The sequence below is a fragment of the Prevotella sp. P4-98 genome (assembly GCF_002251405.1).
Taxonomy (GTDB): Bacteria; Bacteroidota; Bacteroidia; order Bacteroidales; family Bacteroidaceae; genus Prevotella.
On record NZ_NPJC01000032.1, the window covers coordinates 57,672 to 115,342 of the forward strand.

41 protein-coding genes and 2 pseudogenes (2 of these 43 cut by a window edge) are annotated in these 57,671 nt (G+C 45.4%); 20 read left to right on the forward strand and 23 right to left on the reverse strand.

What is annotated here, in order from left to right:
* The 3 genes in view from CIK96_RS05120 to CIK96_RS05130 are tightly spaced (at most 43 nt apart) and all read left to right on the forward strand, a layout consistent with a single transcriptional unit that may run on beyond the window.
* A protein-coding gene (locus CIK96_RS05120; protein ID WP_094439976.1) for a hypothetical protein crosses the window boundary here: on the forward strand, window positions 1-123 show its final stretch. Its footprint begins 1,827 nt before the window's first position; the window shows 123 of its 1,950 coding nt (coding positions 1,828-1,950); its start codon lies off the left edge, out of view; the stop codon is at window positions 121-123.
* 12 nt (window positions 124-135) lie between these two features.
* Complete coding sequence (locus CIK96_RS05125) at window positions 136-807, forward strand: hypothetical protein (RefSeq protein WP_094390106.1); 672 nt, start codon at window positions 136-138, stop codon at window positions 805-807.
* A gap of 43 nt (window positions 808-850) precedes the next feature.
* Complete coding sequence (locus tag CIK96_RS05130; protein ID WP_094439978.1) at window positions 851-2,812, forward strand: hypothetical protein; 1,962 nt, start codon at window positions 851-853, stop codon at window positions 2,810-2,812.
* A 98-nt stretch (window positions 2,813-2,910) separates the two neighbouring features.
* Here the strand turns inward: CIK96_RS05130 and rfbA are convergent, their stop codons facing one another.
* The 5 genes from rfbA to CIK96_RS05155 form a co-directional block, all read right to left on the reverse strand.
* On the reverse strand, window positions 2,911-3,786 hold the full coding sequence (gene rfbA / locus CIK96_RS05135) for a glucose-1-phosphate thymidylyltransferase RfbA (RefSeq protein ID WP_094439979.1): 876 nt from the start codon (window positions 3,784-3,786) through the stop codon (window positions 2,911-2,913).
* A 174-nt stretch (window positions 3,787-3,960) separates the two neighbouring features.
* Window positions 3,961-5,499 carry a ribonuclease Y gene (gene rny, locus CIK96_RS05140; protein ID WP_094390109.1) on the reverse strand — a complete coding sequence of 513 codons (1,539 nt, stop codon included), beginning with the start codon at window positions 5,497-5,499 and terminating at the stop codon, window positions 3,961-3,963.
* A gap of 44 nt (window positions 5,500-5,543) precedes the next feature.
* Window positions 5,544-5,849 (reverse strand): cell division protein ZapA, encoded by a 306-nt coding sequence (locus CIK96_RS05145; protein WP_094390110.1) that lies wholly within the window; start codon window positions 5,847-5,849, stop codon window positions 5,544-5,546.
* A 13-nt stretch (window positions 5,850-5,862) separates the two neighbouring features.
* Window positions 5,863-6,162 (reverse strand): hypothetical protein, encoded by a 300-nt coding sequence (locus CIK96_RS05150; protein WP_094439980.1) that lies wholly within the window; start codon window positions 6,160-6,162, stop codon window positions 5,863-5,865.
* Between the two features lie 151 nt (window positions 6,163-6,313).
* Entirely contained in the window at window positions 6,314-6,943 is a 630-nt protein-coding gene (locus CIK96_RS05155; RefSeq protein WP_094439981.1) for a hypothetical protein, read from the reverse strand.
* A gap of 402 nt (window positions 6,944-7,345) precedes the next feature.
* Between CIK96_RS05155 and CIK96_RS05160 the strand changes: the two genes are divergently transcribed.
* Entirely contained in the window at window positions 7,346-7,822 is a 477-nt protein-coding gene (locus tag CIK96_RS05160; protein WP_144007491.1) for a DUF6359 domain-containing protein, read from the forward strand.
* A gap of 14 nt (window positions 7,823-7,836) precedes the next feature.
* Here CIK96_RS05160 and CIK96_RS05165 read toward each other — a convergent pair whose 3' ends face one another.
* The gene (locus CIK96_RS05165; protein ID WP_094390114.1) at window positions 7,837-8,244 is read right to left on the reverse strand and encodes a PaaI family thioesterase; all 408 of its coding nucleotides are present in this window, start codon (window positions 8,242-8,244) and stop codon (window positions 7,837-7,839) included.
* A gap of 101 nt (window positions 8,245-8,345) precedes the next feature.
* Here CIK96_RS05165 and CIK96_RS13690 point away from each other — a divergent pair, with 101 nt between their 5' ends.
* Together CIK96_RS13690 and CIK96_RS05175 are read left to right on the forward strand one after the other, a co-directional pair.
* Window positions 8,346-13,019 (forward strand): glycoside hydrolase family 88 protein, encoded by a 4,674-nt coding sequence (locus tag CIK96_RS13690; protein WP_094439983.1) that lies wholly within the window; start codon window positions 8,346-8,348, stop codon window positions 13,017-13,019.
* Between the two features lie 1,070 nt (window positions 13,020-14,089).
* A complete protein-coding gene (locus CIK96_RS05175) occupies window positions 14,090-15,121 on the forward strand; it encodes a TerC/Alx family metal homeostasis membrane protein (RefSeq protein WP_094436473.1) in 1,032 nt (343 codons plus the stop codon).
* Between the two features lie 157 nt (window positions 15,122-15,278).
* Here the strand turns inward: CIK96_RS05175 and ettA are convergent, their stop codons facing one another.
* From ettA to CIK96_RS05195, 4 genes are all read right to left on the reverse strand, one after another.
* Window positions 15,279-16,976 carry an energy-dependent translational throttle protein EttA gene (ettA, locus tag CIK96_RS05180; RefSeq protein WP_094436475.1) on the reverse strand — a complete coding sequence of 566 codons (1,698 nt, stop codon included), beginning with the start codon at window positions 16,974-16,976 and terminating at the stop codon, window positions 15,279-15,281.
* Window positions 16,977-16,997: 21 nt separating this feature from the next.
* Entirely contained in the window at window positions 16,998-18,638 is a 1,641-nt protein-coding gene (gene guaA / locus CIK96_RS05185; RefSeq protein ID WP_094439984.1) for a glutamine-hydrolyzing GMP synthase, read from the reverse strand.
* A 6-nt stretch (window positions 18,639-18,644) separates the two neighbouring features.
* A complete protein-coding gene (locus CIK96_RS05190) occupies window positions 18,645-19,403 on the reverse strand; it encodes a nucleotidyltransferase family protein (RefSeq protein WP_094439985.1) in 759 nt (252 codons plus the stop codon).
* 94 nt (window positions 19,404-19,497) lie between these two features.
* Window positions 19,498-19,776 (reverse strand): hypothetical protein, encoded by a 279-nt coding sequence (locus CIK96_RS05195; protein WP_158214832.1) that lies wholly within the window; start codon window positions 19,774-19,776, stop codon window positions 19,498-19,500.
* 195 nt (window positions 19,777-19,971) lie between these two features.
* On the opposite strand from CIK96_RS05195, the gene CIK96_RS13600 reads away from it, so the two are divergent.
* On the forward strand, window positions 19,972-20,106 hold the full coding sequence (locus CIK96_RS13600) for a hypothetical protein (RefSeq protein WP_256387592.1): 135 nt from the start codon (window positions 19,972-19,974) through the stop codon (window positions 20,104-20,106).
* A 34-nt stretch (window positions 20,107-20,140) separates the two neighbouring features.
* Here CIK96_RS13600 and xyl3A read toward each other — a convergent pair whose 3' ends face one another.
* The 8 genes from xyl3A to mscL all read right to left on the reverse strand — a co-directional run bounded on the left by xyl3A (window position 20,141) and on the right by mscL (window position 36,446).
* Complete coding sequence (gene xyl3A, locus CIK96_RS05200; RefSeq protein ID WP_094390124.1) at window positions 20,141-22,723, reverse strand: xylan 1,4-beta-xylosidase; 2,583 nt, start codon at window positions 22,721-22,723, stop codon at window positions 20,141-20,143.
* A 222-nt stretch (window positions 22,724-22,945) separates the two neighbouring features.
* On the reverse strand, window positions 22,946-23,410 hold the full coding sequence (locus CIK96_RS05205) for a hypothetical protein (protein ID WP_144007300.1): 465 nt from the start codon (window positions 23,408-23,410) through the stop codon (window positions 22,946-22,948).
* Between the two features lie 26 nt (window positions 23,411-23,436).
* The gene (locus CIK96_RS05210; protein ID WP_094390126.1) at window positions 23,437-25,755 is read right to left on the reverse strand and encodes a hypothetical protein; all 2,319 of its coding nucleotides are present in this window, start codon (window positions 25,753-25,755) and stop codon (window positions 23,437-23,439) included.
* A gap of 39 nt (window positions 25,756-25,794) precedes the next feature.
* Window positions 25,795-27,927 (reverse strand): RagB/SusD family nutrient uptake outer membrane protein, encoded by a 2,133-nt coding sequence (locus tag CIK96_RS05215; protein ID WP_094439988.1) that lies wholly within the window; start codon window positions 27,925-27,927, stop codon window positions 25,795-25,797.
* A 29-nt stretch (window positions 27,928-27,956) separates the two neighbouring features.
* Window positions 27,957-31,301 carry a TonB-dependent receptor gene (locus CIK96_RS05220; protein ID WP_094436484.1) on the reverse strand — a complete coding sequence of 1,115 codons (3,345 nt, stop codon included), beginning with the start codon at window positions 31,299-31,301 and terminating at the stop codon, window positions 27,957-27,959.
* 1,561 nt (window positions 31,302-32,862) lie between these two features.
* A complete protein-coding gene (locus CIK96_RS05225; protein ID WP_094439989.1) occupies window positions 32,863-34,206 on the reverse strand; it encodes a D-alanyl-D-alanine carboxypeptidase in 1,344 nt (447 codons plus the stop codon).
* Between the two features lie 99 nt (window positions 34,207-34,305).
* On the reverse strand, window positions 34,306-35,982 hold the full coding sequence (locus CIK96_RS05230) for a SulP family inorganic anion transporter (RefSeq protein WP_094440012.1): 1,677 nt from the start codon (window positions 35,980-35,982) through the stop codon (window positions 34,306-34,308).
* 80 nt (window positions 35,983-36,062) lie between these two features.
* Window positions 36,063-36,446: a large-conductance mechanosensitive channel protein MscL gene (gene mscL / locus CIK96_RS05235; protein WP_094390130.1), complete on the reverse strand. Its 384-nt coding sequence runs from the start codon at window positions 36,444-36,446 to the stop codon at window positions 36,063-36,065.
* Window positions 36,447-36,717: 271 nt separating this feature from the next.
* Here mscL and gap point away from each other — a divergent pair, with 271 nt between their 5' ends.
* The 3 genes from gap to CIK96_RS05250 all read left to right on the forward strand — a co-directional run bounded on the left by gap (window position 36,718) and on the right by CIK96_RS05250 (window position 39,770).
* Window positions 36,718-37,746, forward strand: a complete 1,029-nt coding sequence (gap, locus tag CIK96_RS05240) for a type I glyceraldehyde-3-phosphate dehydrogenase (protein WP_094390131.1) — start codon at window positions 36,718-36,720, stop codon at window positions 37,744-37,746.
* Window positions 37,747-37,875: 129 nt separating this feature from the next.
* Window positions 37,876-38,799 carry a tRNA (adenosine(37)-N6)-dimethylallyltransferase MiaA gene (miaA, locus tag CIK96_RS05245; RefSeq protein WP_094440013.1) on the forward strand — a complete coding sequence of 308 codons (924 nt, stop codon included), beginning with the start codon at window positions 37,876-37,878 and terminating at the stop codon, window positions 38,797-38,799.
* A 44-nt stretch (window positions 38,800-38,843) separates the two neighbouring features.
* Entirely contained in the window at window positions 38,844-39,770 is a 927-nt protein-coding gene (locus CIK96_RS05250) for a diacylglycerol kinase family protein (RefSeq protein WP_094390132.1), read from the forward strand.
* Between the two features lie 37 nt (window positions 39,771-39,807).
* On the opposite strand, the gene CIK96_RS05255 is transcribed toward CIK96_RS05250, so the two are convergent.
* Window positions 39,808-40,515, reverse strand: a complete 708-nt coding sequence (locus CIK96_RS05255) for a Crp/Fnr family transcriptional regulator (RefSeq protein ID WP_371592443.1) — start codon at window positions 40,513-40,515, stop codon at window positions 39,808-39,810.
* 270 nt (window positions 40,516-40,785) lie between these two features.
* On the opposite strand from CIK96_RS05255, the gene CIK96_RS05260 reads away from it, so the two are divergent.
* From CIK96_RS05260 to CIK96_RS05270, 3 genes are read left to right on the forward strand one after another with little or no spacing between them, the layout of a single operon-like run.
* On the forward strand, window positions 40,786-42,735 hold the full coding sequence (locus tag CIK96_RS05260) for a glycogen debranching enzyme N-terminal domain-containing protein (RefSeq protein ID WP_094390133.1): 1,950 nt from the start codon (window positions 40,786-40,788) through the stop codon (window positions 42,733-42,735).
* A gap of 19 nt (window positions 42,736-42,754) precedes the next feature.
* Window positions 42,755-44,023, forward strand: coding sequence for a glycosyltransferase family 4 protein (locus CIK96_RS05265; RefSeq protein WP_094390134.1), 1,269 nt, complete (start codon window positions 42,755-42,757; stop codon window positions 44,021-44,023).
* Window positions 44,024-44,062: 39 nt separating this feature from the next.
* Window positions 44,063-45,505, forward strand: coding sequence for a glycoside hydrolase family 57 protein (locus CIK96_RS05270; RefSeq protein ID WP_094439990.1), 1,443 nt, complete (start codon window positions 44,063-44,065; stop codon window positions 45,503-45,505).
* 442 nt (window positions 45,506-45,947) lie between these two features.
* On the opposite strand, the gene CIK96_RS05280 is transcribed toward CIK96_RS05270, so the two are convergent.
* From CIK96_RS05280 to CIK96_RS05295, 4 genes are read right to left on the reverse strand one after another with little or no spacing between them, the layout of a single operon-like run.
* Window positions 45,948-46,415 carry an abortive infection system antitoxin AbiGi family protein gene (locus CIK96_RS05280; RefSeq protein ID WP_094439992.1) on the reverse strand — a complete coding sequence of 156 codons (468 nt, stop codon included), beginning with the start codon at window positions 46,413-46,415 and terminating at the stop codon, window positions 45,948-45,950.
* Window positions 46,416-46,436: 21 nt separating this feature from the next.
* Window positions 46,437-47,771, reverse strand: a complete 1,335-nt coding sequence (locus tag CIK96_RS05285; protein ID WP_094439993.1) for a hypothetical protein — start codon at window positions 47,769-47,771, stop codon at window positions 46,437-46,439.
* Window positions 47,771-49,609: an McrB family protein gene (locus CIK96_RS05290; RefSeq protein WP_254047081.1), complete on the reverse strand. Its 1,839-nt coding sequence runs from the start codon at window positions 49,607-49,609 to the stop codon at window positions 47,771-47,773. The genes CIK96_RS05285 and CIK96_RS05290 overlap by 1 nt, the downstream gene beginning before the upstream one ends.
* Window positions 49,610-49,636: 27 nt before the next feature.
* Entirely contained in the window at window positions 49,637-50,008 is a 372-nt protein-coding gene (locus CIK96_RS05295; RefSeq protein ID WP_094439994.1) for a helix-turn-helix transcriptional regulator, read from the reverse strand.
* A 2,029-nt stretch (window positions 50,009-52,037) separates the two neighbouring features.
* On the opposite strand from CIK96_RS05295, the pseudogene CIK96_RS05310 reads away from it, so the two are divergent.
* From CIK96_RS05310 to CIK96_RS05340, 7 genes and pseudogenes are all read left to right on the forward strand, one after another.
* Window positions 52,038-53,011: pseudogene (locus tag CIK96_RS05310) on the forward strand (helix-turn-helix transcriptional regulator).
* 149 nt (window positions 53,012-53,160) lie between these two features.
* A complete protein-coding gene (locus CIK96_RS05315; RefSeq protein WP_094440016.1) occupies window positions 53,161-54,324 on the forward strand; it encodes a site-specific integrase in 1,164 nt (387 codons plus the stop codon).
* Window positions 54,325-54,628: 304 nt separating this feature from the next.
* A complete protein-coding gene (locus CIK96_RS05320; RefSeq protein WP_144007257.1) occupies window positions 54,629-55,600 on the forward strand; it encodes a hypothetical protein in 972 nt (323 codons plus the stop codon).
* Window positions 55,601-55,940: 340 nt separating this feature from the next.
* On the forward strand, window positions 55,941-56,378 hold the full coding sequence (locus CIK96_RS05325; RefSeq protein ID WP_094439998.1) for a helix-turn-helix domain-containing protein: 438 nt from the start codon (window positions 55,941-55,943) through the stop codon (window positions 56,376-56,378).
* Between the two features lie 12 nt (window positions 56,379-56,390).
* A complete protein-coding gene (locus tag CIK96_RS05330) occupies window positions 56,391-56,651 on the forward strand; it encodes a hypothetical protein (protein ID WP_094389364.1) in 261 nt (86 codons plus the stop codon).
* A gap of 265 nt (window positions 56,652-56,916) precedes the next feature.
* Window positions 56,917-57,081, forward strand: a pseudogene (locus tag CIK96_RS13695) (hypothetical protein); the annotation flags it as partial.
* 6 nt (window positions 57,082-57,087) lie between these two features.
* Window positions 57,088-57,671 carry the 5' portion of a ParA family protein gene (locus CIK96_RS05340; protein WP_094389362.1) on the forward strand. Its footprint extends 79 nt past the window's final position, so the window shows 584 of its 663 coding nt (coding positions 1-584); the start codon lies at window positions 57,088-57,090; its stop codon lies off the right edge, out of view.

A 57,671-nucleotide genomic window follows, 5' to 3' on the forward strand; every position in this document is an offset into this window, starting at 1 on the left:
GATGCAGGGAAAGTAAGGGTGCAGTTCTACTCTTCTGATGTGTCGAAGCATTATCTTCTCACTATAGAGGGAGTGATGGCTAATGGACGACCTGTGAGTTGGCGAGGATTGATTAATATCTAATATAAGACAAATATGAAACAGTTTGTAATGATGATATTTGCATTCGCTACTTTTATGGCATGTGGCGATGATAATAATGGTACTACAGAGCGGATTCTGACGGATGCTGATATGTTTGTTGCCTCAGAGCAATTTCAGGAATATCAAGAAGTTGTTGGTAGAGATCGTTCTGAAATTCGAAGTATAGTAAATAGAATGTCTGCTAAAGAGAAAAAACGTTATATAATGCTTTTGGATTCTGCTGTACATACAGATTCGCATATGCGCCAAACAAATTTTGTTAGACAGTTGACGATGATGACAGGCATAAATTATTCTCATAGGGCATTAGTGCTATATAATGCAAAGAATAAGGCTTTTAAGAATATAAATATTTGCCGAACAGATTATTTGCGAGCTCTTCAACGGTACAATATTAGAATTGATTTGCAAACTAAAACGAGAAGTATAGACAACGAATCTCAATGTTTGGCTAATTGTATGACGTCATATCGAATTGCCACAAGTGCTTGTGAATATTGTGGTATTGGTAATTGGGATCTATCGGCTGTTAATCCCAATGATGACATAGATGAAATTATTCGAAAGAATTTGGATAGACTTGAATACGAACAATGGTGCGATTATAGAACCTGTATTTTAAATGCTGATTTGGAGTATGAACAATGTGAAGATAAATGTTAGTTTTTTAATTTTATGGATATGCCAATCTGTACAGGCAAGTGCGATGAATAATGACAGCATCTCTGTGATGTCTCATCTGCTTGACTATTACTCAAAGGTTCCTCAGGAGCGAATCTATCTGCACACAGACCGTCCTTATTATATGGTTGGCGACACGATATGGTTTCGTGCTCATCTGTTGGATGCCGCCACTCGCATCCCTGTGTCACGCTCGCGCTATGTCTATGTGGAACTCTATGAACAGAATGCCGACACGTTGGTCCAGCGCATGAAAGTGCGTTGTGACAGTAGTGGCGTGTTTGCCAATGCGATGTTTCTATCGAAGACGATGACGAGTGGTAGCTACACCATGGTGGCCTATACGCAGTGGATGCGCAATTTTGGTTCGGATTATTTCTGCTATAAGCCCATCTATGTGACTGCAAAGACGGGCGACGACCGCTATGTGTCGTGCGTGGAAGCACCTATTGCCCTGCAATCATCGCCCCTATTGGAAGTGAAGCAACGCAAGGGACAATTGCTGATCCGCATGTCGGATGCGAGCGAGTCTGACACGTTGACCTGTGTGATATATGGTGGCGGCAACTTGGTGGAAACACCCTATGTCGGTTCGCGTGTGTTGCGAATCGGTATGAGTCGTTTGCGTCCAGGCGTAGTGACGGTGGCCATGATCCGTCCTCAAGACAAATTGGTCTTGGCCTCTTGTGAGACGCAGATTGCCAGTCGCGACAGCATATGTGTGAGCATGAAAAGTCAGATGACAGAAGGCAAGAAGATGCCCATAGCGTCCACGCTGACCTTGACCGATCAGGAAGGCCGCCCCTTAAAAGGCACTTTTTCGGTTTCGGTGACCGACTATGACGTGGTGAAGCCCGACACGTTGCAGCCAACACTATCGCAATGGGCAGTGAGTCGCCGCGATGGCGTCTATCCCCTCGCCGATATGCTTCGTGGCCGCTATCCACAGATGACCTATCCGATAGAGACCGAACAACGTATCACGGGCAGAGTGAAAGGCACGTTGAAATCGAAATTAAAGAATCCTCATCTGCTATTGGTGAACCCCGCGGAGGGAGTGCGCCATGAGTTTGAGTTGGGCGACAGCAGTCGTTTCTCGCTGACGGTGGACAGTCCCGAAGGCACGACATGGCTATTGGAAGGCACAAAAAAAAGTGGTAGTACGGAGATGGTCGAACTACAAGTTGACAAACAAATACCCCCTACGGTGAGATTGCCTCACTATGCTTGTCAAACGGGCAATGATTTGTCCGTCTATGTCAAGCAGAGCAACCAACAGCAGATGTATGCTTGGAATGGCGTGGTAGAACTGCCCGAATTTGAGAAGAAAGGAAGTAAAAAGAAGCCCAAATCGATGAACTATGGCCAACTGGAAGCCCCTCGCAATCTTTATCCGAATGATCCTCGTATTGAGCATGCGGCATCCATGGAAACACTCCTCAGCCAGTTGGGCATCTATTGTTCTGTTGGTGAAGATGGCCACAAGAGAATCGGTGGTGTTGGACAGATTGTTGGGAAAAAATATGTGGACAATGTGGCAGAAACAGATGACGAAGAAATATTGGCTATCTTGCCGCAGAATGTGCGGAGTATAGAATATTTCTCGATGAACCATCCTCAGAATACGATGTATGGTGTGCGTGCCGACATAAGAGGCAGAATCCCTGGCGTGTTGTTCATCTTCCTTAAAGATGGTTCGGAGATAGAAAAGCGCAAACACCTGCTCTCCATGGCAAGGATATCCCCGTTGGGCTATCGCTACAATATGGAGTTCTATTCACCACAGTATCCCAAGACGGATAAGAGCGACTATACGCGCCCCGACTATCGCACGACGCTCTATTGGAATCCCTCGTTGCAAACCGACGATGCTGGTGAAGCCATTGTGCGTTTTTATTCTTCCGACTCATCGAAACGCTATCTTGTCACGATAGAAGGAGCAACGGAAGATGGTCGGCCCGTGAGTTGGCAAGGCTTGCTGCGATAAGAAGATACCGCCCGATGTGTAACGCATCGGGCGGTATCTTCTTATGTGGTCGCGCTTTCCGGGCGAAGAGTGATGCCTTCCAAAAAGACGGTGTCCTGTTATTTCTCTGCCAGTTGCAGGAGGTATTTGCCATATTCGTTTTTTGCCATTGGAGCAGCCACCTCACGAAGTTTCTCTTTCGTAATCCAACCATGCTTGTAGGCAATCTCTTCCAGACAGGCCACTTTCAGTCCTTGACGCTTTTCGATCACTTCGATAAAGGTAGAAGCCTCCGACAGTGAGTCGTGAGTGCCCGTGTCGAGCCATGCGAAACCACGCTGCAATGTCTGCACCTTCAGCGTCTTTTGTGACAGATATTGTTGATTGACTGTTGTTATTTCCAATTCGCCTCGTGCACTTGGCTTGATATTTTTGGCAATTTCCACCACGCTGTTTGGATAGAAATAGAGCCCCACCACGGCATAGTTGGATTTGGGTTTTGCGGGTTTCTCTTCGATGCTGAGGCAATTGCCGTCGGCATCAAATTCTGCCACGCCATAGCGCTCTGGGTCGTTGACATAGTAGCCAAACACCGTAGCGAGTCCTTTTTGTTCCGCATTTTTCACACTCTGATGGAGCAATCCCGTGAATCCACTACCATAGAAGATATTATCGCCCAAGACAAGACATACACTATCTTTGCCAATAAACTCTTCACCGATAATAAAGGCCTGTGCCAGTCCATCCGGCGATGGTTGTTCTGCATATTCGAAACGTACTCCGAGGTCTTCACCTGTTCCCAACAAGCGTTTAAAACCAGGAAGGTCATAAGGAGTAGAGATGATAAGAATCTCCCGTATGCCTGCCAGCATCAAAGCCGATATAGGATAGTAAATCATCGGTTTGTCGAAAATGGGAATCAGTTGCTTGGATATTCCCTTTGTGATAGGATAGAGACGTGTGCCACTACCTCCTGCCAATACGATACCTTTCATAGTTCTGTGTTTTAATCTTTCGGTGCGAAGTTACGAAATATTCTTTGTATGACAAAGAAAATGAATAAGAAAAAGCAAATAACCACCAAAGGTCCGCATGATATACAGCAAAGACTCCCTCTTTCCCTATTAGGCAAAGAAGGAGTCTTCGTTATTTGATACTATGAATTGCTTTTATTTGGCGTAAGCCACAGAACGAGTTTCACGGATGACAGTAATCTTCACCTGTCCGGGATAGGTCATCTCATTCTGAATCTTGGTAGCAATCTCACCACTGAGTGCCTCGGTCTCTGCGTCATCCATCTTATCTGCACCAACGATGACACGCAGCTCGCGACCAGCTTGAATAGCATAGGTCTTGGTAACACCGGGATAACTCATGGCAATAGCCTCAAGGTCGTTAAGACGCTTGATATATGCTTCTACGATTTCGCGTCGAGCGCCTGGACGTGCGCCACTGATAGCATCACAAATCTGTACGATAGGAGCCAACAAAGTCTGCATTTCCATCTCGTCGTGGTGAGCACCGATAGCATTGCAGATATCGGGTTTCTCTTTATATTTCTCAGCAATCTTTGCGCCATAGAGTGCATGTGGCAATTCACTCTCCTCATCGGGCACCTTACCAATATCATGGAGCAGACCGGCACGTTTAGCTTTCTTAGGATTCAATCCAAGTTCGGAAGCCATAACCGCACAGAGGTTGGCAGTTTCGCGTGCATGCTGCAATAGGTTTTGTCCGTATGATGAGCGATATTTCATCTTACCGATGATACGAATCAACTCTGGGTGTAATCCATGAATACCGAGGTCTATAGCCGTACGTTTACCTGTTTCGATGATTTCGTTCTCCAGTTGTTTTTTCACTTTGGTCACAACCTCTTCAATACGCGCAGGATGGATACGTCCATCGCTGACAAGTTGATGGAGAGCCAAACGGCAAGTTTCACGACGGATAGGATCAAACGCAGAAATAACGATAGCCTCAGGAGTATCATCTACAACGATTTCAACGCCACAGGCAGCTTCAAGTGCACGGATATTACGACCTTCACGTCCGATGATACGTCCTTTCACTTCGTCGTTATCGATATGGAATACAGAAACAGCATTCTCTACAGCAGTTTCTGTTGCCACTCGCTGAATGGTCTGTATCACAATTTTCTTAGCCTGAGCATTGGCATTCAGCTTAGCCTCATCCATAATTTCGTTGATATAGCTAGCAGCATCAGTCTTAGCTTCATCCTTCATGGCTTCAACCAATCGGGCCTTTGCTTCGTCTGCACTCAGTCCAGAGAGTTCTTCCAGCTTAGCACGCTCCTGCAATTGCATCTTCTCAAGTTCTTCGTTTTTCAGAACCAGCAACTTCTTTTCGTTGTCAATGCGCGTTTGCAGGTTGTCGAGTTCATTCTTTCTGCGACCCAGTTCCTCCTGACGTTGGTTGAGCGAGATCTCACGCTGTTTCAGTCTATTTTCGCTTTGCTGGATATGCTGGTTGCGCTGTTGCACTTCCTTTTCCAGTTCGCTTTTCTTATTGAGGAACTTCTCTTTGACCTCGAGCAGTTTCTTCTCTTTGATAACTTCGGCTTCCTTATTGGCAGCCTCTACCATTTCATTATATTTTCCTTTGATGACATGACGGAAAATCATAAAGCCACAGAGTCCGCCAATTAGAAGGGCGGCAATGATAGCAAGGATGACTAATATGTCCATAGATTAAATTTGATATATATTATTAATATTCTCGTTTCAGTATATTACTTTTCTTTCAGTGCATGTTCCACTTCGGCTGTCAACTTATCGAGAATATTCTTGAAAGGCTCTGCGTCATGGTTGGCGCGTTCCTTTTGATAGAGCAGTGCTATATCTATAAGTGTCATCAAAGATATTATGTGTTCGCTTTTACGGGTTTTGTATGCCGCAGCGTATGCATTATATCTTTCAGTGATGAGCTTTGCTGCCGAGCGATAGAACTCCTCATCGTCGCGGTTGATTACCACTTCGATTTCCTCGTCATAGACGTGCAGCTTGATATGTAACTTGTCTCGGTTTGTTTCTGCCATGGTTCGGTCTCCTCTATTCGTTTTCATCGCTAAGGATTCCAATACACTTATTCACTTCTCTGATGAGCTTCGCCAGTCTGTCTTTAGCGCTTTGCAAGTCGCCATCGGTAATACTGATCATGCGTGCCATCTTAAGGGTCTCGTAGTCTTTCTGCTTTTGATCCAACTGTTGTCGCAGCGTTTCCATTTGCTTTTCGTCCTCTTCGATTTGGGCGTATAGGTCATTGTTCTCCTTTTTCAGTTCTTGAAATCGGAGAATCATCTGCCTCATGCGGGTTTCAAACGTTGCTATAGTTTTCTCGTTAGGCGTCATTGATACTTATTTTTGTCTTCTTTGCCTTGAGCTTTTTGGTTATGCCAATCATGACCTTGGCTGCAAAACATTAAAGACACACCCTTAATCTCTACAAAGGTAACATTTTTTATACAAAGTGCAACCTTTTCTGTAATATATTTAACTTTTTTTATTTCGTTTCTTGTTGTGCTGGCTGCTTTTCTTTTTTAGCAAGCATCACTACATGATATACGAAATCGGTGACCCATCGCTGTGAGAAACCAAGTTTCTGGTTGTATTGACGGATTGCCACGATAGACTTCAGAACACTTGCATCACTATAATCGTTTTTATTGAAGATGTCATTGATAGTCTTTTCGGTCATGGTATAAAGAGCCTTTTTGAAGAATCCGGGCAAGCGAAGTTTGAACTTCATCAGGTTTCCGGTAAGCATCATCAAGTCTTGTGAGAACGCAGAAAACTGAATCATATAGGTTTGCACATCCTGCGGTTTCTTGCAGCGACGACGAATGCTTTGGTCTATCTCTTTAGTGAAATCATCGCTCATGCCATATATCTCTTTCAGCATTTTCTTGCAGCGTGACTTTTCTCCCACACCGAGCTTATTGTTTTGAGTTGGCACGTGGAGTGTTTGTTTAAACACGCGTAAATCGGGCAATGCAGCCAGATTGGTAATGCCCAAGTCTGCTGCCATTACGGCCTGGAAATAAACGCGAATGAGAGTCATGAAGTCTTCCATGCCTCCTGTTTTCTGCTGTTCATCGGTGTTACGTCCGAATATTTTAGATAAAATTCCCATGTTTTATGTATTCTTTTAATAGATATTTACTAATGACTTGCAAATTTACGAATAAAAGTTGAAATGTCAAACTGATTTTGCAAGTTTAACGCTGTCGTCATATATTTCCGACTTGTTCAACGGCAACATGAACCACATGATATGCATTGAAGGTTCAACAAAATGGGGTTGGTGCAGGACGCTACCAACCCCTAACTATGAATGATAAGATAGTTCGGCAACAGCCGACATAGGCTTATCGGTGGCAAATATAGCATTTATTTCAGAAAAGAGCAAATTTTCACGTGTTTTTTTCTCATTTTCAAGCATTTTCATTATCTTTGCCCCATGAAGCAGCACTATTTTATATGGTTCTTGGTGGCAATACTGACATGTTCCACCGGATGTGAAAAGCAGTTGGACATGGTAGAAGATCCACCTGCGAAAGAAGACCGTGACACTACAGCAACCGACTCTACCGGTACAATAGTACCAGAAACGGGCATTGATCCCACTATCAAGCAGAACGCATTGACAGTGGCAGAAGCGCAATTGACAGATGTGGACCGTCAAATCTGCGTCAAGGCATACATTGTCGGCACAGCCTACAAGAGTCTAAACAACATACTTCTATGGCCTCCCTTCACTTCGAGCACCTCTATCCTACTGTCAGATACTCCGATTGTAACCGAAAATCAGACAGACGAGACAATTGACAAAAACAGTTTTCTACCTGTCTGCTTGACCGACAGAGCATCAATACGCAAGAAACTCAACCTCAAGGACAACCCCGAACTGTGGAACCATCAAGTATATATAATAGGTACGCGAGATTACTATATGAACGTGTTGGGATTGAAAAAAGTTTTGGAATATGAGATAGTAAAGGATCAGGAGTAGTAATAGAATAGAGATTATTCCATTACCAGTGCCTCTTTCTTACGATAAGCCACACCTGTCACCACACACAAGAGTTGTCCATTCTGATTCGTAATACGGGCTTCTACGGTTGGAATCTTCGGATGGTCTGCCACCTCTCGGGCTTCGGCACGCAGTCTATCGCCTACACGCGCCGATGCCATAAACATGATATTGTTCTCTATACCGAAGGTCAATTGCCCCCTACTGTTCATCACGGCAGCCAATGCCAAGTCGGCAAGTGTAAACAGTGCACCGCCCTGACAGACTCCGCCGCCATTGAGATGATGGGGTGTAACCGTCATTTCTGCAACAGCCCTTCCCTCTTCCATTTCCACGATACGACACCCTGCGTCTGCAGCAAAGCGGTCGTTCTTGTTTAAAAAATCTGCTATCTTCGTCATAATCTTCACATTTATATCACACAAAAGTAATACATATTTGACTTATTTCCAAATAAAATGCTTATCTTTGCACCGAAAAATCTACTAAAACACTCAAAATAATGAAAAGACTACTACAATTATTGTTCGTAGCCATCATTGTACCCATCGCCGCACAGGCCAAAGCCTGGGACGACAATGAGTATAAGCGCATCGAACAGAGCATTAAGGCTCCGACATTCCCAGAACGTGATTTTGTCATCACCAAATATGGTGCAAAGACAGGAAACACAGCTGCCAAGAACCAGAAAGCCATCAACAAGGCCATTCTGGCATGTTCTAAGAAAGGCGGTGGTCGCGTCATCGTACCGGCAGGTACCTATCTCACAGGTGCCATCACCTTGTTGTCAAACGTCAATCTCGTAGTGGAGAAAGACGCCAAGTTGCAGTTTGTGTTTGAACCAGACCTCTACCCCGTGGTGCCTACACGTTGGGAAGGTCTCGATTGCCACAACGTCAGTCCATGCATCTATGCCTACAAGCAGCAGAACATTGCTGTGACTGGTGAAGGTACTATCGATGGTGGCGGCTCGAAAGAAACATGGTGGCAATGGACGGGCGTACCCTACTTCGGAGGTGCACCCGACAAATTGCCCAACCAGCGCAGTGGCACCCGTGCCCGATTGCTGAAGCAAGCAGAAGACGGTGTTGATATGAACGAGCGCATTTTCACCAAGAATGACGGTCTGCGCCCACAGCTTATCAACTTCAACCAGTGTGAGAACATCCTCTTGGAAGACCTCACCCTGCTGCGTTCTCCATTCTGGGTGATTCATCCCCTGCTGTCGAAAAACATCACCGTACGTGGTATGAAGATTATCAACGACGGTCCTAACGGCGATGGATGTGACCCTGAGTCGTGCGATGGCGTGCTGATAGAAAACTGTTATTTCAATACTGGCGACGACTGTATTGCCATTAAGAGTGGGCGCAACCGTGACGGACGCCTTTGGGATCGCCCCAGTGAGAACATTATCATCCGCAACTGTGAGATGAAAAACGGTCACGGTGGTGTGGTTATCGGTTCTGAAATATCGGGCGGATGCCGCAACGTCTATGCCGAGAACAACGTGATGGACTCGCCCGAACTGGAGCGTGTGGTACGCATCAAGACCAATACTTGCCGTGGCGGTATCATCGAAAACATCAATGCCCGCAACATCAAAGTGGGTGTCTGCAAGGAAAGCGTACTGAAAATCAACCTCGACTACGAGCACAACGAGATTTGCTGTCGTGGATACATCCCCACCGTACGCAATATCAATATCGAAAACATCACTTGTGAGAAATCACAATACGGTGTGCAGATTATCGCACTCGACACTGCCTGCTATGTATATGACATCAATGTAAAGAACTGCCGTTTCAACGGTGTACGCGATGGAAACAGTATCAAAGGCATGACACGCGACGTGCGCTTCGACAATCTCTTCATCAACGGTTCGCTTGCGCTTCAGGAGAAACCTTTCAAAAACTACAGCCAATGGCTCACTTATTCTGAAATGAAGCGTGTACCCAAATCCTACCTGCTCGATTTTTCCAGCAAACCCAAATGGAGTTATGTAATGGGTATCGAACTGGAAGCCATGCTTGATACATATCTGAAACACGGCGGTGATGACATTCTCGCCTACTGCCGCGAATATACCGACACGATGATTGCCCCAAACGGAGCAATTCGCGGTTTTCGTATGGAAGACTATAACCTCGACAACATACGTACCGGCCATTTCGTAACACGTATGTACCAACTCCAACCAGAGAAAAAGAATCTGCTCGCCATGCAACTCATGATGAAGCAGTTGAAAAAACAACCACGCACCATTGCCGACAAAGTATATTGGCACAAGGCCATCTACAGCTATCAGGTATGGCTCGACGGTATCTTCATGGGATTGCCATTCTACACACTTACCGCTCGCGACCTGCTGAAGCAGAAAGATGCACAGAAGATTTACGACGATGCCGTCAACCAAATCAGCGTAACCTACCAGCGCACATTCGACCCCAAGACCGGACTCAACCGTCATGCTTGGGACGAAACACACGAGATGTTCTGGGCGGACAAGGAAACCGGACTCTCACAGCATTGCTGGGGACGTGCGCAAGGATGGTACACCATGGCACTGATCGAACTGCTTGATGCTCTACCTGAGAACTATAGTCGCCGTGGCGAAGTCATCGAGCTGTTGCGCAAAGACCTCGATGCTGTTATCAAGTGGCAAGACAAAAAGACTGGTGTGTGGTATCAGGTGATGGATTCACCCGAACGTGAAGGCAACTATCTCGAATCTACTTGTTCGTCGATGTTTGCTTATGCACTGTTGAAAGCCTACCGCAAGGGGTATCTCGGAGAAAAATACCGTGATGCTGGAATCAAAGCCTATAAGGGCATCATCAACAACTTCATCCGCGTCAATGCCGACAAGACCATTTCGCTGACACAATGCTGTGCGGTAGCGGGCCTCGGTCCGGGCATCAGCGCCAAAGTGTTGAAGGCTGCGCCAAAGGTCAAAGAGAACAAACGACGCGATGGTTCGTTCCAATATTACCTTAGCGAACCAGTCAGAGACAACGATGCCAAGGGTGTAGGACCATTTATATGGGCATCACTTGAAATGGAAATGCTTGGTTTCGATACCGACAATACAACAGCCTCGATTAATCGCGAGGCTGTTCTTTTTCGTAACAACCCCATCATCACCAAAGCCGACAATCTCGCATCGCTCACAGTAGGCAACGGCCATTTTGCCGCCACCGTCGATGTGACCGGACTGCAAAGTTACACCACCGATTATGAGCAAGGCATCCCCCTCACCACCATGTCTGATTGGGGTTGGCACTCATTTCCCAACACCGAGAAACTGACACCTGCTGATACTGAAAAATCCTACGACTTAGGACATGGTCATCAGGAAGTGTATGCTGTAGAATACAAACAGAACGGACGCAACAAGCAGGCAACCGAATATTTCCGCGTCAACCCACATCGGCTCAACCTCGGCGCCATCGGTCTTCAACTCACCGACAACCAGTCAAAACCCATCGCCCACAACCAGCTCACCGATATTCATCAGGAGCTTCACCTCTGGGATGCTCAGATTGATTCTCATTTCCTGGCAGACGGAAAACCGGTTGATGTCATCACTTTCTGCCGTCCAGACCGCGACCAGTTGGTAGCACGCGTCAAGAGTCCACTACTCAAAAACCAGCAAGCAAAGGTTGCCATACGACTCCCCTATCCCACAGGAAAGCATGCCGACCATGCAGCCGACTGGAGCAAAACAGACCGTCACACCTCATCAATCGTCAAACAGGATGCACAATCTGCTCTGATTCAACATCAACTCGACTCCACCACCTATTATATATATGTGAGATGGAACGGCATTGCCGACCTGAAGCCCATGGGCAACCATCAGTATGCCCTGTCAACCACCGACGATGTGTTGGAGTTTTCGGCAGAATACAGCCTTAAGCCCATCGACCGTCCCGCATCTGAAACCTTTGCCGACCACATGAAGCGCAACCAGAAATTCTGGCACCGCCATTGGTCAGCAGGTGCATTTGTTGATTTCGGACAATGCACCGACCCAAGAGCCAAGGAACTGGAGCGTCGCGTGGTCCTATCACAATATCTCACCTATATCAACTGCGCAGGCAACATGCCCCCACAGGAAACTGGCTTGACCTACAACAGTTGGTTTGGTCGTCCGCATCTGGAGATGACTTGGTGGCACGCAGTAGATTTCTGTCTGTGGAATCAACCCGACGTAGTGGCTCGCATGTTACGCTGGTATGACGATGTGGCAGCTCCCGTTGCACGCAATATAGCTAAGCGTCAAGGATTCAAAGGACTGCGCTGGATGAAGATGACCGACCCTTGGGCTGGCGAAGCACCGTCAAACGTTGGTTCGTTTCTGCTCTGGCAACAACCCCATTACATCTATCTCGCTGAAGAAATGTATCGTGCCAACCCATCAGACCAAACGCTTAAGACCTATGCTGAACATGTGGAACAGACTGCTGAATTTATGGCAGACTTTGCCAAAGCCTGCGATCGCGGCGGGCAGTACATTCCACTCACTGGCGCCACTGCCATGCAGGAATGTATGCGCAAGGACTTTTCCTACAACCATCCCTTCGAACTCAGTTACTGGCGCTATGGACTCACAGTAGCACAAAAGTGGCGTGAGCGCATGGGCAAAAGCCGTAATGCTGATTGGGACAACATCATCAAGCGACTTGCACCATTGCCTGAGAAGAACGGCATCTATCAGGCAGGTCTTCCATCAAAGGAAGAACCGCGCTTTGACGAACATTGCTACAGCGACCATCCTGCCGTGCTGGGTGCTTTCGGCCTCATCCCCACTCAGGGTATCGACAGTATCAAAATGACACACACACTTGACGCCGTGATGCACAACTGGCATTGGGAGACTACCTGGGGATGGGATTATGGCATGATAGCCATGACTGCTGCCCGATTGGGAGAACCCGAAACCGCACTTCAGGCATTGCTGATCGATACACAGAAGAATACTTATCTGCCCAATGGTCACAACTTCCAGACTCCAGACCGTCTGCGACTTTATCTGCCAGGCAACGGATCTTTGCTCACAGCCATTGCCATGATGTGTTGCGGATGGGACGGATGTCAACAGCCGCTCAACCCAGGTTTCCCAAAAAATGGCAAATGGAATGTGCGTTGGGAAGGCTTCAACCGCATGCAATAAGTCGCTATAGATAATTGAAAACGAATGATAGATAGGCAGGGAACAGCCTTTGTGGATTACATCACAAGGATAACACGCGAGAGTCGCATACAGTTATTTTAGTTTTCAGAAAAATTCGACCACTCGACCACAGACATATGTATCCCGCTATCCATCAACACATTAAACGGTGGTCGATTATAAAGACATCGACCACCAATCGACCACCAATCGACCACCAAATTGTAAGCGCATCCACGATACTCATATATGATTATCAAAAAATAAAGAATATCGCTCAGAAATAATACTGAGCGATATTTTTTGATAACGTTTTGCCAAGGTTTGTCCAACGATTAGCAAAACTATTGCCTAACGGTTGGCAAAACTTTGACTAACATTTGGCAAAACTATTGTCTGACGCTTGACAAAAGTATTTTCAACGTTTGACAAGAGTATTATTCAACGTTTGATAAGAGTGTTATCCAACGTTTGATAAGAGTGTTATCCAACGTTTGACAAGAGTGTTATCCAACGTTAGATAAGAGTATTACCCAACGTTAGATAAAAATATTATCAAGGTTTGAAAAAGTTGTGATAATCACCACACCCCCATTTAGGCATCGATATAGCGTATTCACATTGCTGTTTCACGTTGATGACATTTAACAATAAGTGTGGTCGAAGTGTGGTCGTAAATTCCAAATCACAGGAATCGACCACACGTGTAAGAGTTTGACTGATAACATGATGCAGACATCTGTGGTCGTGTGGTCGAAATTTTATAAAAACTCAAATAACTATATGCTGATGCGCTAACCGTATTTACTCAATATCCATCAATTTTTCGTTTTTGGAATATTGCACAACTATACACTATTCACAATATGCTACGCAGCGTAGCAGAATATTTCAAGAAAACATGCATTTGAAATAGGTTGATGGCAAAGTGGTGTTCGATAACCTAACGTTCGCGAATACCATTGGTACTTAAAAAACACTAAATATTGAGCATGATAAGCTCTGATGTAACAGGTTTGTAATATGCAATGAGTAACTTTGCGCTTTCTAAATGATAAAATGAGAAACAAATGGTAATGACAGAAACTATGTTCTTGGTAGGATTCGTGGCATTCATAGCCGCTATTCTCCTGCTTGATATGTTTGTAATCGACAGAAAAGCTCACGTGGTGTCTATTCGCGAGGCAACAGTATGGACTTTTGTGTGGATTGGTTTGGCACTTTTGTTCGCTGTGTTTTTGTGGTTTCATGGCGACATGGTGCATGGCATAGAGAATTTTAATGACCTACAGACGGTTGCTTCGAAGTATGCATCACACCTGAAACTCCATCCCGACGATTTTGAAATGAGTTTGCAGCAATACCGACATTACATGACGGTATCATACATTTCTGGTTATCTGATAGAAAAGACGCTATCTGTTGACAACCTGTTTGTCATGATGATGATATTCACATCGTTTGGAGTTGGGAAAAATGAGTATCAGCATGTATTAAACTGGGGAATACTCGGTGCCATTGTATTGCGCTTTGTGTTTATCTTCCTCGGTTCTGCCATTATCAGTCGCTTCGACTGGGTATTGCTCGTCTTTGGCGTAGTGCTTGTGTATAGTGGTGTGAAGATGTATCTCAATCGGAACGACAAGGCGGAAATGAACGTGGAAAAGCATCCGCTCGTACGTCTGCTGTCAAAGACCGGACGCATACATACTCAGTTTGAAGGAGATAAGTTCTTTGTGCGACGAGCAGGACGACTCTTGCTCACTCCGCTGTTTGTCACGGTACTCGTTATTGAGTTTAGCGACTTGATATTTGCTTTCGACAGCATTCCTGCTATATTCTCTGTATCGCTTGATCCCTACGTGGTGTTCTTCTCTAATATTTTTGCCATACTTGGATTGCGTGCCATGTTTTTCCTACTGGCAGCCATATCCGATAAATTCAGATACCTGAAATTGGGAGTATGTGTGCTCTTGGTGTTTATTGGTGTAAAAATGCTTATCCATGAGTATGTGGAGATAGATGCCGTGGCATCTCTTGTGTTCATACTGGGAGTATTGGGAATAAGCATAGGTGCTTCACTTTTTGCGAAGAAGTCATAGTAGTCACCAAAAACGTCAGGTATAAATCGTCTGATTATAAAGATTCAGCCCGACCGTTGATACTGCTCATATAGACAGAACAACGGTCGGGCTGGATATTGTTACGTTACTGAATAACGCCTGTGGACTTGTCAGAATGTTGTTGACAACGGGCTGTTTACTCTTCCATCAACTTGCGGTAACGGCCTTTCTTGATTTCGGTGTCACCCAAGCGGCGGGCTTTGTTGATTTCGTATTCCGAATAACTGCCCTCAAAGAAGAATACTTCGCCATTGCCCTCAAAGGCCAAAATGTGTGTACAGATACGGTCCAGGAACCAACGGTCGTGGCTGATAACAACGGCACAACCTGCAAATGTCTCCAAACCTTCCTCCAAAGCACGGAGAGTGTTCACGTCGATATCGTTGGTAGGCTCGTCGAGCAACAGCACGTTACCCTCTTGTTTCAATGCCAAAGCCAATTGCAGACGGTTGCGTTCACCACCAGACAATACGCTACACAGCTTGCTCTGGTCAGTACCAGAGAAGTTGAAACGGGAAATATAAGCTCGTGCATTCACATCACGACCGCCCAGACGCAACGTTTCGTTGCCTTGCGAGATAACCTCATAGACGGTCTTTTTCGGATCGATGTCCTTGTGTTGCTGGTCAACGTAAGCCAACTTCACGGTATCGCCCACTTCAAAGGTGCCGCCATCTGCTTGGTCGAGCCCCATAATCAAACGGAACAAGGTGGTCTTGCCGGCGCCGTTAGGACCGATGACGCCCACAATGCCGTTGGGAGGCAACATGAAATTGAGGTCGTTGAAGAGCACTTTCTCACCGAAAGCCTTCTTCACATGCACAGCCTCTATCACCTTATTGCCCAAACGGGGACCATTGGGAATGAATATCTCCAACTTGTCTTCACGCTCTTTCTGCTCTTGGTTCAGCATCTGCTCATAAGAGTTCAGACGTGCCTTACCCTTAGCCTGACGTGCCTTCGGGGCCATACGCACCCATTCCAATTCGCGTTCCAGAGTCTTGCGACGCTTGGAAGCAGTCTTTTCTTCCTGCTCCATGCGCTTAGTCTTCTGGTCAAGCCATGAAGAATAGTTACCCTTCCAGGGAATACCTTCGCCACGGTCAAGTTCAAGAATCCATTCGCTCACGTCGTCAAGGAAGTAGCGGTCGTGGGTTACTGCTATCACAGTACCCTCATATTGCTGCAAATGCTGTTCGAGCCAATCGATGCTCTCGGCGTCAAGATGGTTGGTAGGCTCGTCGAGCAACAACACATCGGGTTTTTGGAGTAGCAAACGGCAGAGCGCCACACGGCGGCGCTCACCACCAGAGAGGTTGGTAACAGCCCAATCGCCCGGCGGACAATGTAAAGCATCCATAGCGCGTTCCAGTTTGGAGTCGATGTTCCAAGCATCTGTAGAGTCGATGATGTCCTGCACCTCGGCTTGTCGTTGCATCAGCTGGTCCATCTTGTCGGGGTCGCCATAGTACTCTTCCAGCCCGAACTTATTGTTGATATCCTCATATTCAGCGAGCGCATCATAGATGTGCTGTACACCTTCCATCACATTCTCCTTCACCGTCTTCTGTTCGTCAAGGGGAGGATCCTGTGGCAGATAGCCTACCGAATAACCAGGACTCCATACCACTTCACCACGTGAAGGCTGTTCGAGTCCGGCAATGATTTTCATCAGCGTAGATTTACCAGCACCATTCAGACCGATGATGCCAATCTTTGCGCCATAGAAGAACGATAAGTAGATGTCCTTCAGTATTTGTTTTTGGTTTTGTGGGATGATTTTCGACACTCCCACCATCGAAAAGATTATCTTCTTGTCGTCAACTGTTGCCATATTGATGTCGTGTTATAAGGGTTATTCCCACTCGATTGTTGCGGGTGGTTTTGACGAGATATCGTAGCAAACGCGGTTTACGCCCTTCACCTTATTGATAATCTCGGTAGATACTTTGGCCATGAAGTCGTAAGGCAGATGTGCCCAGTCGGCGGTCATGGCATCGGTAGATGTCACGGCACGCAGAGCAACAGGATGCTCATAGGTGCGCTCATCGCCCATTACTCCTACGGAACGAACCGTGGCAAGGAGAACGGCACCTGCCTGCCATACTTGGTCGTAGAGTGATACTTCTATCTCGCCATCGGTCATTTCTGCAGGTACTCCTGCTGCAAGCACACGGCGTGCTTCATCACCAGAGAGTTTAACCTTATAGTCGCGCAGACCGCGGATGAAGATATCGTCGGCATCCTGCAAGACGCGTACACGTTCGGGAGTGATGTCGCCCAGTATGCGAACAGCCAGTCCGGGACCAGGGAAAGGATGTCGGGTGATCAGATGTTCGGGCATTCCCAACGAGCGTCCGACACGGCGTACTTCGTCCTTGAAGAGCCATTTCAGCGGTTCGCAGAGTGAGAGGCGCATCTCTTCGGGCAGTCCACCCACGTTATGGTGACTCTTGATGACCTTACCGGTGATGTTGAGCGATTCGATGCGGTCGGGATAGATAGTGCCTTGTGCAAGCCATTTGGCATCGGTAATCTTCTTAGCTTCGGCATTGAACACCTCAACGAAGTCGCGACCGATGATTTTGCGCTTTTGTTCGGGATCGGTAACGCCTGCCAAATCAGCAAAGAACTTCTCGCTGGCATCTACACCAATCACATTCAAGCCAAGCACCTTGTAGTCTTCCATCACCTGAGAGAACTCATTTTTGCGGAGCATACCATGATCGACAAAGATACAGGTCAGCTGATTGCCAATGGCACGATTGAGAAGTACGGCAGCAACGGATGAATCAACACCGCCAGAGAGACCGAGGATGACACGGTCGTTGCCAATCTGCTCTTTCAGTTCCTTAACTGTTGTCTCGATGTAGTTGTCGGCACTCCAGTCCTGACGGCCACCGCAAATATCAACCACGAAGTTTTTGAGCAACTGGGTGCCCTGAACCGAATGGAATACTTCGGGGTGGAACTGCACACCCATCACAGGCTGATGACCATCGTATGATCCCATCAATGTGGCATCGGGACAGTAATATGCTGCATTCTCTACAGTTTCGGTAGAGGCAACTACCTCTGAACCTGTTGGGATGGCGGTAATGGTATCGCCATGACTCATCCATACCTGAGAGTTGTTGTCGAAGCCTCGGAAGAGCGGACACTCCTTGTTGATGGTGGTAAGATTCTGTCGGCCATACTCGCGACTTCCTGCAGGCTCTACATTTCCGCCGTTGTTGTAGGAAATGAACTGTGCACCATAGCAGATGCCGAGCACCGGAAGGCGTCCCAGGAACTGTGTGAGATCGACCTTGAAAGCTTCGGGATCGTACACGCTGTAGGGGCTGCCGGCAAGAATCACTCCGATAACTTCTTTGTCATCCTGTGGAAACTTGTTGTATGGCAAAATCTCACAGAACGTGTCGAGTTCGCGCAGACGGCGAGCGATGAGCTGTGTCGTCTGACTTCCGAAGTCGAGGATAATGATTTTCTGTTGCATACAGTATTATTTATTATTGTTTAGAAATTTCTCTGCTTCATCCAGCGCATTGAGTTTGCCTACGTCGAGCACTTTCAAGTCAGACTTGACGCATCCGTATATATGTGCACGGTGGCATATGCTGAGATAGAAATCGATAATGCTGAATTTATCGGGGAAGCGTTCCATCAATCGGAACAGTCTGGGAGAGAAAGAATGAATGCCAGAGAAGGCATACATATTGAGCGGTTCGCCATGCTGTGAGAGTCCTGTGCGACGGATATATTCGTAGGGACTTTTGATTTCGCCAGTCTCTATATTCTTCCATCCCATCAGGCGCATGGCATTGTCGAAGAGCAGGTAACGCTTGGTTTTGCGTTCACTTACCAGCAATACTGCATCGTCTTCGCTGTTGTGTTGCCGGGCAAACCAGTCGTAACAGACATTGTCAAGGATATCTACGTTATGAATAAGGATGGGCGATTGCTCATCGTCGAAACATGTAGCAGCCTTTTTCAGTCCGCCTCCTGTATCGAGCAACATGTCGCTTTCATCGCTGATGCGAACCAGCGGAGCATAGTCCTGTTGCGCCACATGATCTATGATCATTTGTGCAAAATGATGCACGTTGACCACAAAGCGTTCGTAGCCTTGGGCTATCAGTCGGCGGATAATAAGATCGAGTAAAGGCACACCATTTACTGGCACCAATGCCTTAGGCATCGTGTCGGTCAAGGGCTTCAGTCGGGTTCCCAGTCCCGCTGCAAATATCATAGCCTGCTTCATTCTGCCTACAAAGGTACGAATAAGCGAGCGTAATACAAAGAAAAAACTCGATTTTTCTTTTATTACCGAGCGCAAGTACCTTCGACGCAAAGCGTCAGAGGTACGAATAAGCGAGCGTAATACAAAGAAAAAAACTCGATTTTTCTTTTATTACCGAGCGCAAGTACCTTCGACGCATAGCGTCAGAGGTACGAATAAGCGAGCGTAATACAAAGAAAAAATGCTTTCGGGCATGCTCGATCTCTTTATCTATGAAAGCAATGGCATCTAAGTATCGGTGTTCACGCAGGTGGTAAAGTGCTTTATTTGTAATGGTCTGGTAGTAGATGTTGGTCATGCCGTATTCTTCTGCTTTCGCCAAGAGTGGTTTCATTTGCTTTTCCACGTTGGCAAAAATCCAATACATGTTTTTCATATAGTATTCATTCGGGATGCATTCGGGATGCATTCGGGATGTCTTCGAATTATGATCAACGTAATATGTGCATTATATTTTCCAAATAAATCCCAAGAAACTCCCAAGTAAGTCCCAACTAACTCCCAAAAACGAACAGACAATAATGGGAATATGATGGGAGGTCAAAGGACGGAATGGGGAGGCAAGAAGATATTTGTCTATTTTGACAGCTGTGTATTTATAAAAAAGACGCTGAAACATCCAGCCCATCAGCAGATGGCAGACCGCATGTTTCAGCATCTTTAAATAGAAGGTAGGGAATACTGATTCCCTTTTTCATTTATTTCATATTGACCTTAATGGTCTTCAGATCTTTATCAGCACTTGACGTACCTACCATCAATTCGTATTGACCAGGTACTACACGCATACTATTGCTCTTCGCATCCCAACCTTCAAACTGATCACGGGGCAACGGAATGCTGACCTTTTGACTCTGACCAGCCTTGACCGATATTCGGCTATAAGCACGCAACGTTTTGAGCGGACCTTCTGTGTCGGCAGTACGGCGCAGATAAACCTGAACCACTTCCGTTCCATCCATCTTGCCGGTATTCTTCACATTTACCGTTACCACGCCGTTCTTATATTGTGGTTTGCCCACTTCAAAAGACGTATAACTCAGTCCATAGCCGAAGGGATAGAGCACTTCACCTTTGAAATAGCGGTAAGTACGACCAGTCATACGATAGTCGAGGAAGTCGGGCAGATCATCGGTACTGCGGTAGAACGTTATGGGCAGTTTTCCTGAAGGGTTCACTTCGCCCATCAGAATCTCTGCCATGGCTTCACCACCACGTTCCCCACCATACCATCCTTGAACAATCGCATCGCAGAGTGGCGCTTCTTCTGTTAGAGCGATGGCGCCGCCCGAACAGTTGATAAAGACCACACGTTTACCAGCTTTGTGCAACAGTTGCAATATCTGGCGCTGAACGGTAGGCAGATTGATGTCTGTACGGTCGCCACCCTTGAAACCTGGGTCGCTCACTTTCATCTCTTCGCCTTCAACTCGCGGAGAGATTCCACCAACGAAGACGACCGTTTCAGCATCGCCCACCTGTGCCAGAATCTCGTCAGCAGTAGGTGTTTGCTTTTTACAGATGTCAAACTGCATGGCTGCCATTCCGCCTTCCTGCACATAGTCTATCTGTATGCGATAGTGGTGTCCGGCTTTGACTTCAAGTTGTGGGGCAGCTTCCTGAATACGTTGACGCACCTTCCAAATATTGACCAGCGTATCGCCATTGACCATGACGCGCACTTTATCATCTGCTCCGACACGCAGCGTAAGCGTTTCATCGGTATCAGCAACAAACTGTCCGTCGTAACGAGCAGAGAACTGCTCCAGATTGACACCTGGCGCAAAGACCGTATTGCCGCCATTGCTCAGATTGATGGGTGAAGTAATCGTTACGGTATTGACGGGTGTACCTTCCATCTCGGTATTATTCCAATATGTGGCTTGCATTCCCCTATTGCCCAATGGAGCCTTCATGTGGTCGAAACGACTCTCATAGACTTCTGCACGAGTCAGACCGCAACCTTGCACATAACGCACATCGCCCAACTTTTGGCGCAGTCCCTGCAGCATGGTGACGGTCTTTGTGGCGGAACCACTATAGTTTCCCCACATCATGATAGAGTCGTTAGCATTCGGTCCCATGACTACGATGCGTTTAGCATTCTCTTTCTTCAAGGGCAGAATACCGTTGTTCTTCAGCAGAATAGTTCCTTCACGTGCCATTTGCAAAGCGAGTTGCTTATGTTCTTTCGAGGCAATAACGCTTGAAGGAATCTTGGTCCAACTCACCAAAGAGTCGGCATCAAAGTCTCCCAATCTGAAACGTGCCACCAACAGTCGGCGCAAACTGGTATTGATACGCTCTTCGCTAATGTCTCCTCGTTTTACGGCTTCAGGCAGATTGCGGTATTCAGAACCACATTCCAAGTCGGTACCAGACTCAACAGCCTGTGCTACAGCAGCCGGACGGTCGGCTGATACACCATGAAATCCTGGCAGGAAGTCGCGGATGGCACCACAGTCGCTGGTGATGAGACCATCGAATCCCCATTCGTCGCGAAGGATTTGTCGCTCATAACGGGCATTACCACAACAAGGCTGACCGTCGATACGTTGGTAGGCACACATCACTTCAGCCACCTTACCTTTCTGTACCAAAGCCTTGAAAGCTGGGAGATAGGTTTCCCAGAGGTCACGTTCTGGCAACTGCTGAATATCGAACGTGTGTCGATTCCATTCCGGACCACTATGCACAGCAAAGTGTTTGGCACATGCCAACAGTTTTGCATAACGTTCTTTCGATGGTTTTCCGTCGAAGCTTTGACCTTGCAGTCCATTCACAACAGCAAGTCCCATACGTTCTGTCAGGTATGGATCCTCACCATAGGTTTCCTGTCCACGTCCCCAACGAGGGTCGCGATAAATATTAATATTGGGAGTCCAGAATGACAATCCTTGATAACGCGACACTTTACCGCTGTGTTTCGCTTCTTGATTTTTAGCACGTGCTTCGTCGCTCACAGCAGTAAAAACTTGGTAGAGCAATGCATCATCCCATGACGCAGCCATCATGGTGGTGATTGGAAATACCGTAACAAAGCCGTTACGGCCTATGCCATGAAGTGCTTCGTTCCACCATTGGAACGCCGGAATGCCCAATCGCGCAATAGCAGGTGACGTGTCCATCATTAGTTTAGCCTTCTCTTCAAGAGTCAGGCGTCCTAACAAATCATCGGCACGAACTTCTGCAGTAAGTGCAGGATTCTGATATGGTAAAGTCTGTGCTGTTGCATGCAGACTCAGCATTGCTGTTAGTGTCAGTAATGTCTTTTTCATCATGTTGTTATGTTTTTAGTTTAAGGTCTGTTACCAGCCCCTCATGAGTAATGTTGTTGAACCTATGTTAATTTTCTGTTTGTTAGTATTTGCTATAATCTATGTTCGTCCTTGTTGTTGTATAATCCTATTATATGCTGTTGCTTAGACGATAGCGTCTTAATGAAAAAACAGGGGCAGACCTTTCGACCTGCCCCTGTGGCATAGAGATATTAAGTATGTCTGTTATTTCAAGTCAGAAGCCTTGTAGATGACAGACTTCAGCTCTTTCACGGTTTTCACCTCTTCGCCCTCAGCATTTTTACTGGTGATTTGCTCTTCGAAAGCAAACTTCACGGTGAAGTCGCTCACGCCCTGAGAGGCAACAACAGGAGCGATAATCTTGGTAAAGATTTCGTTCTTATCGTTAGACAGAGCTACAGTTGCGTTGTAGTTACTCTCCATGTAAGCCTTGGTGCAATGAGAGAAATAGTGTGTTGCACCATGCTCCAGACCATAGGCTGCGTTGACAGCATCTTCGAATGCTGCAACACCTTCCTCGCTCAGGCTACCCTGGTTGTCGAGGGTTACCTCGCAACGATACCAGCCCATTGAGTCAACATCTGGATCAAGGTCTCTTGAACAGCTGCTGAAAGAGAGAGTCATAGCTACGGCAGCGAATGCTGCGGCTACATATTTCATAATTTTCATAGTCGTATGTATGTTTTAATGCTTTATTATTTCTTACCGTTTCTCAGACGAGGTGCACCAGCGCCGCTCTTATAGATAGCTGAGTTGAGCACTTTCTCAGTCTGCTGATAGTAGAGACCGTCGATACCCTTATCGGTATGGTGGTCAAGGTGACTTGGCTTAGCGCCTACGAAGTGCTGTGGGTTTGGCGATACCATCAAGTCTGTGGCCTTCAGTTCGGGATCGCAGTGAACCTTCAGCTCGTCAAGTCCTGCAGGATAGTAGGTGTCGAGTTCGTCCTTCCAAGTCTTCTGCCACTTACCTGGTGAGTTAGAAGTAGCGTTGAAGGCATTGTTGTTGAATGGCTGTCCGCCCTTCAGATAAGGATCGTTTGTGGTCCAGTTGTTGTAGATGTTGAATACAACCTTGCCACTTCCGTCACCACCCTGAATGTTACGAGCATCCCAACCGAGTGCATTCATAGCACGGTTCACGTCGTCAGCATCCTTGGTGTTAATCCAGATGTTGTCGTGAATGCTGGCTTCAGAGCCTCCAGGGATATAGCGAGTATTCATCCAAGCAGCCTTTGTAGAACGAGTCATGAAGTTCACGAAGGTGTTGTGGTGGATGTTGAGATTCCAACGTACAGAAGCATCCCATTTCAGGTTGCGGTTAGAGTCAGTAATCAAGCTACCCTTTGGACTATCGTAGAATACGTTGCCGCTGATTTCTACATTCTCCAGAATGTTTGACTTCGGCTTACCGTTGTGGTCAGCATGGATGTAGTTGTAACCACCACCGTTGTTGTCGTAGAATCCACTGTTATAGTGGCTGCAGTCAATCATCTTCAGGTTGTGGATATAGAAGTCGTTAGAACCCTGAATACGGAAGAATCCGCGGATAAGTCCCTGGAACGTACAGTTGTTCCATTCAAGGAGGGTTACATTGATACCCATACCGTTAGAGTACATGTTCATGAAGTAGTTACCTACAGCTTTTCCGTTTCCTTCCTGAGCATGACCATAGTTGGTAGCCATAGGAACGTCAAAGTCGAGATCCATGAAACGAATAGAGTCGATGTCAAGGGTAATGGTACTGTTCTCACCAGCATTAGGCTGACGACCCAACATGAAGTTACAGGTATTGACATTAGCACCAGTCTTGGTCATACCGCCGAGATATACTTTAGCGCGCTTACCCTGTGCAACATCCTCTGGGTTGGTGCGGAGTGTCATACCCTTGTAGATGTTGGGGTTGCTGGTGAAGTGGTAAGCCTTACCACCTTCCAGATAGAACACCTGGTTCTCTGCTACTGTTACATCGCTATTGTAGTTAGAGATGATGTTGTCGAGCTTCATGGAGTTGTATGACGAGATGTCATAGATGTTCATGTTCTCGCCAGTACCGATAGTATCCTTAGCAGTAGGCACGTGCTTGATGAGGATAGGAGCGCCTGGAGTACCCTTGGTACTCTTCATTACAGAGTTGTAGCAAGCGTCAACCTTTGCCTCGATCGAGCTATCCCATGCGTCGATGTTATAAACCGAGTTCTCAGACAGACCGTCGATAGTAAACTCAGCTACGTCGTTTACCCATGCTGACTCAGGAATATCGAAGTGCAGATAAGTGGGGTTGGTTGTAGCATTAGGAGTTGACTTCGAAGCGGTGAAGGTCAGATAGTCAATCTTCAGAACATTCTGGTCAGCATCTACAAAGTTGAAATGATCACGGAAGATTTTCTTCTTATCATCAGAATACTTGCTGATGTTGCGGTCCAGACGTACCACCATAGAAGTCTTGGTGATGTTTAATGTCTGGATAACGAAAGGTACATCATAACGGACACCAGTCTGCATGCCGAAGTAATCAGCCCATTCTGTACCGTGACCATAACCATACCAGTCAGAGTTTTTAGGGTCAGTCTTCCAACTGTCGTTGTTAGCATCGTATGAGTGGAGTGCACGGATAGCGAAACGGTAGTCGGTCTGATAGCTCAGGTTCTTGATCACCAAATCAAACTGCTTAGGATCAGTCACTACCACGTGACCTGCCAGTTCCTTGCCGTCAACACCAGCCTCGGTGTCGATCCATGCCTGTTCACCATTTGCCACATAGTTCTGAATCGCCCATTTGATTTCATAGGCCACAGCATCATCTACGGTGTACCAGTAGAGGTGTGCTGTGTTCAAATCGGTAATCGCGCAGTTGTAGGGATCGGTAGAACCCTTACCGGTGTTGTTGTCCGTGCGGAATGCCGGACGGAACAGCTTATCACGGTTTGCCGATTCGCTGATGTCATCGTCCTTACAAGAGAATATGGACAGCGTAGCCATCAGCATCATTGAATATATGAATAATTTTTTCATTGTCTTTTAGTCTTTCTTATGTTAATAAGGAATTACTGCTTAGAAACCGTAATAGTTCTTGTAGCGTCCGTCAGAGCGAGCAATGGCTTCCTGTGGATAAGGGAGCAAGTAGCGTACTGCGGGCAACTGCTGTACGGTAGCCTCAGGATTCTGGGTATCAATATCGAAGTTGACCACAGCACCGTTGTTCACAATCTTGATGCTTCCATCCTCATCGCCACGGATGTAACCGAAGAGGGAGTAGAGTACTTCGTTCTTGAGCACACCTTCTTTCGACCAGATGTTTTCGCTGTTACCCCAAGCCACATCATTGGCTGATGATGTCTGACCCGTGATAGCTCTTGCCGAAACAGGCTCGTAAGGCAGACCGAGGTTTGCGAAATAGTCTTCAGGTTTGCTGCTGGGCTGTACGTCTGGCGTCCAAGGATTGACGATGTACAGCATGTAGAGGTTGCTGTTGGGGAAGTTGGCGTCGCCAGTATTCTTCACATATACATAATAGATGTTGGTCATAGCCGAGATATTGGCATAGTCAATACCATCGTGCTCGCTGATCATATCAATGTAAGGTGAACCTGTTGACTGGTCTTCTGCTACACCGTAGTAAGCCAAGAAGGTGTAGAAAATCTGCTCTGAGTAGAGGTTGTTGCGGACAAGATCCTTCCAACGCATGTTCTCACCAGCAAACTCAAACTTACGCTCGTCGAGCACAGCCTTGAGGAAGTCTTCCTTGGTAGCAGTCTGAGCAGAGGTCAGTTCATAGTTAACACCATTGTATGCACGACGGCGAACCTGGTTTACAGCGTCGATAGCTTCCTGTGTAGGAGCTCCGTTCACTTCGTTGTCAGCCTCAGCAAACATCAGCAACACGTCAGCATAGCGGATGTAGGCAAAGTTGATACCGGTGTTTCCGGTAGAAGCCTTACCGAGACCTACAGTGTTCCACAGCTTAGACCACTTGTTGTTATACATGGTGTAGCTGAAGTTGATAGCGGGCAGACCCTGGTTTGAGTAACCCCATGTACCGCAAACATAGTCGCGACGGGCGTCACCCTCTTTGAACATGTGGCGATAGAAACGAGTGGTGCGAACGTTACCGCTTGTAGAACCCCATGCTTGGTTAGAAAAGTCGGTTTCGTTGTTAGCGTCAACTTCGCTCTTTGGACCTTGAGCATAACCCCAAGCACCAGAGTAGTCCTTACCGAAGGGAATTTCGAAGATTGCATCGTCACCCTTAGTTGCAATGTGGTTGCACTCGTCAACGAATACATCGCGGAAGCTCTTGTTGAGTGAGTGACCGCCGGCATCAATAACCTTCTTGGCATAGTCGCGTGCAATCTGATAGTATTCCTTATAGTTAGAAGGACGAGTCATCTTGTAACCATTCACGTCGTTGGCATCGTGGTTCAATGAGTAACCACCAGCCTGCAAGGCGAGACGTGCAATCATGGCATAGGCAGCTTCCTTCGAGATGCGCTCGGGAGCGTCGAGGGTTGCGTCCTTGTCAGACTGCATCCATTCTGCAGCGTGACGGAGGTCGGCAATCAGCGAATCGCTGACAACCTGACGGTCTGTTACTTCAGGATAGAGATTGTTGGTCTCATAGGTAGCCTTGAAGGTGAAGGGGATATCGCCCCAGTAGGAGAGCAGTTCGTGATAGAACATTGCACGCATAACCTTGGCTTCACCCATCATCTGGGTCAGTTTGGTCACGTTGGGTACTTCCTCGGTTACCACACCGCCATTATCTTCGCCATCGGCAATTTCAGTTTTCATCTTCTCTTCATAGAGCTTGCTGTTCTTCAGGTTGAAGATGAATTCGTTGGCAGTTTCTACGCCTTTGTAAAGTGCATTCCAGAGGCTGTTGATGTTGCCGGCATCCGAACGCGTATCGAAACGTGCGGGTTTGTTGCCCGATGCAGTTTCGCTGGTGTTGGTAGAGAAGTCAACATCGCTGTTCAGCTGGAAATCCTTGTACAGATTATTACCGAAGGTGTTTCCAGAGAGAATCTGTGCATAAACACCATTCAGTGCAGTAGAAATCTCGCCTTCGTTGTTGTAGATGAACTCAGTGTTTGCTGATGTTGAGTCTGGATCTACAGCAAGGAAATCGTCGCATGCTGTCAGCGACAACATGGCCATTCCACTGATAAATATCTTATTGAGTTTCATATTGATTTCAGTTTCTTAGGTTTGTATCTTTAGAATGTTACGTTGAGACCGAAAGAGAAGGTGCGTGAACGTGGGTAGCGGTTGTAGTCCATAGAAGGAGTCAGACCAGACTGCACGTCAACCTCGGGGTCGTAACCAGAGTAGCTGGTGAGGATGAAGAGGTTTGAAGCAGAAACGTAAGCACGGACTTTCTCGATACCAAACTTCTTGGTGATGAGGTTCGGCAGGGTGTAACCTACGGTAACGTCGGTGCAACGGAGGAATGAACCATCTTCTACGAAGTATGAGAACATCACGTTGTTGACTACGTCTGCAGGGTTCCACAGGCTTGCATTAGCATTCAGATTCTTGTAGAGTCCCAGTGCACCGTTGATATAGACGTTTTTGTAGAGTGTCTCACCGGTGATGTTGTGACCATCGTTGTTAACAAATCCCTCTGGGGCGGTATAACGCCAACGCTTGTCAGCAAACTTAGAATCTACGTTGAAGAAGTTGTACTGGCTTGATGATGATGATGACATAGCGAATGCTGTGGCATTATATACATCAAAGTCGAGCATGTAAGTGAAGTTGGCTGTGAAGTCGAAGCTCTTCCACTGACCTGACAAACCGAAACCACCTTGCCATTTGGGGTTGGTGTTACCGATTACGGTCATATCCTTCTGGTCGATCTGACCGTCACCATTGAGGTCTTTCAGCTTGATCTTACCGGGCAGAGTAGAGTAACCTGAGTTAGATGAGCTGAAGATACCGTTACCGGTGTTATTCTCGTAACCGTCGGTAACAGTACCGCCGATGAGCATGCCGTTGAGTGTAGCTTTGTTGTTAGGAGTGGCCTCGTAAGAGGCTGTTTCAGGATAGGTAAATTCATCCCAGTTGTAGAGTCCGTCATATACGAAACCGTAGAACAGACCGAGTTCACCACCTACCTGCATCACGTAGTCATTTTCGATAGATGACTTCCATTTACCAGCAGTATTATAAAGCGGAGTGTTACCGTCAGAAGCATTCAGCTTCTTGATGGTCATCTTGTTGTGACCGAGAGTGAAGTTACCGCTTACCACATAGTCTTTACCACGTACGATGTCGCCGTTGACGGTGAGTTCCCAACCGTTGTTGGCTACCTTACCGATGTTCTGCATCTGCTTCTGGTATCCTGATACGCCAGGAATAGTAGAATTGTAGAGCAGGTCACGTGTGGTATTCCAATAGATTTCAGGAGTGATGCTCAGACGTCCACCGAAGAGTGAGATGTCCATAGCAAGGTTGCGGGTGATCGTAGTTTCCCACTTGATGTCCTTGTTAGGATAGTTACCTGGAGCACCATAGTAGAGTTCACCACCTACAGTAGCCTCACCGAAAGCGGGACCGCCAGTAGCATTGGTGGTGTAGAGATAGCGCCAGAGGTCGTCAGCGATATTGTTGTTACCGGCGAGACCGAAGGCAGCGCGGAGTTTCAACTGATCAATCCATTTCACATCTTTCAGGAATTTCTCCTTATTGATCACCCATGCACCAGAGATAGAGGGGAAGTAGCCCCACTGGTTGCCGGGAGCAAACTTGGTAGAACCGTCAGCACGGAAGGTACCTGAGATCAGATATTTGTGCTGGTAGTTGTATGAAACCTGACCGAAGAACGATGCTGTGCGGTTGGCAGTAGAACGCTTGGTGTAGGTCTGTTCAGCATAGGGCTGACCGAGTGCCATATTGTTGAGGGCTGTTTCTGCATCGATGTTTTGATCGAAGAGGTGGGCAGCCTGCTGGTTTGCCTTATACTGTGAGTGATAGATCTCCTGACCCAAGAGGAACGACAAGTTGTGCTTATCCTGGAGAGTCAAGTCGTAAGAAGCGGTATTGGTCCAAGTGTATGACTCAGAGTTTCTCTTGTAGAGCATGGCAACAGGCTTATTGTTGTTGATGGCAGCTTTTGCCATACCGGTCTGCCAGCCATAGAAACGTTCAGTATCGCTGAATCCGAGTGTGTAGTTACCCTCACTGCGCAGAACGAGACCCTTGATGGGAGACCACTTCAGTGCAAACTGGTTGGTGATGGTGTAACCATGCTTCTTCTGGGTGTTGGTTTGGATATCGTTGACAGGGTTTGTCAGACGGAAGTTGCTGGCATCAGCCTCATTTTCCATCTCTTCGTATGAACCCCACTCACGCAGACCTGCTGTAGGACGGTAGCGCAATACGTCGATGAGACCACCTGAACCGATGTTGTCACCACCTGCACCTTCGTCACGACGATAGCTGATCTTAGGATTGTAGGTGAACTCAAGGTTCTTGGTAATCTTGGTATTGAGCTTGAGGTTGATGTTGGTACGACGTACGCCTGAACCGAGGATAATACCCTTATCTTCTGACTGAGTCAGTGAGAGGTTGAAACGTGTAGTCTCGTTACCACCACCGATGGTCACGTTGCTGGAGTAGTTGACGGGGTGGTTGCCCAAAACCTCATCCTGCCAGTCGCGGGTAGCCTCGTTGCGATAGAGAGAAATGTCCTTAGGGTTACCGAAGTTGCCACGGAAAGGCTTAGCCCATGAAGAGCGGTTGCCGTTAGCAGCAGCACGGTCATACTGATAGTCAACAAATTCGAAGGTGTTCATCTGGCTCATAGAGCGTGCCAATGAAGATACGCTGAGACGTCCGTTGAACGACACCTGAACCTTACCTGTCTTAGCAGATTTAGTAGTAACTACAACAACACCGTTACCACCCTTCGCACCATAGATAGCGGTCAGAGAAGCATCTTTCAACACGTCGATTGAAGCGATATCCGTGGGAGGAATATCATTGATGTTGTCAACCTGGAAACCATCGACGATGAACAGTGGCTGGTTGCTCTGAGTTACAGACGTGGCTCCACGAACGCGGATGTTGATGTCGGCACCTGGCTGACCATCGACTGTTGTAATCTGCACACCGGCAATCTTACCCTGAAGGGCTTCGGCTGCTGATGATACAGGAACCACTGCCAGTTTCGCACCGCTTACCGAACCGACCGAACCGGTCAGGTCTTTACGTGCTTTACTGGTGTAACCCACAACGACCACCTCATCAAGGGCGGCGTTGTCGTCCTGGAGGACGATTTTCAGATTGCTACCTGCTGCAACTTCCTGAGTCACCATACCGATGTATGAGATGACCAGCTTCTTCGAGGCAGGCACCTTGATGGTGAAGTTACCGTCGAAGTCAGTTACGGCTGCATTCTTAGGATTTCCCTTTTCTACTACGGTTGCACCAATAACGGCTTCGCCATTGGAGTCTGTGACTGTACCCTTAGCGACGGTCTGTGCATAAGCATTACCGACGATCAAGAGCATACACAGAACAAGTACCGTGCGTGAAATACTCTTAAAATAAACAGACATAAAATTAGTAGTTTTGAAAATTAGTAATATTTTTGATGTTGTTTGTTTGCAAAGTTACTTAAAATTTATTAAAACCCACCTAAAAAAGGTGAAATGTTCCACGTAAACGTTTACATTGGAATTGTTGCTTCCAATGATATTGGGTGGAAGTCGGTTTCCGTATTGGTCCCCCATCAGCACTCTGGAGCGATGAGTTTCGCTCCAGAGACTTGATGGGATTTGAGGGCAAAAGGATTTTCCCATAGATGCTGTTGATGTGTATATAATTGTCAGTAGTTTGATGATGCAAAGATACTACTTTCTTTTCGTTGCTGATAAATATTCATCGCATTATTACACGTAAACGTTTTCGCTAATTGTTGCAGGTACAGGCTGTGCTTGAAGTAGTTTTATAGGAGGTATTACAAAAAGGATCATTCGTGTTCTTTATATATATTATAATGTATACGCACGCACACGCGCACACGAGAATCTCTTAAATTGTTAACACCGAACACCAATATGGCACCATCCTACAGTTATTTTAGTTTTCAAGAAAATTTCGACCACACGACCACAGATATCCGCATCACGCTATCCTTCAACATCTTACAGGTGTGGTCGATTCCTAAAAATCGGGATTTTCGACCACACTTCGACCACCAGTGCAACGATGTGATGTACACGAATCAGCCTAAAGAATGATGCTTTTCAATGTGGAATTACTATTGTTTTCGGCAAAAGAGCAGAGCTGAGTTACTTTTGTCCTTTCAGGACGTGGTTGATTATGTGCATTCATATCCGCAGGGCGATGCCCTGGGCTAAGGAAACCATTGGGCTTTCAGCCCGCCTTTGCTTGTTTGGTTATTAACACATCTTTAGTTGTTGGGTATTAGCCCGTCTTTAGTTGTTGGGGATTAGCCCGTCTTTAGTCGCTGGGTTACTAACGCCCCGAATGGGGCAAAATCTTCATAGCCCAGGGTAACACCCTGGGGTGTATGATTTTATTTAGCCTACGTCCTGTAAGGACAAAAGTAAAGCGTGATCCTATTTTCCTTATAAAATACTATCGTTTATCAGCACTTTGACAAGCCTTGATAACACCTTTATCAAATATTGGATAACACCTTTATCAAATATTAGATAACACTTTCATCAAACGTTGGATAATACTCTTATCAAACGTTGGATAATACCTTTATCAAACGTTGAAAACAATTTTACCAAACGTTGGGCAACACTTTTGCCACACGTTGGGCAACACTTTTGCCAAACGTTGGGCAACACTTTTGCCAAACGTTGGGTAACACTTTTGCCAAACGTTGGGTAACACTTTTGCCAAACGTTGGGTAATACCTTGACAAAACACTTTCTCCTAAATATCGATCAGTTTATGATAAGCATTTTCGTTAAGCCAAATAACGCAATTTGGTGGTCGATTGATGGTCGACACTTCAGTTTCGACCACAGTATAAAGCACTGACCGACAACATGATACACTCATCTGTGGTCGTGTGGTCGAAATTTTCTTAAAACTATATTTTATGTTTGCCATCCGAGAATTGTGTTGTAGCAAAATGAATTATTCTTTCATCATCATCTTACAAATACGATCTTGGAAGAGGCGAGACTCGGCTACTGGAGAGTCAACATTGATGATGGAGAAAATGTACCAATGGTCATCAGCAGCAAGAAGATAACCGCAAAGTGACGATGCACCATAGGTGGTCATAGTGCCTGTTTTACAAAATAAACGACCTTTGTAGTCGGGATGGCTCATACGGGTAAGAAGCGAACCGCGTCGCTCGCCACCTACAGTGGATGCCAAAGCCTCATCAATAAAGAAATCCTTCAACTGCTTGTCACCATAAGCATAGCGCAGCATATCAACAAGAACAGAGGCTGACAGACGATTTTCGGGCGACAGTCCTGAACCGTCGTGAAAGACAAGACGCGTTGAAACACTATCGAGCACTTGTGTTTTCTCTCTCCAGAAAGTTTCGGCATAATGTTTTGCATCCCAATTCATACGACGGTTGGGCATCAATCCCTGCTTCCAGTCAAGATGATAGAACACAGCATCTGCCTTAATATTGCTGCTATGGATGAGCATGGGAGTGATGACATCGCGAAGCAGATGGGATGAGGTGGCAACATAATGATACTTGCCACCACCGAAACGACCCTTTGAACGTCTTGCATTGACCGTTTTATCATTGCGTACGGTCACTCCATTCATACGCATAGAGGCTCGGAAGGTGCGATCCACATAGCGCTTGCCACGGAGAAGAAGTGGAGTCCGGTTGTAAGGTATATCCCATGCTTTCGCCGTAGGATGCGGACGCAGCGTATCTTCTCGTGCCAAAGTGATATACACATTGCCACGAACATGACGGATTCCCCTACTCTGCATCTTCTTGATGAGTGGATCAAAACTCTCCATGAGTGGGTCATCATCGGCCATCAGAAGGAGATTACCCACAAGGGTGTCACGCTTCATCTCTCCCATGGCGAGGATGTGTTCACGATATTGGTGGTTCATGCCTAAAGTCTTGAGCGCAGCAATAGCGGTGGAAATCTTCATACATGAGGCAGGTATAAAGCTTTCCGTATCATGATATCTATAGACATAGCGTTGGGTGGTGGCGTCAAAAACAGAGACGGCAATCTTGTTGGTGTCTAGTCGCAACGGTTTGTGCATCAGACTGTCCAAACGGTGTTGCATCCTTTCGTCACATGCAAGCATCTCTGGTGTCACATGCAGCGTAGGCTTCTCTTCCTGTACTGGCTCGTCTGCACTTAACCAACTAAAGAATGCAACAAGCGCTACTATGATATAATAAATGACTGTGATAACCGCAGCAAGGAAGAGCAACAACAATGCTACCCTTCCTTTGCGAATGCGTCTTCTACGTTTTTTTTCCATCTTGTATAAGCCCCACTTAAGTGCGGTCTTTAGCTATGATTCCCCCACCCCACAGGGGTAAAGGGGAATCGTTCATTCATTTCAATATAATTCTGGTGTTCAAGAAATAATCTCGTTGGCACGAGTAAGTGCCAAGTCGATATGGCTGCAGATATTCTCCTTGCCCAACAATTTCTCAAAATTGTTGCGGCGCAACACGGCTTCAACCTTGGGATTGACGCCCGACAACACGACAGTGATACCTTCCTTCTGGCTCATCAAACACATGTTCTCCAAGTTGTGAAGACCGGTAGAGTCGATAAACGGCACCTTACGCATGCGGATGATGCGCACTTTGGGTCGGTCGTTATAGCTCGACATGATATCCTCGAAGCGGTTACCTGCACCGAAGAAGTAGGGACCGTTAATCTCATACACCTCCACTCCTTCAGGAATAGTCAGGTGGATAAGGTCGCCACGCTCCATGTCTGCATCCTCGTTGAGGTCGATTTCATCGTAGATAGCTGTCACATCGGTAGCTTCTGATACACGTTTCATAAAGAGCAGACATGCACAGATAAGGCCAAATTCAATAGCAACGGTAAGATCGAATATGATGGTAAGGAAGAATGTGAGCAACAATACGGTAACATCGCTCTTCGGATTGCGCAACATAGCAAGGAAGGAACGCCAACCACTCATATTATAGGATACCACCACCAATACTCCTGCCAAACAAGCCATCGGAATGTATTGTGCCAAGGGCATGAGGAAAAGGAAGATGAGCAACAACACTACGGCATGTACAATACCGGCTACGGGGGTACGTCCACCGTTGTTGATGTTGGTCATCGTGCGTGCAATGGCACCAGTAGCGGGAATACCGCCAAAGAGTGGCGATGCAATATTAGCCAATCCCTGACCTATCAATTCGGTATTGGAGTTATGATGATCACCTATCACACCATCTGCCACTGTAGCAGACAGCAACGATTCGATGGCTCCCAACACAGCGATTGTCACTGCCGGACCTACCAATCCCTTAATGGTTTCCCATGAAAGGGCGGGCAACGTGGCTTCGGGCAGTTCGGAATGGATGCTAAAGCGGTCGCCAATAGTTTCTATGGTGGTCACACCGGCATACTGTTTGAGCAACAAGGTTGCCACAGTGATGATAATAATTGCCACCAATGAACCCGGCACCTTCTTGCTCACACGCGGTGTGAGTGCGATGATAATGACACTTGCCACACCCATCACGGTGCTCCAAAGGTCGATATTCGCTATATTATTAATATATGCCACCCATTTTTCCATGAAGTCGGCAGGTACAGTAGTCATCTGCATACCTAACAAATCCTTTACCTGAGTGGTGAAAATGGTAACGGCGATACCACTGGTGAAGCCCACAACAATAGGATAAGGTATATATTTGATGATGGTTCCCAATCGCAATACACCGAGAAGTATCAGAAACACACCTGCCATCAGTGTGGCAATGGTCAGACCCTGCATACCATATTGCTGAATGATGCCATAGACGATGATGATGAAAGCACCTGTAGGACCGCCAATCTGAACCTTGCTACCACCGAAAAGCGAGCAGAACAGTCCGGCAACAATGGCAGTGATGATACCCTTCTCTGGTGAGACACCACTGGCTATACCAAAAGCAATCGCCAATGGCAAAGCTACTATACCAACTATTAGTCCCGCCATAACGTCGGCGACAAACGTCTTTTTGTCGTAATGTGCAATAGCCGAAAAGAACTTCGGCTTAAAATCCAATGTTTTTATCATTATTATACTGAAAACAAAAATAATAAGGTGACGCCGTGACGGGTGTCACCTTATTAATAAATAAGTGATACTTAAAGTTACTTGTTTTTGAGCAAATCACGTATCTCAGCAAGAAGTTCTTCCTGAGTAGGACCAGCAGGAGCTGCAGGCTGTTCGGGCTCTGCCTTTTTGCGGTTGAACTTATTGATACCTTTAAGCATCAGGAAGATACAGAAAGCAATAATCAAGAAGTCAATGACATTCTGTACAAACATGCCATACTTCACCTCAGCATCAACAACCTTAATCGACAGTGCAGAGAAATCAACACCACCAGTGAGCACACCAATGATAGGCATCAACACATTGTCAACCAGACTTGAAACGATCTTTCCGAATGCACCGCCGATGATAACGCCGACAGCCATGTCCAACACGTTCCCCTTCATGGCAAACTCTTTGAATTCACTAATAAAACTCATAACTGTTTCCTTTTTTTAATTATATGTTACACGAGTGATTTAATTATTCATTCTGCAAACTCCAAGTGGCAAACACCACACTTTTGTCACCTGTAATTGTGTTAAAGTCTCATCTTTTAACTTTATTAAAAGAATTAACTTCCATTTCTTCTGCAAAATTAGATATTTTTTTGTAACTTTGTGCCCGAAAACAGGAAAAAGTGACTTTTGTGCCACATTTTTCAATATTAATGGGACAAATTATAACAAACCTTTTAAATATTTTAAGAAAATGACAAAAGTAGCAATTAACGGTTTTGGCCGTATTGGTCGTCTGGCTTTCCGTCAGATGTTTGAAGCAGATGGTTACGAGGTTGTTGCCATCAACGACCTGACAAGTCCTAAAATGTTGGCTCACCTTCTGAAGTATGACACTGCTCAGGGTGGTTTCGCTGGAAAGTACGGCGAAGGCAAACACACCGTAGAGGCTGGTGAAGACTACATCGTTGTTGACGGTAAGAAAATCACCATCTACGCTAAACCAAACGCAGCTGAGCTTCCTTGGGGTGAGCTGGGTGTTGACGTAGTTCTCGAGTGCACAGGTTTCTACACTTCAAAGGAGAAAGCTTCTGCACACATCAAGGCTGGTGCCCGCAAGTGCGTTATCTCTGCTCCTGCAGGTAACGACCTTCCCACTATCGTTTACAATGTAAACCACACCACTCTGACCAAGGACGACAACGTTATCAGCGCTGCTTCTTGCACCACTAACTGCTTGGCTCCTATGGCTGCTGCTCTGAACAAGTACGCTCCTATCGCCAGCGGTATCATGTCAACCATCCACGCTTACACTGGCGACCAGATGATTCTTGACGGTCCTCAGCGCAAGGGCGACCTCCGTCGTTCACGTGCAGGTGCTCAGAACATCGTTCCTAACTCAACTGGTGCTGCTAAGGCTATCGGTCTCGTTATCCCAGAGCTGAACGGCAAACTGATTGGTTCTGCTCAGCGCGTTCCAACTCCTACTGGTTCAACCACTATCTTGGTTGCTGTTGTTAAGGGTAAGGACGTTACCGTTGAGGGCATCAACGCTGCTATGAAGGCTGCTCAGACTGAGAGCTTCGGTTACAACGAGGATCAGATTGTATCAAGCGATATCATCGGTATGAAGTTCGGTTCTCTCTTCGACGCTACCCAGACCATGGTTAGCAAGATCGACGACGACACCTATCAGGTACAGGTTGTTTCTTGGTACGACAACGAGAACAGCTACACCTCTCAGATGGTTCGTACTATCAAGTACTTCTCAGAGAACTGCTAATTAGCATTGTCCCCAAAAAGGCAACATTGATAAAGCCGCCCTTGGCATGTGCCTTGGGCGGCTATTTTTCTAATTTGACAAAATTATAGCTATCCTTCAATACACTTCTAACCGCTTATGCCATTCGATATGATAACCATTCTTGGTCCTACTGCATCGGGAAAGACCGACCTTGCCGCCCATTTGGCAGTAAGCTTGAGAAACTGTGAAATCATCAGTGCAGATAGCCGACAGGTTTATAAACACATGGACATCGGAACCGGAAAAGACTTGAAGGACTATGTGGTTAATGGTACGGCAGTGCCTTATCACTTGATAGACATCTGCGAACCTGGCACGAAATATAACCTTTTCCAATATCAGCAGGATTTCCAACAGGCATACAACGATATCAAGAACAGAGGCAAGATGCCCATCCTATGTGGTGGCACTGGACTTTATATCGAAGCTGTATTGAAAGGATATTCCCTATCACCCGTTCCACAAAACGAGCAACTGCGCAAAGACCTTGAAGGCAAGTCGCTGGAACAACTTACGGCTATGCTTCAAGAATTGAAAGCACAAAACGGCTCTGTCATGCACAACACGACCGATGTTGATTCTGCACAACGTGCCATACGTGCTATAGAAATAGAGACCTACAATCTCCACACACCGACAGAACTGCGACAGGTGCCGCCCGTCCATTCACTTATCATCGGAGTAGATATCGACCGCGAAGCACGACGCAACAAGATCACCGAAAGACTCAAATCGCGTCTTGAAGAAGGCATGACTGATGAGGTGAAAGCCCTACTTGACAGGGGAATCCCTGCAGAAGACCTGATTTATTACGGACTGGAATACAAGTTTGTGACTGAATATCTTATAGGTAAACTCAGTTACGAAGAGATGTTCAAACGGTTGGAGATAGCCATTCACCAGTTTGCCAAGCGACAGATGACATGGTTTCGAGGCATGGAACGTCGCGGATTTACCATACATTGGATTGACGCTCTCCTACCAATGGATAAAAAAGTGGAGGAGATTCTGCGCATTTCCAAATCGGAATAATCACAACCAATTATCAGTATTCAACATTAAAAGAAATATATAAGGTGGCAGTAGATGATAAGAAGTGGGGCATCCTATATTGCCCCAAGCACCGTTCGGGCAAGCAGCGCGAACGTATTCAGCGTGCACTCAATGAGCATGGTGTGGATTACGACTTTGTGCAAAGCGAGACTGCAGGCAGCGTAGAACGCTTGATAAATATGTTGATTCACAACGGCTACAAGACTATTATCATTGCCGGTGGTGACTCGGCACTCAATGATGCGGTAAACTGTCTGATGAAAGTAGAGAAACAAATGCGCGACACCATTGCCTTGGGACTCATTCCCAACGGTTTGATGAACGATTTTGCACGCTATTGGAACTTTCGTGAAGGCAATCTTGACCAGACTATCAGTTGGCTGAAAAAGTATCGTGTACGCCCCATCGACCTTGGTTGCGTGCGCTACACCAATAAGAAAGGCGAACAATGCCATCGCTATTTCCTCAACTGCATCAATATCGGCATGGTGGCAGACGTGATGAACCTGCGTCAGCAAACGCGCGCCATATTGGGTTCTCGCTTTCTTTCTATTATTCTGTCCGCCATATTACTCATCTTCCACCGCATGGATTATAAGATGAGCATCAAAATCAATGCCGAAACCATACAACGCCGAGTGATGACGCTATGTATAGGTAGTGGCCCTGGTTACGGATTGACACCTAACGCTGTGCCTTACAATGGACTTTTGGATGTATCGCTGGTATATCAAGCCAAAATAGTACAGATATTCCACGGACTATGGATGATGCTGACAGGTCGTCTGCTCAACCATCGCATGGTGCACCCCTATCGCACACAAGAAATCGTTATAGAAGATGGTGGTAAAGCCTTGGTATCTGTTGACGGACGTCCGATGGGAACTCCTGTAGGTTCCTATCGCATCAATGTAGAGCAGGAAGTGATACGTTTCCTTATTCCAGATTAAACTTCTATCTATTATAAGTCAAAGGAAAAGACGCATCTTATCCACAAACCGAAATGCTTTTCAGCTTTTCCTCATCATTGATGGCAATACGGCGACCATCAAGAATCACCAATTCCTCCTCAGCAAAAGCAGACAAAGTACGGATGGCATTACATGTTGCCATACTTGACATACTGGCAAGATCTTCTCGACTCACCCGGATATTGAGGGTTTTCCCGTCGCTCTCTGTACCGTATTTTTCCTTTAGGCGCAATAGTGCTTCTGCCAATCTGCCACGTATATGCTTTTGTGTCAAGTTGACAGTCTGTTCATCGGCACGTCCTAAGAGATTGGCCAGATGTTTGATAAAACATATCGCCAACTGATTATTTTCCGTAATAAGAAATTTGACAACGGATATAGGAATAAGACCAAGTTTCGAAGCTTCGATAGCTGATGCCGATGTGGTATAGGCTTCATCCATAAATCCAGCACGATAACCGAAATAACTATGCGGTTTCACCATGCGAACTATCTGATGACGTCCACCAATTCCCTCTTTGAATATCTTCACTTTTCCTTTGATGAGACAAAACAAAGACGTTGGATTCTCACCTTCGGTATAGATCATTTCGTTTCGCTTGTAGTCCTTCAACGTGATATGATCTATGAGATACTGACGTTGTTCATCAGTAAGTGGTGCCCAAAGATCCGTGAGGACTTTGGCTATAACAGGGTCATCTATATTTTTTCCCTCTATAATCATGTTAGTGTTGTTTATCGTGATCGAAACATTGTCCTTTGCATGCAAAGTTAATTGAAATCATGGAAAAAACAAAAAGAATATAAAGAAAAACGAATACTAATAGGTACTTTTACCGATGATATGGGTTAAAATTCTATGAATTTGCAAAAAAAACTATCTTTTATTTTGTAGAGACAACTAAATTCAGTAACTTTGGAGAAATAAAACTCCATCGCATATATGATGGACGCCTATATAACATATAAAACTAACAAAACCTAAATAGGAACTATGAGTTATTTACGATTTGAAAAAGCAGTAATGACAAACCTGCAGGAGTCACTGCACCGTGAATTGCTGCGAACTAACCGTTCGGGTGCCTATAGCAGTTCGACTATTGCCGACTGCAATACGCGCAAATACCACGGTCTGCTCGTTGTTCCCGTACCAGAACTTGACGATGAGAACCATGTGTTGCTCTCTTCATTCGACTGTACGGTAATCCAGCACGGTGCTGAGTTCAATCTCGGACTCCACAAGTATCAGGGAAACAATTACAGCCCCAACGGTCACAAGTACATCCGCGAATTTACTTGTGATGTAGTGCCTACCATGATCTACCGTGTAGGCGGTGTGATTCTGAAGCGCGAAACTATTTTTCAGTGTTACGAAGACCGCATCCTCATCCGCTATACGCTTGTTGATGCCCACAGTGCCACTACTTTGCGTTTCCGCCCATTCCTTGCGTTCCGCTCGGTACGCCAGTTTACTCACGAGAACTCTGTTGCAAGCAGAGCTTATCAAGAGGTGGAGAATGGCATCAGCACCTGTATGTATGCCGGATACCCCGACCTTTACATGCAGTTTGATAAGAAAAACGAGTTTATCTTCAAGCCCGACTGGTATCGCGGTGTAGAATATCCGAAGGAACAGGAGCGCGGTTACGCTTCCAACGAAGACCTCTACGTGCCTGGCTATTTTGAGTTACCCATCAAGAAAGGCGAGAGCATTGTGTTCTCTGCATCTACATCGGCCATTAAGACCAGCAAACTGAAGAGTCTTTTTGAAAAGGAAATAGCTATCCGCCAACCTCGCGACAACTTCTACCATTGCCTCGTGGCATCAGCCCATCAGTTCCGCAATCGCCAGCCCAATGATGACCGTTACCTGCTGGCAGGTTATCCTTGGTTTAAGGCACGTGCACGCGATACATTTATAGCACTGCCGGGACTCACCCTTGCCATAGGCGAACGCGACTACTTTGAGTTGGTGATGAAGACATCAGAAAAAGGACTTCGCGAATATATGGAGGGCAAACCACTGACAGTGAAGCTCTACGAGATAGAACATCCCGATGTCCCCCTATGGTGTGTATGGACCATCCAGCAGTATGCCAAGGATGCCGGCCGCGAACAAGGCTATAAGATGTATGGCAAACTGGTACATGACATTGTAAAATATGTGATGGAAGACGGTCATGAGAATATGCACCTTGATGACAACGGACTGCTGTTCGCCAACGGACGTGACAAGGCTATCACCTGGATGAACTCTACCGCCAACGGTCGCCCAGTAGTGCCACGCTCTGGATATATTGTTGAGTTCAACGCGCTGTGGTACAACGCGCTCCGCTTCTGCGCTTCACTCGAAGCCGAATTTGGCGATGCTAAATTTGCCGAACAGCTCGAAGAATTGGCAGAACGCTGCAAAAAATCATTCGTTGACACATTCCTCAACGAATATGGCTATCTGCTCGACTATGTTGATGGCAATATGATGGACTGGAGCGTACGCCCGAATATGATCTTCCCTGTAGCTTTCGACTACTCTCCGCTTGACCAGAATCAGAAGAAGAATGTGCTCGACATATGCACTCGCGAACTGCTCACTCCAAAGGGACTGCGCTCGCTATCGCCCAAAAGCGGTGGATACAACCCCATGTATGTTGGTCCACAGGCACAACGCGACTATGCTTACCACCAGGGCACAGCATGGCCATGGCTTGAAGGATTCTATATGGAAGCCTGTTTGAAAATCTACAAGCGTAGCCGTCTCAGTTTCATTGAGCGACAGATGGTAAGCTATGAAGACGAAATGAACTATCATGCCGTCGGCACCATCAGCGAACTCTTCGACGGCAACCCACCTTTCAGTGGACGTGGCGCTATGGCTTTTGCCATGAATGTGGCTGAAATTCTGCGCACACTCAAGTTGTTGGAGAAATACACATACCAAAAGTAACTAACAGGAGGACAGAACTATGAAAGTATTAATGTTTGGATGGGAGTATCCTCCTCACGTGTATGGTGGACTCGCCACTGCCAACTATGGCATATCGCAGGGCTTGCATGCTCAGGGCGATATGGACATCACACTATGTTTGCCAAAACCTTTCGGCGATGAAGACCGCTCGGCATGCAACATTGTAGCTATGAATGCTGTGCCTATTGCATGGCGCGACGTCAATCGCGACTATGTAAGCCAGCGTGTAGGCAATATCATGGATCCCGATCTCTACTATCGTTTCCGTGACCATCTGTATGCCGACTTCAACTATATGCACGTCAACGACCTCGGTGCAATGGAGTTTGCAGGAGGCTATCCCGGCAATCTGCACGAGGAAATCAATAACTACTCGATTATTGCCGGTGTAGTGGCACGCACACTCGATTACGATATCATACATGCACACGACTGGCTGACTTATCCTGCCGGCATACATGCCAAGCAAGTGAGCGGTAAACCTTTGTGCATTCACGTACATGCCACTGACTTTGACCGATCACGCGGAAAAGTGAACCCCACCGTCTATTCTATCGAAAAGAACGGTATGGATCAGGCAGACTGCATCATGTGTGTATCAGAACTGACTCGTCAGACTGTCATCAACCAGTATCATCAGGATCCACGCAAGTGCTTCACGGTGCACAATGCCGTATATCCTCTGCCACAAGAATACGATGCCATCCCACGTCCCGACCATACTGGTCGCGACAAGGTGGTAACCTTCTTGGGACGTATCACCATGCAAAAGGGTCCGGAATACTTCGTTGAAGCTGCCAACATGGTCATTCAACGCACCCGCAACGTGCGCTTCTGTATGGCAGGATCTGGCGACATGATGGATGCCATGATTCAATTGGCTGCCGAACGCGGCATCGCCGACCGTTTCCACTTCCCTGGTTTCATGCGCGGTAAACAGGTTTATGAGTGTCTGAAAGACTCCGACGTATATGTCATGCCTTCTGTTTCCGAGCCGTTTGGCATATCGCCACTCGAAGCCATGCAGTGTGGCACTCCGACTATCATCAGTAAGCAGTCGGGCTGTGCAGAGATTCTCGACAACTGTATCAAAGTTGATTACTGGGACATCCACGCTCTGGCAGATGCCATCTATAGCATCTGTGCCAACGATTCACTCTTCAACTACCTCAAAGAGGAAGGCAAGAAGGAAGTTGACCAAATCACTTGGGAGAAGGTTGGCGCATGGATCCGCACCCTCTACCTCCGCACTTTAGGCTGGGAATAGTTACTTATCAATAACACAACAACAAACAATGAATAGATTATGAAAACCATTTGTTTATATTTTGAAATACATCAGATCACACATCTGAAACGTTACCGTTTCTTTGATATCGGTACCGACCACTATTATTATGATGACTACGAGAACGAGCGTACCATCTGCGACATTGCAGAGCGCAGTTACATGCCCGCCCTCAATGCCATTGGCGAGATGATTCGCGACAACGGACAGATGTTTAAAGTGGCATTCTCCCTCTCTGGAGTCGGCATGGAGCAATTGGAAATGCACGCCCCACAGGTATTGGAGAAACTACAGGAACTGAACAACACAGGATGTGTAGAGTTTCTCGCTGAGCCTTATTCACACGGATTGTCATCACTTGCCAACGAAGAGACATTTGCCCTCGACGTCAAGAAGCAGTGCCAGAAAATTGAAGAATACTTCGGCAAACGCCCAACCGTATTGCGCAATTCATCACTCATCTACAGCGACGATATCGGCGCACAGGCTGCTGCTATGGGATTCAAAGGTATGCTCACCGAAGGTGCTAAGCACGTGCTCGGATGGAAATCGCCACACTACGTATATCATTGCGCCATGGCCCCCAACCTCAAATTGCTGCTGCGCGACGTGGAACTCTCTGACGATATTTCACTGCGTTTCAACAATTCTGACTGGGAAGGATATCCGCTCTTTGCCGATTCATATATAGACCGCATTGCTCGTTTCCCAGAAGAGGAACAAATCATCAATATCTTCATGGAACTCTCGGCACTTGGCATCGCACAACCACTGTCAAGCAACATTCTGGAGTTCATCAAGGCATTGCCCGCCTGTGCGAAAGACAAAGGCATCACCTTCTCTACACCTACAGAAATCTGCATGAAGGTGAAGAGTGTTGGTGCACTCGATGTACCCGATACGCTCTCATGGGTAGATGAAGAGCGCGATGTAAGCTCATGGCTTGGCAACGCTTTGCAGCGCGAAGCCTTCAATAAGCTCTATAGCGTGGCAGACCGTCTGCGCATTGCCGACGATCCAGGCATCAATCAGGACTGGGACTACCTCCAGGCAAGCAACAACTTCCGTTTCATGACCACCAAACCATCCAACGTTGGACTGGACCGTGGTTTCTATAGCGGACCATTTGATGCTTTCACCAACTACATGAATATACTTGGCGACTTCATCAACCGCGTCAATGCACTCTATCCTGCCGAAATCGACAATGAGGAATTGAATGCTTTGTTGACCACCATTCGCAATCAGGGTGATGAAATCGTATATAAAGACAAGGAGATTGCACGCTTGCACACACTGCTTGCAAAGTATGAAGATGGTAGCGAAAAGCCTGCTGCTAAGCCTGCAGCCAAAAAGGCACCAGCTAAAAAGCCGGCTGCTAAGACTACTGCAAAGAAGACTTCCGCAGCAAAAACCGCTACCGCTAAAAAGGCAGCCACAAAGACTACATCAAAGAAGTAATAGCGTGAGGAATTATATTTCCCACATAATTGGTGTATTCTAACTCATAAAAAGTCAAACTCGTTGTACATCCATATCGTGATGTGCAACGAGTTTGGCTTGTTGCATAACTAAAAAATGGGACTCATACTTCCAGGGGGTTAGAGAGATAGTCAATTTAGTAGTTGTCTTTTATTTCATCAAGAAATACCACCTTTGTTAAAAGTTCGTACCTTTGGTCTTTTTTTATTTTATTGCCACCAAAAGTTTTCATATTAAGAATCTTGTCAATAATAACACAGCTACTTATACTCTTGTCAACCAATATAAATCGAACTTCTTCTGGCGTAAATTTGAATATCGGCAGATGGGTAGCCATTGGATATTTATGTGTTTCCTTGAATTTTTGATATTCTTCTTCAGTCCAAAACCAGTTTATAGGCTTAAAATCTTTTATATGACATCAATCTGGGACTATTAATCGCCATTCACATTCATTATATAAAACTTGCTTATTATTCTGGTCTGCATATGGTTTCATGAAAGCCAACTGATTTATTGCCAATTCATATAACTTCTTTGACTTTTCATCTTCTTCGTTGAATCTCTTTTTCGCAATTTCCAAGAAAGACTCTGCCCCATCTAAAAGATTTTTGGAGAATATGTAATTCACAGGATTTAGAAGTTTCCAATAATTGTTTATCATCTTATTTTTATTAAATCCTATTCCAAAAGATCCGTATTTTATAGTGTGTTCGTCAATCATTGTGAGAGGCATATCACAGAAGCAGATCATAGGAAGTGCATAATGAAAAACATCATTATATCGTTCCTCGTTATATGTGAATTTTAATCCATTTTCAAGTATAGAGTAGAATGCATCTTCACTCTTTGTAAAATGAAATAGTGTTTTTGATTTGGGGTTGTCCATATGTTATATGTTATTTTTAATTCAATTTATTTCACTTTTTCCCTCTTGTAATATTTTATGCAAAAATGAATTCTCGCTCTTTGCCATTTGCTTTACAAAATCCGCGTATGTATTACAATCTTTCGGAATAGCCAATGCATAAATAGCCATTACTCCCTTGTAACTATCTTTGTGCATTCTTTCAGAAATGATTTTATTTTCATTTCCCGTCAAAGGACAGATAACACCACCTCTTTGTGCTTTTAATCTGTACATATATGCCATAATCTGATGGACATCATCGCGTTCAATATCAAGACGAGTGCCATTTATGGCAAGTTTTTTGTATTTTGCATCCAGGACAATATCTTGTTTCCAAAAATCTGGGAATCTTTGTCCTCCATGTTCAAAGAGATAGATAGCTCCTGTTCCTAACTTATTTTCGGGATGTATAAATCCTTTTTCACACAAGAGAGTGTTTAGATATTCTTCCCACAACCATGCCCCATCAAATAAGATTCCGTAAATCCTGTCATCGTCAATTCCATACTTTATTTCTTCATGGCGAAGAATCTGAACACATAGTTTTTGTAAAACTGTGTATTCCTTATAAAAAGGATGAATGCGAGGACGTAGGTTGTCCTGTATAATCTTTATTCTTTCTGTATGATTGTAAGAATGAGTATATGAAACTATCTTCTTAATGCAGTCTTCAACAGTCTTGTCAGACGATAAGATTATATCACCAGAAGGTATTGTCTTTATGTATTCTATTGTATGACGAATAAGTTCTGTTACCGAATTGTCAAAACTGAATTCTCTTGTGTTGTATGCAACAGTTCCTCGAAAAGGAATATTCTCCCTAATATGACGACTTATGTCTATCGTGCCACGGACGTTTGCGTCGTTTTGTCTGAATCTTCTGTATTCTTTGTATATACCTTGACGCATAGTTTTTTTCAACATAGCTGGGAACATGTACACAAGGAATTCGAAAACATTATCTTCTGATGATGTAAAATCCAAATTAAAGATGTTGTATGAAAAGACTTTCTGCAGCATATAGTGAAGAAAGTAATCGTGTTCCTGATTGTCGAAACGTGAATATATCTTCATTTGCTGGTTCTTGCGTCCTACAAACCCCATTATATTTCCTGACTTGATTCTGACAAAGTTTTCATCTTCTGTATAGATGTCAACAATCGTGCTATCGCCAATTCTGTCATCAGTATCATCTATGCTTAATGGAAAAACAAGCAGATGCTCATTATCATAACATAGTTTTCTGATGGGCTTGTTGCCAATAGAAAGTAGGTCTGTTGTATCATGAAGAGAGCAGACCTTTCCTTGATAGTTATTGTCTTGAATTGTTATCATTAGCCAGCAACATCTACAGTTTTTCCGTTCAGCGAATTAAAATAAACGTTTTTAAATCCTTCTACCTTTGCATCTGCATTGCTATAACCACGAAGATATTCTTTGAGAAGAATTTCAATATGCATATCCCATAATGCGGTAAAATCGCCATTATAGTGTTCTTTATCCAATTTCAAGAAATAAGCAGGTCCTATTTGGTAAGCGGAGCCAAGACCACGAGTTTTGGAAATCTCTTCATTCAACGCATTCATAACTCTGATAGCCTTATCATAAGTATCATGGTCGAGCTTTTCTGAAAGCATTTCCAGACGGTCTTCTGGCTTTATCTCCTTCCATGCGAAACGTCTGCGTAAGGCAAAGTCCATACTTTCCACACTTCGGTCAATGTCGTTCATTGTTGCAAGAATATATACATTCTCTGGTACATAAAAACCATCAGCAAATTCATCGTCTTCGTCAACGAGATTTTGATATTGTGTCTTCACCTTACCTTTCATTCCCCTGTAACCTGGGTCGATAGCATAAAAAAGTTCGCCAAATATTTTTGAGAGTTCGCCACGGTTTATTTCATCAATGATGAAAACAAAAGGATTTCCTACAACATTGTTTAATGGAAGATTATAATATTTCGCTAAGATTTCTAATACGACATTTTTACAACCTATATTATCTGAATCCGAATATTCAAATGGGTTATCGCTTACCTTGCCACATTCCAACCAACAATAGTACGAATTTAAAACTTCTTCATATCCGATATTTCCCATAGGCAGAATTTGTAAAACTCCACTAACTGTCATTACTTCTCCTATAAGAATGCGGTTATTTTCGCCTTCAATCAGACTTAATTTATAAGTTAACAGATTAGATGGTAACTTATATTCACATGAATTATTTGCTTGAGCCAGATGTTTTATCAACTTATTCCAACTTTTAAGTGTAAGATCTGATATAGAGGATGTTGCCTTTTTACAGAACTTTTTCAATATTCCATCTTTGCGTTCAAAATTAATCTGTCCTTTTCCGTCATCAATAGGTCTTAATCCTTCCACAAAATCGGTATAGTCATAAGAAGGATGGAACTGAACAAACTCTACTTCAGCATTCATAGCCTTAGCTATTTCTTTTGCAAGGAATGTCTTACCAGTACCTGGGGCACCGGTAAGAACAAGGTTTTTATTCGCCTTAAGAAGATTTATGTATGATTGGATATTTTCCATACAATGTATTTGTTTTTTTGATAAGTTTATAAGATATTCACGTACTTGCCATGGGTAAGTACAAATGTCATAGGCGGAATAGCTTTTTAATTTGTCTTTGAAGTAAGCCAAAAGAAGATAACTGCTTTTGAACCAACTATAAGATTCAAATTCTGGAACATCTTTTAACCCTGCATCTCGCATGCGATTAAAGGTTTCCTTTAAACAACTCTCTTGTACTATTGTACATAGCAAGTTTGGCTGTAATGAAGCTATCAGACGGTTGGTCGCAGCTCTTCTATCCTGACTGGTTCGTTCTCTAAGAAACGATTTTATCTTATTGTAGATATCCCATAATGGTTCATCTTGACTTTCGGCTATACTTTTCAACATCGGAGCCAATTCTTTCCAATCTTCCTTTATTCTAACCTGTTCTTCTTTTGTAAAATAACCTTGTTTTAAGGAAGATACACATTGGTCACCTCCTCGTTCAAAAAACTCATGAAACAAATCCTTGTCCCAATCTTGCCAACTTTCACAAGTCTTTGCACTCTCAATGAATTTTGGAACATAGTAGCAATAATTATCATGCCACTCTTGCCAAATATCAATCTTGTTGATAATATTTTGTAATTCCATATTTTATTTGATTGTTATACAACCATTTTACTCAGTCATGAGTACAACTCCTACTCTCACCTTTGCTCCACAATGAGGACAGAAAGCAGTAGTATTTACAGGTTGCGATCCTTGCATAGCATTTTCTACTTGCTCATCATCTGAAGAATTCAAACTATATGAATTGTTCTCATTCTCATTTGTTGGAAAGAACATGTCACGCGGGTCTATATCGAGAGCATTTGCTATTCGATAAATTGTTGCCGTGGTAATTGACTTTCCAGGACGTAAATATTGTGCCATTGCCTGCGGTGATACTCCACAAGCTGTTGCGAAGGCATTTGTGCCCATCCCCATCTTCTGCATCAATTTGCGAAGATTTATTTCAGATTTTGCTTTTATTTCATCGTTCTGTTCCATCTGCTTATACAAATATTTGTATTATTGTTATTTTGAATACAAAGGTAATAAGTTTGTTTGTTATTCGCAAATATAATCATCATAAATTAAATAGTCTTTATTTTTCGGTTACGGAAGGCGGTATGGATATAGGCACGGAAAGTTACCTTTCGGTTTCCTCCTTCGCACCCCGGCAATTCAAACAAGTTTGATTGCGCTCGGTTTGTCGTCGGTTGAGCAGTAGTTGGCTGCCGGATTGATATGCAGTTTTCTGTTCTTGTGCAGTCCTTGCGGTGCAGTCGGCAGGCCTCTAACGAAATCTGATGCACAAGTCCACATTTATCTCCCCGAAGGTACATTTACATTGTATGAAGGAGCAGAACTGCAACATGTTGCCCCTGGTGAGAATTATAGTTTTCAATAAATTTTCGAACACCGAACACCATATCTCTGCAACTCACAGTATAACTGCATGTTGCAACGGTGTTAGAAGCTCAAATACTGGGGTATTCGAACACCCATCGAACACCCAGTAGCCATCAGCTATCATGTTATAAAGTCATGGATAGATGGCAAACTCTACTTTCGCGTACAGTTATTTTAGTTTTCAAGAAAATTTCGACCACACGACCACACACCTTTGCAACATGCTATCTATTAACGTCTTACGATGTGGTCGAATGTCCAAATCATAGGGACTTCGACCACACTTCGACCACAGAATTGCGAAAGCATATCCGCGATGCTCATATCATATTATCAAAATAATAATTACCACTCAGAAATAAAGCGGATCGACATTCGTTTGATAATGTTTTGCCAAGGTATTCTCAACGCTTGGCAAAGGTATTGCCTAATGTTTGGCAAGGGTATTGTCTAACGTTTGGCAAGGGTTTTGTCTAATGCTTGGCAAGGATATTGCCTAACGTTTGACAAAGGTCTTTTCAACGTTTGACAAGGGTATTATCCAACATTTGATAAGGGTATTATCCAACATTTGATAAAGGTATTATCCGACGTTTGATAAAAGTATTATCCGACGTTTGATAAAACGTATTATCCGACGTTTCATAAAAGTATTATCCAACGTTTTCGTTAAGCCAAATGAGCAGAATAAAGCTCGCTTTAATTCTGCCATGGCGAGAAAAGGTGCCATGAAATGGAACGTTTGATAAAAATATTATCAAGGTTTGAAAAAGCGTTGATAAACAATATCCCCAACCTTCGACATGAGAAGCATGATTTGCATAGTGTCTTTTGTTTATCATAGACGACAATCTGCGTGGTCGAAGTGTGGTCGATAATCCCTGTATTTTGAAGATCGACCACACACCTAAAGTTCTTAATTTCTGCACGTTATGTAGCAGGTGTGGTCGTGTGGTCGAAATTTTATTAAAACTGATTTTTTTTGTTTCACATGTGCGCATGCGCGTACATCACAATACGATTCGGCGATGACTTTGTGTTTGCCGGTATGCACACAACTTACTCGCTATGCCACTGGCAAGGCTAAACAGAAACATAGAGGCATAGCGCTGTCATACACACTTTACAAGCATCACCGCTGACAGTTCGTGTTTCGTTAGCTCCATTACATGGCAACTTTTCTCGCCATGGGATAAATCAACCGAAGTCTGCCATTCTCATCAAGTTTGGCAGTTTCTCGTCGTGTATTTAGATACCTCTAAACAACTATAAACAATGAAAAATATATAGAGATAAACCTTTGTATATCAACTACTTTTAGATTTTAACACTTCGGGCTTGCTTTTTGGTGGTTCTCAAAAATCCGCTTATCTTTGCAACGCATTTCTACCGCGGAGAATTTTGAGGGCTTTTATTTTGCCATCTCGTGGACAGAGTTGACAAAGGTTGACAAGAGTGGACAACAGTTGACAGATTAACGAGAGGGAAAAGAGTAAGGAAGTGACCTCATTTGAAGAACGTGACATCGTGGAATGGGTTGACAAGGATTGTCAATGATTGACGAAAGTTCACTCCGTGGCGGTTTGCAAGAAATTGATTGTAAAACCACATAAAAAGGAGTCAAATGAGAAAGACAAGAAAATGCGCCTTCTGTGGAAAGGAGTTCACTTGTAACAGCGGTTCGCAGAGGTATTGTTCAGAACATTGCGCCGAGGCGGCAAAGGCTCAGCGCAAGAAGAAACAACAGGACTTTTTGAAGGCAGTCCAGCCTGTTATAGACATCGCCAGCCAGGAGTATCTCACATTCTCCAAGGCTGCCATCCTCATGGGATGCTCCCGTCAGTACGTTTACAAGTTGGTAAACGAGGGTAAACTACCTGCATCACGAATCAGCAGCCGGATGGCATTCGTTCGCAAGGCAGACATCGAGAAGATGCTTGCAGGCAATCCTTATCATAGAGTCTTGCCAGGCACTCCAACAAACAAGCCGTGCAAAACTTCTTCTTCTCTTTCGTCGAGAAAGGACAAGAATCAGATTGACGAATCACCAATGAGACTTGTCGAACCACTTGAATACATCTCTGGCGAGGACGTTATGGCAACCTACAAGGTAAAGAAGTCTTGGCTCTATGTTTCAGCCAAGAGAAACAACATACCTGTGTGCAAGATTGCAGGCAAAAACTATTATAGCCGCAAGCACATGGATGCACTCTTCGGAGTGACTGCCGAGATTGAAGCCTTGACAGAGTGGCTCACAACGGATGAGGCAGAAACACTCTATTCCACGACCAAGGAATCCTTGCGCACCCAAGCCTACCGTCGCCATATTCCCACCAAGCGAGAATATGGCAAGACCTATTATTCAAAGATACATCTGGATGAGATATATCATCCTGATTTGAAGGCGAGTGATGACTATTACACTACTGCCGAAGCTGCCAGAAAGTACGGCATGACCAAGAGCAACATCTGTGTTATCGTCAAGACAAACAATCTCACTAAGGTGAAAGTCGGAGTCCAGAACTCATTGTCAAGGAGGAATTAGACCGAATAATGGCAAGCAGACTTGCACAATTCGGGGCTTACAGGCTCCAATAATGCCCAATAATAAGCATCAACTGCGTGAAAGTACAATTATCCATGAGTTATGAAAGGGTAAGTTGGTCACACTTTCATCATGCAGTTACTTTGCACTCGCTATGAGACGCATAGCCTTCGATTATCAACAAAACAAATTTCATACAAGTATGAGTAACATTTGCAAGACAGTAACCCTGCGTACACGTAAGATAAAGAAAGGTACGCAACTGAGCTTCTACCTTGACTACTATCCCGGCTACAGGGACGAGTCAACCATGAAGGTACAGCGACATGAGTCACTTGGCATCTACATCTTTGCCAAGCCCAAGAACCAGCGCGAGAAAGACTACAACGAGCGCATGACTGAGAAAGCCGAGGCACTGCGCTGCCGACGCTATGAGAGTATCGTAAATGAACGCTACGACTTCTTCGACAGAGAGAAGGAAAAAGGCAGCTTCCTCGCATGGTTCAAGAAGAAGGCCGATGCCAGGAACACCAAATGGCAGAACGTCTATAAGCATTTCGAAACCTTCTGCGAAGGGAAATGCACCTTTGGTGAAATAGACGTTGACCTCTGCAACAAGTTCAAGGAGTACCTTTATACCGCTCCACAGACCATCCACAAGAAGCAGAAACTGCACACCAACACCATTGCAGGCTACTGGTCAACCTTCCGTGCCGTGCTCCACACTGCCTACCGTGACCACAAGATCAAGGAGAATCCAAATGGCTTCCTTGACAGGATTGACACCATCCCTACGGAGAAGGAACACCTCTCACAGCCGGAACTCGTAAAGCTTGCTAACACCGACTGCAAGGAACCAGTGTTGAAGAAAGCCTTTCTCTTCTCCTGCCTCACTGGACTCAGAAAGAGCGACATCAAGGCGCTGACATGGAAGAAGATTCAACCATACGGAGATGGAGGCATGTATATCACAGTGCGTATGCAGAAGACTCAGCAGCTTGTGAACAATCCTGTCAGCGAAGAGGCTCTTGAACTCATTGGCTTCTATGACGGAGGACACGAACCCGATGCAAAAGTCTTCCCAAACTTCAAGGACAAGATGACAGGTACTACCTTGAAGAACTGGCTGAAGGCAGCGGGTATCACCAAACACATCACCTTCCATTGTGCCCGACATACTTTCGGCTCTTTGCAGGTTGATGCAGGTACAGGTATCTATACCGTCCAGCACATGCTCGGACACAAGAACGTGGAAACCACTCAGATCTATGCGAACATGGCTGACGAGAGCAAACGCGAGTCGGTCAATCGTATCACCTTGAAGCCAAAGATAACTCCGCAACTGAAAGTCGTCGGGCAGGGCTAAACCTATTTGTTGGTTCTATTTCTTCGAGAAATGAAACCAAAGATACTATTTTCAGGTCAAACACATGGAAAAATGAGAACCAACACGATTGGCTCTCATTTTTCGTTATACCTTTGCAAAGCAATTAAATAACTGTGAAAAAGGAGGAAAAGGACAAGTGTGAAAATCATACTCACTTCAAGTATGATTCACAAATAAACATAAATCATTGGCCTACAGACGAAAAGACGATACGTCATAAGCAAAATTCTTCTTAACTTTGCAGCGCATTTTCTGAAACAACGAACAATAACACATAAAGACAATGAAAATAGATTCACCATCTTCAATCACTTCACGTGAGGCATCCGTCCGACTCGAATGGATCTCCACAAGAATACTGCCGGGAGTTGCAGTTCTTCTTCTTTCAATTCCACTTTGCCAATGGGCTGACTCAAACCTGCCCGATGGCATCGTTCCTGTATCTATCATCTACCTGATGATTGTAATAATCCTATGGTCAATGTACATGGCTGTGCAGTATGCTTTCGTGGGTATGGTGCAGACGAGGAAAAACAAGGACAAGGTTACTATGGAGAATAGCAATCCTCACGAAGACGATGGGCAAGCACCTGTTTTTCTTTTGGAGGCAATGCCTATGGTTGCTGAGTCAAATGGAACTGAGAGTGTCTGCAATGCTGAGGTGGTCGAGGAGATAGCTGAGAAGACAATAGCTACAGATTCCAAAGTCATATCGGAAGAAGCCAATCATCCCGACAATGAGGCATTCACTGTTTCGGCTGCTTCTGCCAGTTCGACCTACCAGCAAGGTATTGATGACTTTTATCAGAGTCAGGCAGAAAGCCAGAAGAAAAAACTGGACACCATTCATGAATACCTTCTATACATCATGTCTCCTTTTGTCTATGAGGAAGACATGAACGAGTTCTGTACAGACCTTTTGAGATTCGCAATGGATCACAACTACCGCCCTGAGGTTGAGTGGAAGAGATTCAAGACAAAGCTGAGCAGCTTCGATGTCCGTCATCTGGTATGGAGCATTGCCATAAGGTTGGGACTTGGCAAAGGCAAGGTTTACAGCAACGATGATTGTGCCTGTTATATCGAACGCCGTTTTGCTTCATTGTGCGTAACAGCCAGTGGGGAGCCATTGTCGCATAGCACACTCAGGAACCTGACAGTCACATCCAACAGCGACCAGATACATTGTGACATCCAGGGTGCAGACGGACTGCTATTCCATATTCCTTCACAACTGGGCATAGAGAAAGACTGAAGATAATCTTTCTCACCTCTCCTATATCAATACATAGACATCACATATTGGAGTCACATCAGAAGCCAAACTTTGGTGTGGTCCTGATGTGCCTATGTCCTTTTGCGCTGAAATCTCACCCAAAATATTGTTGAAATCCCAATTGTCATTCATTATACTTACATGTTCGATATTGTCAAAATCCGCTTCAAAATCTTGTTTTATCCACAAATAACAGCCAAAAAGAAGGCTCAACTGCGTGATTGTTTCGTGATGCACCTGTTATTAAAAAGTGGCTTGCCCTCCGATTCGTAACGGGGTTCCTTTGCAGCACGATTCCACTAAAGGATCGTGTTGTAAAATGACAAATAAGGAATTAACGTTCAATGACCTTCCGCAGGTCGTTGCCGAACTTCGGGATGAAGTATCGGGCATGAAGGCGTTACTGCTGAACCTTCAGAACAGACCAACTCAGCAGCGAGAGAACAGACACCGCCCTGTCACGCCAGAGCAGGTTGCCGAGTACACCAACATTCCGCTTGCGACCATCTACCAGAAACTTGCAAACAGGGAAATCCCAGGCAGCAAGCCAGGCAAGCGATGGGTAATCTACCTTGATGAGATTGACAAGTGGCTTGAAGCGAACCGCAAGAATCCCATTCCTCTGACGGATGAGGAGCAGAACGCTGCCATCCTTGCATCGCACAAACGCAAGCCGAACAAGTCCAGTTGGAACGATGAAGGTTTAGCTCGACGAAGTCAACCTATTGCAAAACCATTTGACGGGGATAAAATCTAAAATCAAGCAATTATGAACAAGCAAAAAATTCATTACTGCTTCATTCTGTCCGAGGAACAGATGAAGTATCTACGCAGCAAGAAGTACAAGATGACACACTTCTCCCAGATACCATACTATAAGCCAGCAGGCAAACTGATCTTTTTTGAGAAGAGTGCCTTGCTCGACTGGATGCGTAACGTGAAGGTGAAGTCCGGGGATGAGATAAGGGAGGAAGCTGCCTTGCACCTCTCTGGTCTCAGCGTTCCTCGTTCTGAAAGAGCCCATGTATAACCATATATAAATATGTATGCCTATGGAGAACTCTCATTCTGAAACACGGCTCATCCTTTCCCTGTCGCTTCAGGACATTGACAATCTTGCCAAAGACCTGAAGCCAAGACAGAGGATGTTCCGTTTCTTCTCACTACTCCGTCATGCCGCAGAAACCGATGGCACGCAGACAAAGCGTAGCATCGACTACAGCGTACAAACGGGACAGGTAGGTGCTTAGCATTCCGAACTTGCCAGAGAATGGAACTGCAACCGCAGTACGGTCACCCGTTTCCTGAAGGAACTGGAGGCCGATGGACTCGTCAAGGTAAGCACGGGCAATGTATCGTCCCTGACAGACATCAAGTGTCTGCTTGGCTGGCAGCATGATAACGAGGTAACGCCGAACCTGTCGAGTGACAACGAACTTGTTTATCAACTAATCATCTGAACAACTATGGGAAAGATTGTATTATACACTAACGTAAAAGGAGGCGTAGGCAAGACAACCCTTTGTGGTATCTTTGCCACCTACCTTGCTAACAGCGGCAGAATCATTGCCGTAGTCGATGCCGACCTTCAGCAGTCCCTGTTCCGTCATCGTAAGCGTGACCTACAGCAGGATCCCGATGCCTCTCTGCCCTGGGAGATAAACACGCTCAGGGACAGGGCTCCTGAAGAGGTGGCAATAATCATGGAGGGCTTGAAGCAGTTGCCTTACGATGTCATCATTGACTGTCCGGGCAACCTCGTTGACCCGAACCTCGAAGTCATCTATTCCAATGCAGATATTGCAGTGGTGCCTATTCACTATGACAGCGACACCCTAGATGCCACGCAGATGTTCTGTGAGACATTCAAGGATCACTTCGGTGCGAAGATGTTCTTCGTCCCAAATGGCATTGTTTCAGTCGAGGAAAGGCGTGAACACCTCCAGCAGGAAAGAGATAAGGCCATTGAGCAGCTGAAGGCTTATGGCACAGTAACCCCACGAATAAAGCGAAGCGTGGTCATTAGCGACTACAATACGCTGCTTCCGCT

Coding starts and splice junctions, on each gene's coding strand:
- CIK96_RS05210 (WP_094390126.1), bottom strand. CDS start 25,755: ATGAAAAAATTATTCATATATTCAATGATGCTGATGGCTACGCTGTCC.
- ettA (WP_094436475.1), bottom strand. CDS start 16,976: ATGGCAACAGTTGACGACAAGAAGATAATCTTTTCGATGGTGGGAGTG.
- xyl3A (WP_094390124.1), bottom strand. CDS start 22,723: ATGATGAAAAAGACATTACTGACACTAACAGCAATGCTGAGTCTGCAT.
- CIK96_RS13690 (WP_094439983.1), top strand. CDS start 8,346: ATGAAAAGACTACTACAATTATTGTTCGTAGCCATCATTGTACCCATC.
- CIK96_RS05265 (WP_094390134.1), top strand. CDS start 42,755: ATGAAAGTATTAATGTTTGGATGGGAGTATCCTCCTCACGTGTATGGT.
- CIK96_RS05125 (WP_094390106.1), top strand. CDS start 136: ATGAAACAGTTTGTAATGATGATATTTGCATTCGCTACTTTTATGGCA.
- CIK96_RS05315 (WP_094440016.1), top strand. CDS start 53,161: ATGAGTAACATTTGCAAGACAGTAACCCTGCGTACACGTAAGATAAAG.
- CIK96_RS05330 (WP_094389364.1), top strand. CDS start 56,391: ATGAACAAGCAAAAAATTCATTACTGCTTCATTCTGTCCGAGGAACAG.
- rny (WP_094390109.1), bottom strand. CDS start 5,499: ATGGACATATTAGTCATCCTTGCTATCATTGCCGCCCTTCTAATTGGC.
- CIK96_RS05175 (WP_094436473.1), top strand. CDS start 14,090: ATGGTAATGACAGAAACTATGTTCTTGGTAGGATTCGTGGCATTCATA.
- CIK96_RS05145 (WP_094390110.1), bottom strand. CDS start 5,849: ATGGCAGAAACAAACCGAGACAAGTTACATATCAAGCTGCACGTCTAT.
- CIK96_RS05165 (WP_094390114.1), bottom strand. CDS start 8,244: ATGACGAAGATAGCAGATTTTTTAAACAAGAACGACCGCTTTGCTGCA.
- CIK96_RS05325 (WP_094439998.1), top strand. CDS start 55,941: ATGACAAATAAGGAATTAACGTTCAATGACCTTCCGCAGGTCGTTGCC.
- CIK96_RS05280 (WP_094439992.1), bottom strand. CDS start 46,415: ATGGACAACCCCAAATCAAAAACACTATTTCATTTTACAAAGAGTGAA.
- CIK96_RS05190 (WP_094439985.1), bottom strand. CDS start 19,403: ATGAAGCAGGCTATGATATTTGCAGCGGGACTGGGAACCCGACTGAAG.
- gap (WP_094390131.1), top strand. CDS start 36,718: ATGACAAAAGTAGCAATTAACGGTTTTGGCCGTATTGGTCGTCTGGCT.
- CIK96_RS05285 (WP_094439993.1), bottom strand. CDS start 47,771: ATGATAACAATTCAAGACAATAACTATCAAGGAAAGGTCTGCTCTCTT.
- CIK96_RS05260 (WP_094390133.1), top strand. CDS start 40,786: ATGAGTTATTTACGATTTGAAAAAGCAGTAATGACAAACCTGCAGGAG.
- CIK96_RS05270 (WP_094439990.1), top strand. CDS start 44,063: ATGAAAACCATTTGTTTATATTTTGAAATACATCAGATCACACATCTG.
- guaA (WP_094439984.1), bottom strand. CDS start 18,638: ATGCAACAGAAAATCATTATCCTCGACTTCGGAAGTCAGACGACACAG.
- CIK96_RS05295 (WP_094439994.1), bottom strand. CDS start 50,008: ATGGAACAGAACGATGAAATAAAAGCAAAATCTGAAATAAATCTTCGC.
- CIK96_RS05320 (WP_144007257.1), top strand. CDS start 54,629: ATGAAAATAGATTCACCATCTTCAATCACTTCACGTGAGGCATCCGTC.
- mscL (WP_094390130.1), bottom strand. CDS start 36,446: ATGAGTTTTATTAGTGAATTCAAAGAGTTTGCCATGAAGGGGAACGTG.
- CIK96_RS05205 (WP_144007300.1), bottom strand. CDS start 23,410: ATGAAAATTATGAAATATGTAGCCGCAGCATTCGCTGCCGTAGCTATG.
- CIK96_RS05290 (WP_254047081.1), bottom strand. CDS start 49,609: ATGGAATTACAAAATATTATCAACAAGATTGATATTTGGCAAGAGTGG.
- miaA (WP_094440013.1), top strand. CDS start 37,876: ATGATAACCATTCTTGGTCCTACTGCATCGGGAAAGACCGACCTTGCC.
- CIK96_RS05155 (WP_094439981.1), bottom strand. CDS start 6,943: ATGGGAATTTTATCTAAAATATTCGGACGTAACACCGATGAACAGCAG.
- rfbA (WP_094439979.1), bottom strand. CDS start 3,786: ATGAAAGGTATCGTATTGGCAGGAGGTAGTGGCACACGTCTCTATCCT.
- CIK96_RS05215 (WP_094439988.1), bottom strand. CDS start 27,927: ATGAAACTCAATAAGATATTTATCAGTGGAATGGCCATGTTGTCGCTG.
- CIK96_RS05220 (WP_094436484.1), bottom strand. CDS start 31,301: ATGTCTGTTTATTTTAAGAGTATTTCACGCACGGTACTTGTTCTGTGT.
- CIK96_RS05225 (WP_094439989.1), bottom strand. CDS start 34,206: ATGGAAAAAAAACGTAGAAGACGCATTCGCAAAGGAAGGGTAGCATTG.
- CIK96_RS05130 (WP_094439978.1), top strand. CDS start 851: ATGAATAATGACAGCATCTCTGTGATGTCTCATCTGCTTGACTATTAC.
- CIK96_RS13600 (WP_256387592.1), top strand. CDS start 19,972: ATGATGGGAGGTCAAAGGACGGAATGGGGAGGCAAGAAGATATTTGTC.
- CIK96_RS05195 (WP_158214832.1), bottom strand. CDS start 19,776: ATGAAACCACTCTTGGCGAAAGCAGAAGAATACGGCATGACCAACATC.
- CIK96_RS05160 (WP_144007491.1), top strand. CDS start 7,346: ATGGTAGAAGATCCACCTGCGAAAGAAGACCGTGACACTACAGCAACC.
- CIK96_RS05150 (WP_094439980.1), bottom strand. CDS start 6,162: ATGACGCCTAACGAGAAAACTATAGCAACGTTTGAAACCCGCATGAGG.
- CIK96_RS05255 (WP_371592443.1), bottom strand. CDS start 40,515: ATGATTATAGAGGGAAAAAATATAGATGACCCTGTTATAGCCAAAGTC.